Origin of the sequence: Pseudoalteromonas sp. TAE79 (genome assembly GCF_000498015.1) — a bacterium.
GTDB lineage: Bacteria > Pseudomonadota > Gammaproteobacteria > Enterobacterales > Alteromonadaceae > Pseudoalteromonas.
In genome coordinates, this window is the sequence record NZ_AUTL01000196.1 from 1 (window position 1) to 41,765 (window position 41,765).

Sequence of the window (41,765 nt, forward strand, 5' to 3'; positions counted from 1 at the left end):
CACTCTTCGCGCCATTAGTTGAACGGCTTAAAGCCGAGCTGTTAAGGCAACCCACGCTGTTTGCCGATGAAACGCCATTAAAGGTGGTGAAATCGGACAAAGTAAACAGTTACCATAAAAGAGCATCCAGATGCCGCTATTGTGCTACTTGACGTGGTAATGGAAACCGACGACGCTGGTTTGCAGGTTGCTAAGTTTATTCGTGAAGAAGCTAAAAATAATCATATACGGATTATTTTAAGAACAGGCCAACCTGGCCAGGCACCTGAACGTCAAGTCATTATTAATTATGATATTAACGATTACAAATCGAAAACGGAGCTAACGGCTCAAAAATTATTTACTGTTATTATGTCGAGCCTACGCTCGTATCGGGATATTATTTCGATTGAGCAGTCACGCGAAGGGCTTGAGAAAATAATTATAGCGTCTCGTGATATTTTTTCTGCGCATTCAATAGAGCACTTTATTGAAGGCGTTATGCAGCAATTAACATCTTTATTGGGTATTGCTGATCAAGCTATGTATGCCACCACTTTAGTTGCACAAAACCCAGAACATGAAAAAAATAAAAAACTAATAGTTTGCTCTGGCACTGGCGATTTTGAAAAAAGTGAAGGTAAAGAGCTTGATGAGGTATTACAAGCTGAGCAGTTAAGTGCGTGTCATCAGGCGCTTAATGATAAAAGTATCATTTATAAAGATAATTACTTATTTGCGTACTGCAGTAGTGAGTACAATCATAATTCAATGCTGTTCATATCAGGTGTCCCAAAGGATTTAACGGATACTCAGCGTCATTTAATCAAAATATTTTCTCAAAATGTGCAACTTGCCTTTGAAAATGTGCAGCTTCAGTCTGAAATAGAAGCGACACAACAAGAGCTTGTTTATAGGTTAAGTGAAGCAGTAGAGCAGCGCTCAACCGAGACAGGTAATCATGTTAAACGTGTAGCACATATTTGTCATATTTTAGCTGAGGGCTATGGTTTATCTAAACATGATGCAGATTTAGTAAGGTTGGCGTCTCCTCTTCATGATGTAGGTAAAGTGGGTATTCCTGATGCGATTTTAAACAAACCAGCAAAGTTAGAACCTCAAGAATGGGAAGTGATGAAAACCCATACTGATAAAGGCTATACTATTTTAAAAGACTCTCCCCATGAAATTGTGAGTACAGGTGCAATTATTGCAAAAGAGCATCATGAAAAATGGGATGGGTCTGGTTACCCACAAGGTCTAAGCGGAAACGCAATTAATGTATTTGGTCGCATAGTCGCACTTGCTGATGTATACGATGCACTTCGCCATAAACGGTGTTATAAAGAGCCTTGGACATTACAAAATGTGGTTGATGAAATTAATGCTGAAAAAGGCACACATTTTGAACCAAAAATGGTTGAAGTATTTAACGAAAAGCTTGATGAGTTAGAGGCGGTTCTTAGCCGTTTTCCTGATTAAATTTTTATAAAACAGAAGTACAGGGGCATATGGATTATTTAGCAGTAAAGCACTCGCACATGGCAATTGCGATGTTAAGTGTAATATTATTTTATGTTCGCGCTTTTTCGCGAATGGGCAGTGGTAAATTAGCAAAAAATAAAGCGGTAATGATTGGTAGTCACAGCATAGATACGTTGTTGTTAGTGTCTGCACTTACGCTTATATTTATGGCTAAAATTAATCCGTTTGAACAATATTGGCTATTAGAAAAAATAGTTTTAGTGGTTATATACATTGGTATTGGGGCTAAAAGCGCCCGACAAACTAAAATGGCGGCTAAAGTTGCTTACGTTTTAGTTAACACTGCTGTTATTTTAGCGATAGGTTATTTAGCGACGTCTAAATCAGCTTTTTTGCTTTAAGTAATATCTGACTATTTGAGCTTTATAGTTGTTTTGTAAAGCTCAAATACAACTCCCTCTCAGAAAATATTCAAATACACCTCTATATTGGTATATAGCTTTAAAGTTAGGTAAACTACGCCTTCGTTTTCTAAAATGTTGCAGTATTAATGACTACCCTCGGGTTTGACGAACACGATGAATCTTATCTTGATGATGCTTACGATGAATTTACACCTCCAGCGATTTACCGCTGTATTAAAGCAGAGTCAAAGTGGGACCCTCAGATAGATTTAACACCATGTTATGAAACTTTAACTGACTTTGAACAGCAAATTTCAGCGCTGTGTTTAAAAGTGAGTGATGAGCACGATCGCCTCGAAAAATTATTAGATATGTTTTACAGTGATTGGCTATTTAGTGCATCAGGTTTAAAAGTGCCTGAATATAAATTAAATACATTAAGCTATACGCTTTCTATGCGCAGTGGTTCACCTACAACACTGGCAATTATACTTTGTCATTTTTTACAACAAGCTAACTGTGACGCGAACCTTAGTCTTACCCAAGGTGATGTTGGTGTACATGTGGCGATTAGTGATGAAGAAGGCTACATAATAGAGCCAAGCAGTGGACAACAAAGTTGGTATATTATCCCTGAAAACGCAGATGAAGATGATGGTCAAGAGCAAGAGCCACTAGAACTGATTTTTGATGACGAAGTATATAAGTTATTTTTAGCTCAGCAAAAATGGTCTTTCATTAGCGAAAATAAATTTGGTCATGCTTTAACCTGTGTAGAGATGCTAATGGAGTTAATAGGCGACGACCCGTATGAGAGACGCGACAGAGGTTACTTATTAAATCAGCTCGGTTGCCCTAAAATGGCACGTGATGATTTACAGTTTTTTGTAGATGAGTGTCCGGACGATCCTGCAATAGAGATTATTCAACACCAAATAGAAGAACTAGAAGATAATAATAAAACGCACCATTAAGAATAGGAATAATTATGGTTGAAACTCAAAGCGCATTAATTACAAATGATGCCGTTGTGCTTGGTTTGCTTGCTATTATTTTGGGGTTTATTTTTAAAACCTCAAACAGTGAGCGTCCAGCTTTAAAACGATTTTATAAATACGTACCTGCTTTATTACTGTGTTACTTTTTACCTTCGTTATTAAATACCTTTGGTATTGTAGATGGTAATAAATCTAATGTTTATTATGTGGCTTCGCGCTACTTACTACCTGCCTGTTTAATACTACTTACCATTAGTATTGATTTAAAAGCGATTATTAACTTAGGTCCTAAAGCACTTATTATGTTTTTAGTGGGTACTTTAGGCATTGTTATTGGTGGGCCATTAGCTATTTTAGTCGTCAGTGCTGTTGACCCAAGTATTGTTGGTGGGCATGGCCCAGATGCCGTATGGCGCGGTATGACAACTGTTGCAGGTAGCTGGATTGGCGGCGGTGCTAACCAAGCATCAATGAAAGAAATGTTTGAAGTTGGTGGTGATATATTCTCAGTAATGATTACAGTTGATGTAATTGTCGCTAATATTTGGATGGCTGTTTTATTGTTAATGGCAGCAAATCATAAAAAGATTGATGCAGCGACGGGTGCTGATACAAGCGCAATTGAAGACTTGAAAAAGCGTGTGGAAGAATATCACGCAGAACATGCACGCATTCCAACTCTTAATGATTACATGACGCTGATTGCAATTGCATTTGGTATAACTGGCTTAGCACACTTTTGCGCTGACTTTTTGGGGCCGTACTTTGGCACTACTTATGAATGGGCAAAAGAATACAGCTTAAACAGTAAATTCTTTTGGCTAATTGTTATATCAACAACGATTGGCATAGGCTTATCGTTTACTAAAGTGAGGCAAATAGAAGCGTTTGGCGCTTCAAAAGTAGCTTCTAGCTTTTTATATATTTTGGTTGCATCGATTGGCTTACACATGAATGTAACCGCTATTTTCAATAACCCTGGGCTATTTTTAGTGGGTGCAATTTGGATGTTAGTGCATGCAAGCATTATGTTAATTGTGGCTAAACTGATTAAAGCACCGTTATTTTATATGGCAGTGGGTTCTCAGGCTAATGTGGGCGGCGCAGCGTCAGCACCTGTTGTAGCATCAGCGTTTCATCCGTCATTAGCGCCTGTTGGTGTCTTGTTAGCTGTACTAGGCTACGGTGTGGGTACTTATATGGCTTATATTTGTGGATTAATGATGCAAGCAGTTGCACCTTAAGGAATTTAAATGAAAGACCAAATTATTAAAATTAATGAAATTGAACTTGCAAACAACAAACCGTTTGTATTGTTTGGTGGTATTAACGTATTAGAATCTCGCGATTTAGCAATGCGTGTTGCAGAGCATTACGTAGAAGTTACGACGAAACTAAATATTCCTTATGTATTTAAGGCCTCATTTGATAAAGCTAATCGCTCTTCAATCAATTCGTACCGCGGTCCAGGTATGGAAGAAGGTTTAAAAATATTCGAAGAAATTAAAAACACGTTTAAAATTCCACTAATTACTGACGTACATGAACCGCATCAAGCTGCACCTGTTGCAGAAGTTGTTGATGTAATTCAGTTACCTGCTTTTTTAGCGCGTCAAACAGATTTAGTTGTGGCGATGGCTAAAACAGGTGCAATTATTAATGTGAAAAAACCACAGTTTTTAGCGCCACATGAAATGCGTCATATCATTACTAAATTTAATGAAGCTGGTAATAACAACGTAGCTCTTTGTGAGCGTGGTTCTAGCTTTGGTTACAACAACCTTGTGGTTGATATGCTGGGTATGGATGACATGAAGGCAATGGCACCTGTTATTTTTGATGCAACACATGCGCTACAACGCCCTGGTGGACGAGCTGACTCTGCTGATGGTCGTCGTGCACAAGCTGCAGAGCTTGCGCGCAGTGGTATGGCGTTGGGTATTGCTGGTTTATTTATTGAAGCGCATCCAAATCCTAACGAAGCTAAATGTGATGGCCCATGTGCGCTAGCGCTTAGCAAGTTAGAAGGGTACTTAACGCAAATGAAAGCGGTTGATGATTTAATTAAAAGTTTTGCCCCACTTGATACAAGTGCAAGCGATTTATAATTAAGCATGATGTTTATTAAAAAGCGACTCAGGTCGCTTTTTTTATGCCTTTAATATACACAAACTTATATGATGTATATAATCTCACGCATAAGAAAAACTAATTCTAAGCTTGGTTATTATGTCAAGACGGGTACCTCCATTAAACGCATTAAAAGCCTTTGAAGCGGCTGCACGCCATTTAAGTTTTACAAAAGCTGCTGAAGAGCTTTATGTAACGCAGGCGGCAGTAAGTCATCAAATAAAAACACTTGAAGAGCATTTAGGGCTGAAGTTGTTTTTACGTAAAAACCGCTCTTTATTATTAACTGAAGAAGGCCAAGGCTATTTTTTAGATATTAAAGAGATTTTTACTCAGCTTATTGATGCAACTGAAAAGCTATTAGCTCGTGGCGCTAAGGGCTCACTAACGGTAAGCCTAACCCCTAGTTTTGCTATTCAGTGGTTAGTGCCTCGTTTGAGTTTGTTTAATGAGTTACATCCAGAGATAGATGTGCGAATAAAAGCACAAGACCAAGATGAAAACTCACTCACTGATGACGTAGATATTGCTATTTATTATGGAAGGGGTCATTGGAATGGCGTACAAGCGTACAAGCTTCATACCGAATATTTAGTACCACTTTGTAGTCCTATGTTATTAAGCGGGGTAAAGCCGCTTGATCAACCTAGTGATTTAGCGCATCACACACTATTACACGACACTACACGTAAAAACTGGAAAACGTGGATGAAAACCGCAGGCGTGCGTAACATCCAGGTAAATCAAGGGCCTATATTTAGCCACTCCTCTATGGTGTTACAAGCAGCGGTACATGGACAAGGTGTGGCAATTGGCAATAGTGTATTAGCTAAACCCGACATAGACGCAGGGCGTTTGGTAATTCCGTTTAATCATAGCCTAGAGAGTAAAAATGCGTATTACTTAGTGCTTCGTGAGTCGCAAACAGAGCTTGGTAAAATAGTTTCGTTTAAAGAGTGGATGCTGAGCCTAGTAGAGCATGAGCAAGAACATGAGTATTAATAATGATTGAATGGTTTAAAAGCACGGAGCAACCTGCAATAGCACAGTTTATATTTGCACATGGCGCAGGTGCTGGTAGCGATTCTGACTTTATGCAGCACATGGCAAAATTAATAAGCGAGCAGGGTGTTGATGTTGGTTTATTTGATTTTGAATATATGCAAATCGCTAAACAAACTAATAAACGCAGGCCTCCTGAGCGAGCACCAAAGTTACTTATTTATTATGAACGAGTGCTAACGAATGCGCAGCCAGATTTACCGTTGTTTATAGGGGGTAAATCGATGGGCGGTCGCATGGCATCAATGCTTGCATGTAGTACAGAGCAAAGCCTTTCAGGTGTTATAGCATTTGGTTATCCATTTCATCCGCCTGGTAAGCCAGAAAAATTACGCACCGATCATTTTGCTGATATTGTTTGCCCTTTTTTGGTATTACAGGGCGAGCGAGATACATTTGGTACACGTGAAGAACTTCTTACTATGAAAATGCCAAAGCAGCCTTTGTTTACTTGGCTGAGTGATGGCGATCACTCATTAAAACCACGTAAAAAAAGTGGCGTAACTGAACTGCAAAATAGAGAAACAGCAGCGTTAAGTGCCGTTGAATTTATTAAGCAACAAATTGAGATACGTTAAGACTCGAGCAGGGGGTTAGATGATTAAATTATTTTTAATGACCGGTAGTATTTTTTGTATGCTTTCGGTGATGTTAGGTGCATTTGCTGCCCATGGTTTAAAAAGCCGCTTATCGGAGTATTCATTAGGCGTTTTTAAAACGGCTGCTGAGTATCAAATGGTACATGGACTTGCACTTATTGCGGTGGCTATTTTAATTAAATGGGGCATAAACCTGAGTTGGGCTGGTGGCTTTTTTATAACGGGCACACTACTTTTTAGTGGTAGTTTATATTTACTCGCTCTAACAGGAATGAAGTGGCTTGGGCCTATAACACCGCTTGGTGGGTTGTGCTTTATTATTGGTTGGATTGTTATTTTAGTGCAAGTTGCACGATTTAAGTTTTAAAGAGTTTAAGGGTTAATATGTCTAGTGTTGTGATTTTTTGTCGTAGTGGTTTTGAAAACGATGCCGCTGCTGAAATAACGTTTCATGCTGCAGAGCAAGGTTTTGCAGGGTATGTAAAAGCAAAACCAAATACAGGTTATGTTGTTTACGAATGTTTTGAAGCGCATCACAGCGATGAAATAATCAAAAAAGTTGATTTTAAAAACATGGTGTTTGCACGTCAATGGTTTGCCGGCACATTACTTGAAAACATGCCAGTAGAGGACCGTGTGAGCGCAGTAGTTGAAGCTGCTAAAGATTTTACATTATGCTCAGAACTGCGCGTTGAAACGCCAGACACAAACGAAGGCAAAGAGCTTTTAACGTTCTGTAAAAAAATCTCAACACCGCTTAAAAAAGCCCTCGAAAAACAAAATACTGTACTGCGTGAGCCAAAAGCAAACCGCCCAGTAATGCATGTTATGTTTTTAACAAACAATACGGCTTATGTGGGTTACTCTTATAGCTTTAATAACTCTCCATTTTTTATGGGTATTTTACGCCTTCGTATGCCAAGCGATGCGCCGAGTCGCTCAACGTTAAAATTAGATGAAGCGTTTAATGTATTTATTCCTGAGCAACAACGTGAATCACGCGTGGCTGCAGGTATGCGCAGTGTTGATTTAGGCGCATGCCCAGGTGGTTGGACTTATCAGCTTGTACGCCGTGGTATGTTTGTAAGTGCGATTGATAACGGCCCAATGAATGACGATTTAATGCAAACAGGGCAAGTTAAACACTTTAGAGCAGATGGTTTTAAATATCGCCCAGAAAAAAGAAATATTACTTGGTTAGTGTGCGATATGGTGGAAAAACCGACCAAAGTGACTACGCTAATGATTGACTGGGCAGTAAATGCATACGCAAAAGAGTTTATATTTAACTTAAAGCTGCCTATGAAAAAACGCTTTGATAGTGTTTATGAATGTCTTTCGATGATCAGAAAAGAGCTTGAGAAACAAGGTATCAATTACGAGTTGCAAGCTAAACATCTATATCATGATCGTGAGGAAATAACCGTTCATTTAAACGTTACTAAGGTGCCACAAAATTTGTATAGTTAATATGTAGAGGCTAAAAGTGGTAAAAAACAATATTAATAAATGGCTAAGTTTACTTTTTTATCACTTTTAATCACAGGCTGTGGCGGGGGAGGCGAAAGTAGTGATACAACTACGGCCCCTGGTAACGCTGCGCCCAGTGTTACGCTTTCGGTTAGCAGTAACGTTATTACTTCTAATCAATCATTTACTATTACAGCGCTTGCAAGTGATAGCGACGGACAAATTGCCAGCTATCAATGGCAACAACTTAGCGGGCCTGAGTTTACGTTTACCTCTAACGGTAACACGCTTACAGCCACTGCACCTAGTGTAACAACCGATACGACCTTTAGCTTTTCGGTTACAGTTACTGACAACTCAGGTGCTACTGCACAACAAGTTTTTTCAGGCACTATCACCTCTCAAAATAATGCTCCTACAGTTAATATAACAGGCCCAAGTAGTGCACTTGCCAGCACACAAGTTAGTTTAGTTGCTAACGCTCAAGATACAGATGGCATTATAAGTAATATTAATTGGATTCAGTCTGCTGGGGACAATGTTGAGTTTTCACAAACTGATGGAGTCCTTAGTTTTACCGCCCCTAATGTATCTGAAAATACAACACTAGGTTTTAGCGTAACCGTAACTGACAATGCAGGTAAAAGCGCTCAAGCGAGTAAAACGGTTTTAATTAATCAAGTAAATAGCGCGCCAACAGTCATTGTTACAGGCCCTGAAGAAGCTGAAAAAGGTGACAGTGTAACCTTAGTTGCAGAAGCACAAGACAGCGATGGTAGTATTAATAGCATAACTTGGCAGCAAATAAGTGGTCCTGTAGTTGAACTTACTCAAACACAAACAAGCATTAGTTTTAATGCGCCCACTGTTGCACAAAATACCAATGTTACATTTGTGGTTACTGTAACCGATGATGATAACGCTACAAATAGCGCTCAAAAAACAGTTGTAGTATTAGCACCAAACAATCCACCAACTGCAGATGATGTAAGTATTAGCGTGCAATATAATCAAGCCACAGAATTTAGTTTAGTAGTTAGCGATGCTGATAACGATACGGTTCAGATTGATTTTGGTGATGATTTAAATGGTGCACAAATTAGTGTTATTGATGCACAAGCCTTACTTTTTAGCTACACGCCTTCTGCAAACAGTATCACTTCACAAAGCTATACGTTAACTGCGTCTGATTCAAAAGACACAACCGAATTTACCCTGAATATTACTGTGGTTGATTCAACGCCCGCTACAATTAGTAATGTAACACCCCAAAGTAATAATGACCCAGTTCTTGTAGATAGCCCTGTTAGTATTACATTTTCAGATATTATGCTAACGAGCACTTTAGCAGTTAATTCTAGTAGTGGTGTTTGTACAGGAAGCGTACAAGTGTCGGCAGATAATTTTACTACTTGCTTGGCCTTAAATATTGAAAGTTTGTCGGGTACTACTAGTGACACAAGTACTTATTTTCATACTGTAAATGTAAGCGCAAGCTTTAATGAAGATACCCAATATATTGTCCGTGTTACAGCTGATTTAACTAATTTTGATGATACGGCCATTGAAACGCAAACCGCTACTTCTTTTACTACCTCTAGCCAAGATATAAAAATAACTGAAGTTTCTTCTGTGCAATTTAGTAACGACTTACCTTGGATTGAAATTTATAACGGCACAGGGGCTGCTGTAAACTTACAGAGTTATTCGCTTAAAACCCGCAGTATTAATATGATTAATAGCTCGACTAGTGCAGAGACAACTTTTTCACTGCCCAATAAAGAGCTTGAAAATGGTGAGTACCTTATTTTACAAAGCAAGTTTGGAGATGATTTTTTAGTCAGTGCATCAGTTAACAACCCTAAAATAGCGCTTGTAGGTAATGCTAGTGATGAAATTAGACCTTATTGGTACATAAACGGTTTTGTAGAATTACTTAATAGTGCAGGTACACAAACAATCGACTTTGTAAAATTTGGTAACTCAGTACAAGAACCAGTAACGCCATCACAATGGCAAGGTGGTAACGCAGAGCAAATCATCTCCGAGCAAGGAGGCAGCTTAAAGCGCGAGCTTAATGCGACAGACACTAATCAAAGTACTGATTGGAGTTATTCTGTGTTTAACACACCCGCTGGGCCAAACAATATAAATTGCACAATAGATGATGATGAGGATGGTATTCCTGATTGCGCTGAGCAACAGGGTACAACATTCGCGGGTTTACCACTTTATGAGTGGGGGGCGCGTACCTCACAAAAAGATATATTTATTGAAGTTGATTATATGGACAGCAGTGATGTAGGTATTACTCCACATCGAACAGCACTTGAAAAAGTAGCCACTGTTTTTGCAGAAAAAGGCTATACAGTCCACTTTGACGTAGGTGATTTGTTTGATCAAAATACAAATACAGCACCGCAAAACTTTGATTTAGGTGGCGGAAATCTTGTCCCTTTTAATAGCTATACCCCGTTTGAATACGATTTAAGTAGCCCTAATTTATTTGCTTATAAAATGGAATATAGCGATATAACTCGCAGGCCCATTTTCCATTATTTATTAATGGCAAGTAGTGGTAACGAAGACGGTAGTATTAGTGGTTCGGGTATTGCTGAGATAAGCGGTAATGATTTAATGGTAACTATGGGGGGCTGGGGTTTAACGCTTGATACGCAAGTAGCAACCAATGTAACTTATAATTATCAAGCATCAACAATATTTCATGAGTTAGGTCATAACTTAGGTTTATACCATGGCGGTGATGAAGAAGTTAATTTTAAGCCTAATCATTTAAGCTCTATGAACTATTTATATCAATTAGCGGGTTTATCAACAATAGGTAATAACGAAGGCGATCGCTACTATGAGCGTTTTTACCCAGGCAATGCTAGTTGCGATATTGCACCAAATACTAATAGTCATTTAGGCTCTACGGATGATTTTATTATTGATTATTCAAATGGTAGTTCAGCAGATTTAAATGAAAGCACCATACTTGAAATACAGGGGTTAAATAGAAATAGCTCACTACCAGTTGATTTTAATTGTAATGCAATTAACACCGAAAGCTTAACCAGCTTTGATACTAACCAAGATAATACAATATCAATACTGAGTGATGTAGATGAGTGGAGCATGCTTAATTTACAGTTTTATATGCAAAGTGCAGGTAATCGATTTGGCGTGCCAAATACAAATAACAGTAAGGTGCATAATTTACAAAGCTCGCCTACTAATATTGAAACGCTGCCCAGTTATATAAAAGAAGCACAGCCAAGTAGTGCAATTATTGCTGAGTTAAAAGCAATTAAAGAGCAATAGTATGAAGCCGATGCTCAGCACTAAGTTTATTATCTTGAGTAGTTTTTTTAGCTTACTAATAGCGTGTAGCGATACTAACAATGCACGTGAGTGGTTACTAAAAAATGATAATTTGTATTATAAAAATACAGCTGTTGACTGGCGAATTGAATCAGTAAAGGACTGTAATACATGCGTTATAAGCCAAGATGTTGTTTATCAGCCTGAAGGTATTAGCCGTTATAATACGTTAATGCAGAGTCAGAATTGGGTCGCGGTACATGAACTAAGTAAAATCAATGTCATTCGTTTAAAGATGCCAGACCAAACACCTTATTTATACGTAGAGCGTGTAAAAGGTCAAATACTAAAGCTGTTTGATCAGCAGCAAAACTACAGTATAAAAATTGGTGAAGTTACAGCCGTTAATATTAATAATCAGCGCTTTAGTATTTTGATTAAAAAATTTGAAGAAGTAGATAAACAAAGCGATGCATTACCAAGGCGTGCATCGCTTGAGTTTATTGCTTTAAAAATAGATTAAAAAAAGCACCTTAGGTGCTTTTTAATCTAGAATACGGTGTCCTTCGAATATTGAAAAGTCAGCAACCTTTTAATTAACTGCGATATTTTGGACGATAGTTATCTACCCATAAACGTGTTGCACCGCACACTGCGACTGGCATAACTATTAAGTTTATAAAAGGGATAGCAGTTAACAACATAACAGCAAAACCAAATCCGTATGACAAACCTTGCTTAGATTTTAAATCGTCTTTCATTTGCTTAAAGTCAATTTTATGATTATCAAACGCATAGTCTTCGTATTGAACTGCGTACATCCAACAAGTAAATAACACCCATAGTATTTGACCAATGACCGGTAAAACCCATAACAATATAAAAAAGCCAATTGCGCGAGGAAGGTAGTAGCATAGTTTTGTCCACTCACGGGCAAGCATGCGAGGTATATCTTTAACTAGTTCGGCAAAGCCGTCATCGTTAATTTTTTGACCTGTTAGGTAAAGCTCAATTTTTTCACTCAAGAGCGCATTGAAAGGGGCTGCAATAAAATTAGTGATAACTGTAAAGAGCATACTATAGCTAAACAAAACAACTAATACGGCAATAGGCCACATTAGCCACTCTAACCAGCTTAACCACTCGGGGAGCATGTTGTTTATGTAGCTAAAACTATCACTTAACCAGCCAACTAAAAAAAACAGCGAGCTACCAAACAGCAAAATATTAATTAATAGCGGAATAAGGACAAAACGCTTTAGCCCTTTTTGGCTAATTAATTTAAACCCCGAAAAAAAGTATTCCATACCTTGTGTGATCTGCACTGTAACCTCAAAAAATATTTACCATTACTTATAGTATAAATAGCTTAAAAATTTTGAATAGTACTTTTAAGTAACAAAGTGTTAGCTTTAATATTGTGGTTTTGTTTATATAGTAACAATAGGTGTTCAGTAATATGCAACTATGATTATTTTAGACAGGCCCGATTATTTTTTGCCAATAAAATAAAAAACTTACTAATCATGACTATACTGAACTTTACTGCGTAAGAAAAAAGCGCTTGATTAAAGCTTTTGTTGTTTCAATGTGTATAAATAATACGGGTAAAGGAAAATGGGTACGGATAGGTTAAAAAAGTTATTATCTCACCAGCAAGGCATTTTATCTAAAATTGCATTAGGGGTACCTTTAAGTGAGGTGCTTACTGAAATTTGTTCATCAATCGAGCAGATTATTGATGATGAATCCGCTAGGTGTTCAATCTTATCAGTTAAAGGCCAGCAGCTTTTTCATTGCGCAGCTCCTAATATTCACCCAGAGTACTGTAGTTTGCTTAATGGAGTCTATATAGGGCCAAAAGTGGGCTCATGTGGTACTACTGCATTTTCGAAATCGCGCACTATTGTTGAAAATATCGAAACTTCACCGCTGTGGGAGGACTTTAAAGACTTAGCACTAAAGTTTGGTCTTAAGTCATGTTGGTCAACGCCTATTTTTTCAACTCAAGCCGATTTATTAGGCACCTTTGCTATCTATCACAGCACTCCTAAATCACCATCAAGGCAAGATTTAGAGTTAATCGATTTTTTTGTGCACTTTTCTAGTATCGCTCTTGAAAAAAGTAACGAATTTAACAAAGCAAAACAGCTTCTCGCGAATTTACAGCAAAGTAATGAAAAGTTTAAAGCCTTCACTAAGGTAATGCCCGATCTCATTCTTATTTTAAGTGAAGAGGGAATTTATACCGATGTGTATGGTACTTCTAATGAGTTACTGCTTGATTCAAGCAAGGACCTTATTGGTCAAAGTGTTAAGGATCTGCTCTCCCAAGACGATGCACAAATGATAATGGACGTTATTAAAAAAACACTCTCGACTAACGAGACGCAAATTTTTGAATATGAATTAGCTGTACCAAAGGGCAATATAGTTTTTGAAGGCAGGGCTGCTGCATTAGATCATTACCACCCCAATAGTCCTACAAAAAGGCACGTAGTATGGATGGCCAGAGATATTTCAATAAAGAAAAAGGCCGAACAAGAAGTACATAAGCTTGCCTTTTATGACCCATTAACGAATCTTCCAAATAGAAGAATGCTTAGCGACAAATTAAGCATGTGTGTGGAGAGTGTTAAGCGTGATAAAAATATAGGGGCGTTATTATTTTTAGACCTAGATAATTTTAAGCGTATTAATGATTCACTTGGGCACAGTGCGGGTGATGAAGTACTTGTGGAATTATCAAAAAGGTTAAGCGCAATAATAAAAGGATCTGATACGTTGGCCAGAGCGGGTGGCGATGGGTTTATTATTTTACTAAAACACGTTGGAGAAAATACACAGCAGGCGAGCATAGAGTGCAAAATAGTAGCCAAAGAGATCCAAAGAGCTTTTCATGATAAATTTGAAGTGGGCAACCTTGCATTTCAAGTAAGCTGCAGCATAGGTATTTGTCTAATTGATAGCGTAAATGCGCAGGCAGGCAATATATTAAAATTTGCAGACACGGCTATGTATCGTTCTAAAAATAAAGGGGGAATAGCAGTAGCTTTTACGATCCAGCCTTACAAACACTGCTTGAAAAACAAACTGAACTAGAAACCGATATAGTGAGGGCAATTGCGTCTAATGAGTTTTGTGCTTACTTTCAGCCACAAGTAAATACGCAAAGTAACGTTGTTGGTGCTGAAGCACTCATTAGGTGGAACCATCCTCAAAGAGGGCTGATAGCGGCAAACGAATTTATACCTATAGCTGAGCAATACGGTTTTATTCAAAAACTACAAAATATTGTTTTGCATGATATATGTATTTTAATTAATGAACTTAAAGCAAACGCTATAATTGACAACTCGTTTAGTGTTTCAATTAATATTAGTCAAAGTCAGTTCAATTCATCAAATTTAAAAGGTGAGTTGTTCAACATTATTAATAAATTTGATATTCGAGCATCACAAATTAAGTTAGAAATAACTGAGTCAATGCTCTCAAGCGATATAGATTATACAATTAGACAAATGAAAGAACTCATTGCCGCAGGCTTTTTGTTTTCGATTGATGATTTTGGAACTGGGTATTCTTGCTTAGCTTATTTAAGTGCGTTTCCTGTTAAAGAACTAAAAATAGATAAGAGCTTTATTGATAAAATTTTAGATAGCACGGTTGGCTTTAATATTGCGCAAACAATTATCAGTTTAGGAAAAAGCTTAAACTTAGAGGTAGTTGCAGAGGGCGTAGAAACAACAGAACAATATGACTTACTTAAAAAAATGAATATTGACGCCATGCAAGGCTACTTAATTGCAAGGCCGATGGATAAAGAAGGCTATGCAAAATGGCATAGCGCTAATACTAATGCGCAATAATACTTGAACACTACTATTTATTAATTAGTAATAATTTAGCAAAATTTATACACTTGCTAGGCCACTTTTGCTCTTTTAGCTGGTGAAATGTCATAACCCATATGCTAAATAAGGAGTAAAGATTTTTTAATTAAACAATGCTAAGCTATGACCGCTTAAATATATTATTTAAAGCTTAATAAACTTATAACAATGAATGGAAGCTTTATGCAGTTAGTCGATTTGAACCCGAATGATCCCGACGTGGTAAATGTATTTGATGATATAGACCGACTTATAAATTCTTTATATCCTGTGGCTACCGCACAGTCTCTGGAGTTAAACGAATTAACCTTACCTAATGTGTACGCTATTGGTTTAAAAACTGAAGAAGGTATTATTGCCTGCGGTGCGATTGTAGAGAAATTTGATACCCAGCCTTACGGCGAAATAAGACGTTTATATGTAAAACCAAGTCATCGTGGTAAAGGGCTATCAAGACGTATTATGCAGATTTTATTGCATCAAGCTGGCGAAAAACAAATCCCGTTAATACGCTTAGAAACAGGCCCAAAACAAATAAAATCAATCAATTTATATGAAAATTTAGGCTTTAAACGCTGTAGCAGTTTTGGCTCATATGTAGATAATCCACAAAGTGTTTTTATGGAATTAGGGCTTAGTAAATAAGTTCATTAACGCTGCGACATGTTAAAGCTTAATGTGTCGTAAATATCTTCCTTCATTATTATCTTGTAATAAAAGTCATACTCAAACTAGTAACTATAAAAGCAGCTTTTATAGTGATGCAAAAATACTTCACTGTTTTTAACACCTGTCTTCGTATAAAATCTGCCTCGATAATTAGTGACTAACTTACAAAGCGAGAATTTTTATCTTTTCTAAAAGTAGCAATAAACAAATGAGCGAAATAACAGTAGTAACCCACAATGGTAATTTTCATGCAGATGACGTTTTTAGTATTGCTGTACTTAAACATGTTTTGCCAACGTTTAAACTGGTACGTACTCGCGATAAAGCGCTTATAGAGGGTGCCGACTTTGTAATTGATGTAGGTGGCGAATACGACCCCGAAACTAATCGCTTCGATCATCATCAACGTGGTGGTGCAGGCGAACGAGAAAATGGCATTCCTTTTTCATCATTTGGCTTAGTGTGGAAAAAATATGGCTTAGCGCTGTGTGATGATAACCAAGCCGTTGCTGATAGAGTTGATTCGGGCTTAGTTTCAACAATTGACGCCATTGATTGTGGTCATGTTGAAGGTGTATCAAAAGGGATAAGCTTGAGCCAAACAATTTCAATGTTTAACCCTACATGGGAAGAAGAAAGTAACTTTGATACCTGCTTTGATGAAGCCGTTGAATTTGCAGCTCGCATGCTCGTTCGTTTTATTGCCTCAGCTCACGGTAGTGTTAATGCAAAAGAGATTGTCGCCAAAGCAATTGAAAATGCAGAAGACGCCAGAGTAATCGTGCTTGAAAAGTACACACCGTGGAAAAAAACAGTGCATATTTTATCAAGCGATGCGCTATACATGGTTTACCCATCGCATTCTGGGCAATGGATATTACAAACAGTACCCGTTGAACCTGGCTCGTTTGAAGATAGAAAACCGCTTCCTAAAGCATGGTCTGGTTTATCTGATCAAGCGTTTGTAGATGAAACAGGTATTGATGATGCCGTGTTTTGCCATAATGGTTTATTTATAGCGGGTACCAAGTCGTTTGAAAGCACAATGAAACTTGCCACTATGGCGCTTAGCGAATAAAAACGCAGATTCATAACGAATACTAAGCATAACAATTTGTATTGATTGTTATGCTTGTTATTTTTGCGCGGAGCATTATGTTTGAATTAAAAACAATCGCACTTTTTACTATTACAGCCTTAGCAGAAATAGTGGGTTGCTATTTGCCCTACCTTTGGCTTAAGCAAGATAAGAGCATTTTACTTTTAATTCCTGCAGCGTTAAGTTTGGCACTATTTGCATGGTTGCTATCTTTACACCCTACTGCAGCAGGGCGTGTGTATGCTGCTTATGGCGGCGTATATATTTGTGTTGCGCTATTATGGTTATGGTTATGGGTTGTAGATGGCGTAAAGCTTACTATGTGGGATATTATTGGTGGTTTAGTAGCACTGCTAGGTATGGCAATAATTATGTTCGCCCCAAAGTCTATTTAATTCAAATGCATGCCAAAGCTTACTCATAATGAAATTACCCTTGAACTACCCGAAAGCCGATTTTTTGAAGATATGTTTGGAGTAGATTATCCAGGTTATCTCCCTTATTGGCTTGCTTATATGAGCCCAAAAGAGAGGCAAGCGTACCTCCTAGCTACAAAATCTGAGTATATGGATATAGTTGATGAAATGTATAGCGAAAGTTTTAATTGGCAGGAATGGCTACCTTACCCTTATTAAAACATCGCAAATTGTAATACCAAACCAGCACTCATATTTTAATGGAATAAAAGATTGAATATATTATACCTTGTGATTATTTTTATATTTATAGCAGCTAGTTTCCTATTTTTTGCATTTTTAATTTATAGACTACCAAAACCCCTGCAGCAAAAATGTATTGAAGGTGAAATTGTATTTGTTTTTATTGATAAAAATACATGTTTTAGACACTTTCTTGAAACTGTTATTTTAAGAAATAAAGTAGTTACTTTAGCTGATAATAATACGGCCTTTTATGTAAATGCAAATGACTATAAAAAACTCTGGAAAGTTAGTCCACATAAATTATCTACAATAGGCAATACTTACAAGTTGAGGTTAATTACTACGACTTTACTGTTTGGTGGGTATGGTTTATCTACGGTTGAAAATATGACAGAGATAGATAAAAAGCCAATAATAGTTAAATAAAGAGTCAGTTATACAATACTCATAAGTAGTTGTGTGCGGTTATTGGTGCTGGTGGATGTATGCTAAGCGTTTTTGACGTGCAGTTTTTATTCACTTTGCAGAATACATAGGTAATACTTGGTCACAACACGTTGGCTAAATAGCAGTAATTTGAGGTGTTGAGAACACCTTACTCTAATCCATCAAAAGTAAATTTTATAAACAAAGTAACTCAAGATGAATTTTATTGAATGAGCTAACTCATTTTTGCTAATAAAATTTATAATGAGTCATTTAAAAACAGCCATTTTTTATAACTTTTCTTATCTTTAAAAATCATCAAAGTCCTGTTTTATATATGCTAGCGGGCAATAGTTGTTTGGTTATTTTTTTAACATCAAAAATCACTCGTTACGAGCAAAAATACTTGTTGGACTTGAATCTCTATTTTTCTTTTAATGCGCGGCACTAGCCGAGCCGGCATTAATTAAACAAAAGAGAAAGATAAATGAAAGAGACAACATCACTAGAACAAGCTCGTACGAGCTACAATGTTCGTCATTGGAGCCAAGGTTTTTTTGGTATTAATGATCAAGGTGATGTGTATGTTGCGCCCAAGGCTCATGCACCAGAGCAAACCATTGCATTAACAGATATCGCAAAGCAACTACAAGATAAAGGTTTAAGCTTACCTGCTTTAGTTCGTTTTCCGCAAATTTTACACCATCGTGTACACAGCTTATGCGGCGCATTTAATACTGCGATTGAAAACTATGGTTACCCTAAAGACTATCTATTAGTTTACCCGATAAAAGTAAACCAACAACGTGAAGTGGTTGAAGAAATAGTAGCAAGCCAAGCACAAGTAGAAAAAAAGCAACTTGGTTTAGAGGCAGGCAGCAAGCCAGAACTACTCACAGTATTAGCATTAGCTGAAAAAACCAGCGCTGTTATTGTATGTAATGGCTACAAAGATAAAGAATACGTACGTTTAGCACTTATTGGCGAAAAGCTAGGTCATAAAGTGTATATCGTACTTGAAAAGCTTTCTGAGCTAGACATGGTGCTTAGCCAAGCAAAAGAGCTTAACGTAAAACCACGCATTGGTATTCGTGTACGTTTAGCGTCGCAAGGTAAAGGTAAGTGGCAAGCGAGTGGTGGCGAAAAATCAAAATTTGGTTTATCCGCATCGCAAGTTTTACATGTAGTTAATCGTTTAAAAGGCGCAAACCAGCTTGATTTATTGCAGCTTGTGCATTTTCACTTAGGGTCACAAATGGCGAACATTCGTGACGTACGTTTAGGTGTAAGCGAAGCTGCGCGTTTTTACTGTGAGCTACGTAAACTAGGCGCAGAAATTGATTGTCTTGATGTAGGCGGTGGTTTAGCTGTTGATTACGACGGCACGCGTAGCCAATCGCATAACTCTATGAATTACAGCTTAGCTGAATATGCGAATAACATTGTGTACACCATTGGCGATACATGTAAGCAATATGAGCAACCAATGCCGACTATTATTTCTGAGTCGGGTCGTGCGCTTACGGCGCATCATGCTGTGCTTATTTCTAATGTTATTGGTACTGAAAGTTACACGCCAGAAGAGTTAGTAGCGCCAGCGGCAGATGCACCCCTGTTATTAAAAAACATGTGGGCATCGTTTGTACAGTTAACTGATTTAACGGATGACCGTGCATTAATTGAGATTTATCACGACAGCCAAGGTGATTTAGCTGAAGCGCATAACCAATTTGCACTCGGGTTATTAGACTTATCGCAACGTGCATGGGCTGAGCAAATTAATATTCGTATTTGTTATGAACTCAACAAGCACATGGATAATAAAAACCGTTTTCATCGTCCGATTATTGACGAGTTAAACGTACGTTTAGCCGATAAGTTTTTTGTAAACTTCTCGTTATTTCAATCCCTTCCAGATGCATGGGGCATTGATCAAGTGTTTCCGGTATTGCCATTAAGTGGCTTAACTGAAGCACCAAAAAAACGTGCCGTATTACTTGATATAACCTGTGATTCAGATGGCGCACTTGAGCATTACGTAGATGGACAAGGTATTGAAAGCACATTACCTGTACCAGAATTTAGTGCCGATAAACCTTATTTAATGGGCTTTTTCTTAGTGGGTGCTTATCAAGAAATTTTAGGTGATATGCATAACTTGTTTGGTGATACGCACAGCGCAATTGTTAATATGGATGAGCAAGGCGTTGCAAGTATTACCGAGATAAACCAAGGTGACACTGTTGCCGATATGATGCGCTATGTACATTTAGATGTTGAAAGTTTTCAGCAATCATACGAGCAGTTAGTAAGCACTAAAATTGAAAAACACGAACAGCAAAGCGTTTTAGACGAGTTGCAAAGCGGCCTTGATGGCTACACTTATTTAGAAGAGTTATAAGCAATGTCAACTTTGTTTGGTCACGCAGATCACTCATTGTACTCAAATGGGATGACGTTTTTACGCCGTCCTATGGTGCAAAACATTAATGCAATTGATGCAGACGTAGTGGTTTTAGGCTTACCATTTGATTTAGCGACCTCGGGCCGCCCTGGTGCGCGCTTAGGCCCTGATGCAATTCGTCGTGCATCGGTTCATTTAGCATGGGAAGACACTAAATACCCGTGGACTTTCCCGCTGTTTGAGCGCTTAAAAGTGGCAGACGCAGGGGACTTTACTTACCCTGTTGGCGATCCTGAGTATTTTACTGCGCAACTAGAAATGGCTGCTGATCAAATACTTCGCCAAGGTAAAACACTATTAGGTTTAGGGGGCGATCACTTTGTAACGCTTCCGCTATTACGTGCTCATGCAAAAATACATGGCAAAATGGCGTTAGTGCATTTTGATGCGCACACCGATACCTATAGCAATGGCTCGCGTTTTGATCACGGCACTATGTTTTATCATGCACCAATGGAAGGGCTGATTGATGTTGAGCACAGTATACAAATAGGTATCCGTACAGACTTTGATCAAAGTAAACATGAGTTTGCTGTGATTGATGCAATGCAAGCCAACGATTTACATGCTAATGATATTGCAGCGCAAATACTTGAGCGAGTAGGAGACCTACCTGTTTACTTAACGTTTGATATAGATTGTTTAGATCCTGCGTTTGCGCCTGGTACAGGCACTCCTGTGTGTGGTGGTTTAACGTCAGATAAAGTACTTAAAGTACTGCGTGCGCTAAAAGGCATAAACATGGTGGGTATGGATGTGGTAGAAGTATCACCTTCGTACGACCAAAGTGAGCTTACCGCAATTGCTGCAGCAACCATTGCGAGCGAATTACTGCATTTGTGGACGCATAAAAATAAGTACTAATTTTATAAATTTTGTACTACAAAAAAGGGTATGCATTTGCATACCCTTTTTTATTTAGAGGTATCGATTATTCAACTGCTCAATTTCTTTTAACCAAATAACGCTTAGCCCAATAAGCGGCAGGTTAGTAGTTACAGGGTTAAATGCTTCAATAAGCAATTGTGGCTGCATTACAACTACAGCAAGTAAAAGCCCCATAAGCGCCAATATATTTAAAGCTACCAAATGCTTATGTTTATAAAACACAAATAAACACAAGCCAAATATAATTTCGCCAACACCCGCCGAACGTGTAATTAAATCAGACACTTCGGCTGAAAAACCAGCACTGCCAGTCATTAATTTTTCAAGTGGTGCTACGTGATAAAGCTTTGGGAAAAAGCCGTGAATGATACTAACCCAAATAACTATTTGAACAATTTAACGATCTAAATCAATTACTAACGTCGTTAAAAAACTTTTATTTAGAACCACTAAACACAAAGTTTTTTGCCTAGTTACTAAATGATTTATTTAACGTTAAAATAGCCCCCATAGTTAATTGAATTAGTATATCCAACTTAAACTCACTATGTAGCGAGCAAGTTGAATATAACCGCGATTATTTCCTAGCATTGTCAATACGCTCTTGTGCACTTGGGTGGCTAGATAAGTACTCTAATAAGTCATTTACTTTTTCTAGGTGTTCGTTTTCGCTGGTATGGCTTTCTTGCAGCGCTTCTATTGCATCAGCAAAGTCATTACTCGAATACCCAAGCGATTCTAATTGGGTGAGTGCAAAGCTATCTGCCTCGCGTTCCATATCTCGTGAAAACCCTTGCTGAGCAAACGATGCACCTGTACCTAACGCTACTTCGGCAACCCCCTCTAAATCACCAAATACAACCGCTAACACAATAGTACTTGCGGCAGATTGTGCTGTAATGCGTACGCTATGCTGGTGGACTACATGGCCCATTTCGTGTAGCAATACCGCTTTTAGTGCATTGGGTTTATCGGCAAGTAAATTTGCTAAATCATCGGTGACCACGATACGGCCATGGGGTAGTGCAAACGCGTTAGCACCAAAGCTGTCTGATTTATAAAACGATAACCTATAAACCGATTGATCAAGCGATAACGTATTAAGCATACTTGTAAAATGTGCTTGTACTTTAGTTTGCTGCTCTGCGGGCAGCTCACTTGGGTCAAGCGCAATCTTTTTAATTAGTGTAAAACTTTGCTCCCCCATCTGTTCCACAACATTACGTGGCAGGGTATCAACACTATAAACAGCAATGGCCGGTACCGCTTTATAAAGTACTAACCACATAAAAAGTGGTGTAAATATGACTGCGGCTAAAATTACCCATTTACTTTTTTCAAGGCGCTCCATTATGTGATGGTTATTTTCTTTAAATGGCCATCTGTAACTTACATCTTGAGGGATAAAACGACTGCCATCTTCAAAGTTTAATTCGTCGGCAAGTCCTGCCATCCCTGAACTTAATGTTAGACTTGAGATTACGTGGCGAGCGATAACGTGTTCATCGTTGATAACCTCAATGTGTGTGTCGCTAATAGTGGCAACACACACTTGATAGTTACTCGATGCGATGGGGAAAAAATGTCCCTTTACATGCATGGTGAGCTCTTAAGTCAGAGAAAGGTCAATATCAAATACGTTTGCAGCTTCTTCAGCAAATGATGATTGCTGTTCTTGCGCGGTATCGATTAGGTTTAATGCACCAGGATAAATAGTGACGTTAGTTACATCAGCGAGCATTTTTGATGTACGTACTTTTGTCCATGGGTATGCAAGCCCTAAAGAAAATACAATAGCCAACATATTAGTTAATAGTAAAACAGCGAAAGGAATTGGTTTTAGCTCTGATTTAAATGTAGCAACGCCTTCAAAATGGCTGTTATCAAAAATGTGATTTCTAATAGCGGCGTGCCATACAGCAGAAACAATGGCAATCATTAGCACATAGGCAATCATCATAAAGATAGGAAGCATAACCATCGCTGCAGAGTTTTCTAAATTTTGTTGGTTTTCAATATCTACTAAGTTGAGGCCAAATAATCCTAAAATCCCCATAAATACCACCATGGTGATAGAGCTCACTACAAAGCAAATAAGCGCTGTTAGGTAATAGGTTTCGCCTTTAAGATTTACAGTAAGTGGTTTATCGCCATAACTAATATTGCTATGGATATAACTATCAATACGTTTTATAACGTAAGGCATTAATAAATAAAGCGTAAATATGCTTGCAATAGGTAAAAGTATAAAGTTAACAAAGGCTTCGCCATAACTGCCTTTAAAAGCAAAGCGAACATTACGATGGCGGGTCATTCGCAGATTAAAACGTAAACCTTGGTTAATAATCCATGGCATTAAAAAGATAAAACCAAGAGCAATAAATAGGCCTAAAATAGGCATAAAGCTAATTGAGAATGTGTAAATAAAAAATACAACAACCGCTAAAATCCGACCTTTTAAAATTTGTATTGGTGTTGCTAGGTAGTCAAAACTATGGCCATCTATACGGGTGTGGCCGTAAAAATAGCGATGCGTACGTACTTTAGCCCACGCCGAATATATGCCAAGCGTAATAACGCTAAGTAATATATTTACAATCCAAATTCCAAAAAACTCACCACCTTTACCACTAAATTGCACTTTTCCGCTAAAAATTGGTTCAGCAGGTTCATTTATTGGTGGGGTTGTTTCAGATGGGGTAGGGTGTATTGATTCCATTAAATTATATCCATGTTGTTTTTTTGTTAATTTACCCATTTTTAGTGCAAAATTCAATGTTTATAATTATCCAACCCTTCTGCAAACAGCTATAAATAGGCGTTTTAAATATTGAGTTAAATACTCTAATACTTTTTTATAAATAAACCTCGCTGGTTTATTTATTTGGCTGGTAACTGGGGTCTTTAGCTTATTAATATGCGATTTAGCTACTATACATACTTAGTGCTGCTTAAATGTAATGGCATTAATTATGTATTAAGCACACCTACGTACAATTAAGCTAATTGATTTATATGCCAAAATAATAGATTGTAAGAGTAGTGCGGATGTAAATTTATTTAGGTTTTACAGCTTTTATCACCGCTTTAAATAACATTAGGATATTTATTATGTTCCAAGCAGTCGTGTTAGGGGGGTTAGAGTTTAGCCCGCTGATTGTTTACTTCCCAATAGCATTTATTTTAACGGCGTTGACTCGTTTTGCTTTGCATCGACTAGATTGGCATGACCGTATTTGGAAAGTGGCTTGGTTTGAGGTGTCACTATTTGTTTGTTACTTGGCACTCGCCGTCTATTTATACCAATCTGTTTAATTAATTGAGCTATTTGAGGCAAGAAAACCGTGTCGATAACAAGGCAAAAATTTCGTTATTTAGTTGTTCTATATCAGAAATTTTTAACACAGTTAGCGTCAGGTTTAAGCCCTCAAATTACTCAAGTATTATTGCGGGTTGGTATTACTAAGTGGAAGATAAATTGAATGATTAAATATCTGCGTATTACTTTTACTATCTTGATTGTTATAGCTGCGGTTTTTGCTGGGCGTTGGGTATGGACTGACTACATGCATACTCCTTGGACGCGTGATGGGCGTATTCGAGCCGATATTGTCACGGTTGCTCCAGACGTGTCGGGTTGGGTAACTGCTTTAAATATTAAAGATGGTCAAAACGTACAAAAAGGCGAAGTACTTTTTAATGTTGATAAAAAGCGTTATCAAGCAGCGCTTGATAAAAGTAAAGCAAACACAGAAAACGCATTGTATACATGGGAACTTGCTAAACATAAATACGAAAGACGTGTTGAGCTAAACACTCAACAGGCAATAAGTGAAGAAACTTTAGAATCAACGCGTATCAATACTAAAATTGCTGAGGCAAATTATAACCTAGCTAAAACAGAGCAAACAATTGCGCAGTTAAATGTTGATAGAACTAAAATTGTTGCGCCTGCATCAGGGCAAATAATTAATTTAAATTTACGCCAAGGTAACTATGTAGCTCAAGGCACACCTGTTTTTGCTATTGTTCAGTCAGATTCATTTTACGTAACGGGTTACTTTGAAGAGAGTAAAATACCGCTTATTTATCCTGATCAAAAAGCTAAAATAGCGCTTCTAAGCGGTGGTAAGCAATTAACAGGGCACGTAATGAGTGTAGGTAAAGCCATTGCAAATACGAATACACAAAGTAACGGTCAGCTTTTACCGCAAGTGCAACAAACATTTAATTGGGTACGTTTATCACAGCGTATACCTGTTGATATTAAGTTAGATTCATTGCCCGAAAATACACAGCTTAGCGCAGGAATGACGGCCACTATACATCTCGCTACACGTTAAGGGGAATACAGTGGGCGTTGTATTACAAAATTTGTTTTTTCCTAAAAAACAGGCAATTATTTTTGCGACTAAGGGCGTTATAGCCATGGTGATGGCGCTCACTATTGCTATGTCGCTTAATCTTGAAAGGCCTTATTGGGCGTTAGTCTCGGCTATATTTTTGCAATTACGCCCGCAAAGCGGATTGGTTATTGAAAAAGCAATTTGCCAAATAATAGGCACCATAGTGGGCGGTTTATTTGGCATATTGCTTTTAACTCAGTTAATTCTCTACCCTTATTTAGCGCTCGGTGCACTGGCATTATGGTTGGGGGTGAACTCTGCGTTATCGGCAATGGTACGCCAAGCAAACTTTGTGTATGCGTTTGCTATGGCCGGNCCGCCATTATTGTACTTTTAGTCATGGTTACTCCGGCAATGGTGAGCAGCCAAAGTATATTTGATATTGCACAAGCGCGAGTAAGCGAAATAATAATAGGCTCTGTATGTGCTGGGCTTGTGAGTCATCTATTTTGGCCTGTAAAGGTTAAACATTTACTGCAAACACAAGCGCGGTCGGTTATAAATCAAACGTTACATTATTTAGTTATTGAGCTTGATTCTAAGGGCTCGCACGAAAACCGTCATCAGCAAATAGATGGCATTATGGCAACATTGGGATCAATAAACGAAGATTCCAGCGCAGTAAGGTACGAAGGACCAAAAGGTCCAGGGCGCTCGCGTGCTGCAAATCAGTTGTCGCAAAAAGTACTTTCTTTATTGGCCTTAATTCAAATAATTGGCCGTCTACAGCGAAACCACGAAGACCTTATTACACCTACTTTAGATAAATTAATAAGTAAACTTAAGCACGTATTTGCGCAAATTAAGGAGTCTGACGATTTTGATTACTGCGCCGAACAAGTTAAAACGCTGCGTAAAGAGCTAACCGACTATAGAGCAAATACGGTGTGTGATTCGCCATTTGAATCTCACATGCTCAATGTGAGCTTAGAAGTAGCAGCCGACTTAACAATTTTACTACGCGCATACAGAGCGTTAGAAGAGCGTGATAAAACATTATTAAATGCACCCAGTATGCTTACATATCGCGACCCATTAGCTGGCATTATTGTTGGATTTAGAACTGCTTTGGTATTTTCTATCGGCGCATTTATTTGGATTAATACAGGTTCTTCTGCTGCATTATTAATTATGATTTTACCGGTCATATTTTCGATAATGTTGGCGAGAATACCGTTAGCTATTTTACAGGTGGTAATAAAGCGTTTATTGGTAGGCGTGGTGGTTGCTGCTATTGTAACTATTTTTTACGCACTCAATTTATTATCACAAAGTGGTGGGCAATTAGAAATATTGCTACTTGTATTAGCAGGGCCTTATTTTTTGGGTTTACTGCTGCTAGCTGATCAACAAACATTGCCATATGGCTTGGGGTTTTGTATCCCATTTACGATTTTGGTAAGACCCAGTACCGATATGAGCCTTGCGTTTTCAATCGATTACACACTTAGCTCTGCAATGGCAATTTTTGCGGGGGTGAGTATTTTATTTTGGATTTTTCAGTTATTCACAGGCCCGAGTGTACAATTACTTGTTCATCGTGTTTTTAAGGCCACTTATAAAGATTTACTCGAAATAAATAACCATCCAACCCCAAGTATTTGGTATAACCGCCGCATGGCCGATAGGTTAATTCGCCTAACTAATTACGATCAAGGTTCACACTCACGCGTAATTACTGATCTTGCACTAACCGCTCTAAATTTAGGGCATGCGTCGGTTCGATTAAACTCAATTTGTGAAAATTTGGCTGGTAATACAAAGCTAAAGTATTTAAATGAGTGGCAGCGTACATTAGCCGATGCATTTATGTTGGCAACCAAGGGCAAATTTAATAATAAGTTTAAGCAAGCGTCAGATAATCTTTATGGGGAATTGGCTCAGACGGTGGACGATTCAAATCAATTAGAGGCAATAAAAGGCATGTTTATTCGCATTAATCTGACCTTTGAAAGAAGTGCGAGTAAGATAAATTAGCCCCATTCGCTGCTTTTCGAGTTCAGATGTTATAACGAAATCTGTTATACTTGCTGGATAATTTTATGGGGCTGTTATGATTTCAAAAAACCAACTCAAACTTATTCGCCAACTTGGCCAAAAAAAGTACCGAAAGCAATATAATCAATACCTTGTACAGGGTGAGAAAAACGTACTTGAGTTATTAAACAGCCCATTAAATGTGGTTAATATTTTTGCTACAAACGAATTTATAAATGCGTACCAAGGTAAGTATCAGCACGCTAATTTTATTGAAGCTGATGAAGAAGTCCTCACCAAAGCCAGCACGCTAGTTAGCAATAATGCAGCCATTGCTATTGTTGATATGCCAAAGGCAGCTTTACCACAAGCAAGTGGCTTAATACTCGCACTTGATGGCGTATCAGACCCTGGTAATTTAGGCACAATAATAAGAGTGGCAGACTGGTACGGTATTAAACAAATAGTAACTAGCACCGACAGCGCAGACGCTTACAACCCAAAAACAATTAGCGCCACGATGGGCTCATTTGTAAGGGTATCGGTAAGCCAAATAGATTTACCTGATTACCTACAGTCTTTAAATTTACCTGTTTACGGTGCTTTTTTAGATGGGCAAAGCGTGCATAAAACCCAATTTACGGGCTCAGGCGTTTTACTAATGGGCAGTGAGTCGCATGGAATACGCGAGACATGTGCAAAATTAGTAACTAATAAAATCACCATCCCCGCTTTTGGTGGTGCAGAATCGCTTAATGTTGCAATGGCGACCGGTATTATTTTAGATAATTTTAAACGACAAGCTTAACAATTTAACTGTTAATGAGTTAAATTGTTTGTAATCAATAACAATAATAATCGGTAATAACAATAAGATGCGCTTAAGCACTATTAAATTAGCGGGCTTTAAATCCTTTGTAGAGCCCACTAAAATTCCATTTCCTGATCAAATGACGTGTGTTGTTGGCCCCAATGGCTGTGGCAAATCTAACGTTATTGATGCAGTACGATGGGTGCTAGGTGAAAGCTCTGCTAAAAACCTGCGTGGCGACGCCATGACCGACGTTATTTTTAATGGCTCAACTAATCGAAAAGCCATATCACAAGCCTCTGTAGAGCTTGTTTTTGATAACGATAAAGGAAGTCCTTCAAACACATTTGCCGATCGAAACCAAATTGCTATTAAGCGTTTAGTAACGCGCGACGGACAGTCACTGTATTTTTTAAATGGCAGTAAATGCCGTAAGCGTGATATTACCGATATATTTTTAGGCACCGGTCTTGGTCCACGTAGTTACGCAATTATTGAGCAAGGGATGATCTCGCGCTTAATAGAAAGTAAACCACAAGAGCTGCGCGTATTTTTAGAAGAAGCCGCTGGCGTTTCTAAATACAAAGAGCGTCGCCGTGAAACACAAACTCGTATAAAGAGCACTCGCGAAAACCTTGAACGTTTGTTAGATGTGCGTAAAGAATTACAAAGCCAGCTCGATAAATTGGCTGTGCAGTCGGTTGATGCAAAAAAATACCGCGAATTAAAAGTACAAGAACGTACGCTAAAAGGCCAAATTGCCGTTTTAAAATGGCAAAAGTTACATCAGCAGCAACTTGAAAAAAGTGCCCAAATTAAAAAACTTAATGATCAAATTTTGTTTTTTAAAACCGCTAACTCAGGGCATGACGATGTACTTGCAAGCCTAGAGGGGCAAGTACAAGCCCAGCAAGATAAACTAAGCGATGCACAGCATCAGCAACATGTAATACACACCGAGCTTACTCGCGCTGAGCAACAACAAATCAATGTAAAGCAGCAAACCCAAACGCTTAAACAAAGTTTAATTAAATTACAGCAACGCCAAATTCAAAGTGCTGAGGTAAAATCGCAGCAGCAAATTGTGTGCGAGCAACTTAATGAAGCCCTGCAAGAGGCAAATGAAAACGCCTTAATATGTGAAGAGCAAGTTAGTGGGTTAACGCATGAACTTGAGGAATTATTAGCACTTAAGCAGCGCCACCATACTCATTGGCAAGCTTTGTGTGAGCAACAGCAACAGCTTAATAATAACGTGCAACTACATAGTAGTCACATTAAACAAACTCAGCAGCAAATAAGCCACGTTAACGAGCAAATTGATCAGTTAACTGTTCAGCTTAGTGAGCTACAAAGTAGTGATGTAGAGCAGCAGTTAATACAGCAAACACAGCAAACACAAACCTTAACTCAAGAACTTGCCGCTAAACAAACAGCACATACGAAGTGCACTGCTAAGCTTGAAGTGCAAAATGAGCTTGTTAATAACTCACAAAAACAATATTCGACGCTCACTCAAACAATAAACGAGTTAAAAGCCAGTATAACGGGGCTTAAAAGTACATTAGGGCTTGATGAGAAAAGTGAACGTACTAATGGTTTGTTTAATCAGCTAGGTGTTAAAGAAGGCTTTGAGCTTCTAATAGAGCAAGCACTTAAATCTTTAGAGCATTTAAATGTAAGTGAGCAGCAAGCTGATAACAGTGTGTGGCCAAATAGTGATAAAAGCATGCCAACAAATAGCTTAGCTACATATATAACAAGCGGTGTTTATCCAGAGCATTTAGCACGTATTGCTTATAGTGAAAGCGGTGATTTAGAAATACTAAAAGATAGTTTTTATACAGCCATTATGGATAAAAACGGTGCTTTATATGGTCGTAACTGGCATGTAAGTGCCGAATGTAATGCAGAAAACTCATTACTTTTAAAGCATAAGCAATTGCAAGATAAAGCTCAGCAGTTAAATAATGCCGAGGACGAGCTAAAACAAGTAACACACACTCGTGACGAACATACAGCTGAGCAAATAAAATTAATTAACGAACAAAGCGAGCTTAAAGAAGCCATACATGAGCTTGCGCAAAATATAGCAGTAGCCAGTACGCGCAGCGATATGCTCAAACAGCAAGTAGCGCACTTTAAGTTACAACTAGAAAAGCTACAGCAACAAAAACAGCAATTAACCACTGCGCTTTTACAATTAAATACCGTGCTTGATGAGCAAGTAGCGCAATTTGAAGTGTTAAATGAGCAGCAACTCAACTTAGCGGATGAAGTAGACGCTGCAAATAGTTTGCGCTCACAAAGTGATAAAAGTTATAGCGAAGCATTAAGCATGCTTGAGCAATATAAAACACAAGCGCATAAGGCAACGCTCTCAGAGCAAAAGGCACGCAGTGAATGGCAGTTAAGCCAAACCAAATTGAGCCATGCAGAGCAAGAGCACGTTAGTGCATCTGAAGGTGCGCAAGAACTACTTAGTGAAATAGAAGAGCTGCTAATACCAGAGCAAGAACTTAGCGATAAAATTACGCAGCTCTTAGCACAGCATCAAAAAGGTGAGCAGGCATTAGTATTGCTACAAAAAGAATTAGCTCAGGCGAAAGAGAGCTTAAACACTAAGCAAATAAGCCTTAAAAATTCACAAGGTGAGCTGGTGGGCTTGCAAGAGCAGCACCAAAAGCTAACAATTGAAGAACAAAGTTTAGTAATAAAAGCGCAAGTTGCGCTTGAGCCATTAGAAGAATTAAAACAAAGCTTAAAAGCAATACTTGATGAATTACCAGATTCATTAAATTTAAGTGCAGCACAAAATCAGTTAACAGGATTTACTAATCAGTTAGATAAATTAGGTGCAGTAAACTTGGCGGCAATAGAAGAGTTTGATTTAGCCAAAGCACGTAGTGACTATCTTGATAATCAATTAGATGATTTAACAAAAGCGTTAAGCACCCTTGAAGGTGCAATTCGTAAAATTGATATTGAGACCAAAACACGCTTTAAAGCGACGTTCGATCAAGTTAACGAAGACTTTGCTGAGCTATTTCCTAAAGTTTTTGGTGGTGGGAGCGCGTATTTAGAATTAACCAGTGACGATTTACTCGAAAGTGGTGTTAGTATAATGGCACGACCACCGGGTAAGAAAAATTCAACAATTCATTTGTTAAGTGGTGGAGAAAAAGCGCTGACCGCATTATCATTAGTGTTTTCTATATTCAGGCTCAATCCAGCTCCTTTCTGTATGCTGGACGAAGTAGATGCACCACTAGATGATGCCAACGTTGTGCGTTTTTGCCGTTTGGTTGAAGAAATGTCACAATCAGTGCAGTTTATTTATATTAGTCATAATAAAATTGCGATGGAAATGGCAGGTAGATTAACAGGTGTTACTATGGCAGAACCTGGCGTATCGCGTATGGTTGCTGTAGATATAGAGCAAGCTGTGCAACTTGCACACGCATAAATTTTTATAACAAGTGTATTAGTTTTTCATTAATATACAGGTTTTAGGCATATCAAATAATAAAAGGTGAGGGGATGGCCGAACAATTAAGATGGGTTTTAATCGTTATCAGTGTAATTGTCATTGGTGGTTTATTAATACATGGATTGTGGTCAGTTAGAAAAAAAGACCGCCCAGAAGTATCGGATAATGAACGGGTTGAGCCATTACAACAAAGCGCACCAGCTTCATCTAAACCGTTTCGTACTGAGGCTGAGCCAAAAGAGCCAATGCAAGACGAACGTGATGAGCCACAATTTGGCGAGCTTAACTTTGATGCAAATGAGCCGCAAATTGATACAAGCGTGCCAGAAACACCGATTGAAGACGACCTAGAGATAGTTGATGATCTTGAAACAAAAGATCAAAGTGCTGAAGAAGCGCCTGCTCAAATGTCTGACTTTGTTATTGTGCATATTCAAATGCCAGAAGAGCTTAGTATGCAGGGCAGTAAATTATTACCAGCAGTTAATACTTTAGGTTTTAAATATTCAGAGGAAGGTTTTTTTAATCGCCACTTAGATCCGGCTGGCCAAGGCCCTGTTTTATTTAGATTAGTAAATATGTATAACCCAGGTACGTTTGATATTGATAATATGGAACAATTTAGTACCGCTGGGGTAAGCTTATTTATGACGTTACCGTGCGACGGCGATGGTCTAGCGGCATTTAATATGTTGCACAGCGCAGCTAAAAAGTTAGCGGATGAATTTGGTGCACAAATTTTAGATGCTGAGCGAAATGAAATGACAGTAGAGCGCATCAGGCAATATGTTGAACAGGTTCGTTCTTTTTCAGCGTAAATAACGCATACATTATATTTTTATAAGCCACTGGACGGTGAATCGTCAAAGTGGCTTTTTTTATGTTTATTGAGGTTTAAATGTCTAGCAGCATTAGTGAGCAAGTTAATCATCTTCGTACTACATTAGAGCAACACAACTATAATTATTATGTGCTCGACACCCCCAGTATTCCTGATTCTGAATACGATAGGTTATTACGCGAATTAAGCGCACTAGAGATGCAGCACCCTGAATTTTTAACCGCCGACTCTCCGACACAAAAAGTAGGCGGTGCCGCACTGAGTAAATTTGAGCAAGTAGCGCACCAAGTACCCATGTTATCGCTTGATAACGCGTTTAGTGAAGAAGAATTCACTGCGTTTAATCGTCGTATAAAAGAGCGCTTAATGAGTACTGATGAGCTTACTTTTTGTTGTGAGCCAAAACTTGATGGATTAGCCGTATCAATTATTTATCGTGATGGTGTGCTTGTACAAGCGGCTACGCGAGGTGATGGTTTTACCGGTGAAAACATTACTCAAAATGTTAAAACCATTCGTAATGTACCGCTTAAGTTACGTGGTGATTACCCAAAAGAGCTTGAAGTGCGCGGCGAAGTATTTATGGACAGCGCTGGCTTTGATAAATTAAATACTGAAGCGCAAAAACGCGGTGAAAAAGTATTTGTTAACCCGCGTAATGCAGCCGCGGGGAGTTTGCGTCAACTCGATTCTAAAATTACAGCTAAACGCCCACTCATGTTTTATGCCTATAGTACCGGGCTTGTAGCTGATGGCAGTATTCCTGAGGATCACTATCAGCAATTAGAAAAGTTAACTGACTGGGGGTTGCCACTGTGCCCAGAAACAAAATTAGTTGAAGGTCCTAAAGCCGCGCTTGAGTACTACAGCGATATTTTAACGCGCCGTGGCGAGCTTAAATATGAAATTGATGGCGTAGTAATAAAAATAAACCAAAAGGCCTTACAAGAGCGTTTAGGCTTTGTGGCACGAGCTCCCCGCTGGGCTATTGCGTATAAATTTCCGGCGCAAGAGGAAATAACCCAACTACTTGATGTTGATTTTCAAGTCGGTCGTACTGGCGCCATTACACCGGTTGCACGTTTGAAGCCTGTTTTTGTGGGTGGCGTTACCGTATCAAATGCAACGCTTCATAACAGTGATGAAGTTGCACGTTTAGGCGTAAAAGTAGGTGATACAGTTATTATTCGCCGTGCTGGAGATGTAATCCCACAAATAACGCAAGTTGTACTTGAGCGCCGCCCTGATGATGCCAGAGATATCGAATTTCCAGTAACTTGTCCTATTTGTGACTCTCATGTTGAAAAGGTTGAAGGCGAAGCTGTCGCTCGTTGTACGGGTGGGCTTGTATGTCCTGCACAACGCAAACAAGCAATTAAACACTTTGCGTCACGCAAAGCGCTGGATATAGACGGCCTTGGCGATAAAATTGTTGATCAGCTGGTAGACAGAGAGCTTATAAAAACACCCGCTGATTTGTTTGTTTTAAAACAAGGACATTTTGAGTCACTTGAACGAATGGGACCTAAGTCAGCCAAAAATTTAGTAACAGCCCTTGAAGAGGCGAAAGGCACTACGCTTGCTAAGTTTTTATATTCATTAGGTATTCGCGAAGCAGGTGAGGCAACAGCACAAAATTTAGCTAATCACTTCCTTACCCTTGAAAATATAATAAATGCCAGCATTGATAGTTTAACGCAGGTAAGTGATGTAGGCGAAATAGTTGCAACGCATGTTCGTGGCTTTTTTGATGAAGAGCATAATTTAGCAGTTGTTAATGCGCTTATAGAGCAAGGCGTAAACTGGCCAGCGTTGAGTGCACCTTCTGAAGAAGAGCAACCACTCGCAGGACTTACATATGTACTTACCGGCACGCTTAATACACTTAACCGCAATGATGCTAAAGCTCGCTTGCAGCAATTAGGTGCTAAAGTATCTGGTAGCGTATCAGCGAAAACTGATGCGTTAGTCGCAGGTGAAAAAGCAGGTTCAAAACTAACTAAAGCGCAAGATTTAGGTATCGACATACTCACGGAAGATGAATTAATTGAGCTGCTTAAAAAGCATAATGGCTAGGAAAGCGACAATGAGCCGATATGGGCCAGAATACTGGGATAAGTACGGAAGTTACCGTACACCTATAGCATTTCATTTAAGTTTGCTGGTGCTTTTACGTGGCTATTTTATTTGGGTGATTGCGGCTTTAAGCCGCAGGCCTGAACTGGATTTAATGTCGTTATTTTTTAAAAATAAAAATGATTTTTTTATCGCAATAGCAATTGGAAGTATTGCAATAATACCGACTATTTTATTTTGTTTACGCAGACCACGAGATTCACACAGTGCGAGCGATAAGTTAGCAAAAATATGGCGGCATATGCGCTGGCCCCTTATTGTATGTGCTGTTGTTGATTTAACATGGTTAAGTATTCAAGCCGCGCATAGCCATTATCGATTTTCATCATTTTTAGCAGTACAAATGATGATTGTTTTATGGGTATTGTGGTATTTGGTGAAAAGCCGTTATTTAACCGTTTTTTTTAATGATTGGCCTGAGCCGACAGAAAAAGCATCAGAAGAAAAAAAGCGACTTAAAAGGGATTAGTTGTGGACGCTGTAAATAAAAAAATAGCGATAGCTATATCGTTAATAGGCTTAGTGCTTGTTATTTTAATGATTAGCACTGAGCTTTTAGAGTCTATGTGGTTTAAAGCGCTATTTGGGTTGTGGGTATTTGTTTTTTGCTCAAGCGTTTATAGGCTAACGCCCTTATTTAAATCAAGAAATAGGCTAGAGGATTTTATTCAGCGAGATGCCCAACATTTACTACTTTTTAGTTTGATGGGATTTTTTGATAAAAAGCATGGTCCAAATTGGTTAGTTATTGAGAGTATTGAACGCATAACAACAAAGGATGATGAGCTAATTATTTACAGTAATAACGAGCGCCAAATGAGTGTTAGTTTACCTGTAAAAAAAGCAGAGCTAGATAGTTTTATTAAACGAATACTTACCGACTCAGAAAAACAAAATATTACCTTTAGCTGAGGAGATTACCTTTAAAATTGAACGAGTTTTAGTTTTAAACGCTCAACACTCTTTAGCTGATCTTTAGTGTATTAAATAACGTAATAATTAACCGTACTTCTTATAAATTTATTAAGTACGGTTAATCAACTATTCAATGAGGCTATTATGTTGAAGTGGAATGATGTTATTAACTTTGCCACCAACGGCAATCCTACCCCAAGTAAAAAAGTAGTCAAAACTGACGAGCAGTGGCGGATGCAACTATCAGAAGATGAATATTACGTAACACGTAAGAAAGGAACAGAGCGCCCAGATAGCTCGGGTAGTTGTACATTACTCGAACCTGGCAAGTATGTGTGTATTTGCTGTGATAACCTATTGTTTGATGCCGATGAAAAGTTTGATAGTGGCACTGGTTGGCCGTCATTTACGCAACCTGCGACAATTGAAGCGATTGGTTATGTAAACGATACAAGTCATGGTATGGAGCGCATAGAGGTGGTTTGTAATGTGTGCGATTCGCACTTAGGCCATATTTTTCCAGATGGCCCATTACCAACAGGTTTACGTTATTGCGTTAATGCCGCAGCAATGAAAAAGATCTAATATTTTATTTACTAGCGCTTTGAATATCTAAATTCATTTCTTTTGCTATATGTAAAATCTTATCTAAACGCTGCGTCTGATCTGCTTGTAATTTAGCTTTATCAAGAAGGACGTAGCATCTTTTAGCAAGTTCCATATTAAATGAACTACCTGATTGCTTGGTTGAATCAAATAGGCACTGTAATAAATTAAGTGCGATACTTTGATTACGAGGCATGACTCTAAACGCTTGTGTGAAAGCTTCTAGCGCAGTATTTAATTGGCCTTTATTAAATTGATTAACTGCATGGTTATTAAGCTCTTTCGGCCCCATTTTAATATCGCGTCGCTCACTTTGTTGCTGCTGAATATAACGCAAGTAGGTTGTGTCGCTAACTGCAGGGTGTCTTTCACAGTGGGTAATTATTTGTGTAAATAAGGTTTGCGCCTTTTGATGAAACCCCAGTTCATGAAATGCTTTTGCCTTATCAAGTGCGCCATCAACCGATCGGATATGAGTATCGTCATCATCAAGCTGTTCAATTAGCTTTTTCGCTTTTTGGTGCTCATCTTTTAAATAATGAAGCCGTGCATTAAGTACATCAATTTGAGCTTGGTTTGTATTATTAGGAAACTGTTTTTTTAAATCATTAATGTATTGATTAGTTTGCCTAGAAATTCGTTGAATTTGATCGGTTTGATCAGTCGTTAGCGCAAAGTCGATACCTGCACGTGCTGCATTTAAATATACATCGGGGTGGTCGTGTATTGAGTGCTTTGCAAAGGTGGCTATATCTTTTTGAGTTAAATAGCTTTTTTCGTAGTCGTGATTAATTAGCGACACATTACTTAACGATTTTTGGCGTGTGATGTTTCGCGGTGCAATGTCTGCTGCTTGACTTAAAAAGCTTTGTGCTAGCTCAAACTGATTTAGCTTTATTTCTAATCTGCCCAACAAATCAAGGGCTACTAAACGAGTTTCTTGGCGCTCTAACATTGTCTTGAGCATTCGCTGCGCCAAAATATGTTCGTTATTCGCTATAAGTGCCTCTACTAAACCTACTTTTGCCCAAGCAAATTTTTGAATATCGAGAACAGACTTAAAAAAGTCTTTTGCATCTTGAGCACGCTTTAAGCGAAGTAGGGCATCGCCTTTTAAGCGAAGTAGGATAGGACTGTAATTATTATTTTTTTTATCCAGAGCGGTATCAATAAATTTAATAGCTTTTGAATCGTTACCATCATCAATTAATGAATACACTGTTTGTAAGTCGTGTTTACGCTTTAAGATTCGTTCAATGCGTGTTTTAAGCTCTTGTACTGTAAAAGGCTTAACTAAAAAGTCATCTGGCTGCAGCTCAAGAACACTATGAACGAGTGAGCCACTTGTTTCTGCTGAGATAAAAATAAAGCCAGTCGAACTTTTTATGAGCTGCTTTACACGTAGCTCTTCATAAAGCTGGTAGCCATCTTGGTGTTTGTTTAAGTTGAATGAGCAAACTATTAGATCAAATTCTTCACTTAAACACTGCTCTTTTGCAGAGTTTGCATGATCAGCAAAGCGCAACTGCCGAAAGCCAAGCCTTTCTAACGATTGTTTCATATAGCTTTGAGCAAGTGGCTGCTCCTCTACTATAAGTATTTTGGCTTTTGAATAGATCTTAGTTGGCATTGGCTTAAGCGTAATTGTATTTAACACAGACTATAATCAACAGTTTAACTCCTTACAAGGGAATTTAAATGATAGCTGTATTTATTAGGTACTTAACTTTGTCTAATACGTTTATCTAACTTCGAAAGTACTGAGCCGAATAGCATAATTAAAAACTAAATAAGTAAAATGGAAACGCTATATTTGATGAGCGCTTTGATATGGTAATTTAGATTTTAATAAAAATATGAAATGTATTTAAGGTAAAAAGAGGAGTTAAACGTATTTAATGTGGGAAAAAGTTATTACTAGAGAGGTTATCTGATGGTATTTATATGTGGTGGGTGATTACTTGGCTTGATACCAGTGATCCTCGCCATTACTTGTAAAGGGTGGTGATGCTCTTTTTCTTACGGCTAAGTTAATTACATACGATTTATATATTGAGTTTTTATAAAGTTCTTAAATGTATTTAATATGAAAAGAAAGAGTTATAACTAGAGAAGTTATCTGATGGTATTTATATGTGGTGGGTGATACTGGACTTGAACCAGTGACCCTCGCCTTGTAAGGGCGATGCTCTCCCAACTGAGCTAATCACCCACATATAATAGATATGCCTGTTATTTAATTTTTTATTATCAATTAACCGCTTGATGTAATTTGGTGGGTGATACTGGACTTGAACCAGTGACCCTCGCCTTGTAAGGGCGATGCTCTCCCAACTGAGCTAATCACCCAAATTACATTTTAATATGCACCATTCTAGGAATGGTGGGTCGTACTGGACTTGAACCAGTGACCCTCGCCTTGTAAGGGCGATGCTCTCCCAACTGAGCTAACGACCCATATTAAATTTTAAAACGCGACTATTGATATAATAATAGGTTTATATGTGGTGGGTGATACTGGACTTGAACCAGTGACCCTCGCCTTGTAAGGGCGATGCTCTCCCAACTGAGCTAATCACCCACATATAAATTAAAACGCTACTATTAAAATAAATAGTACTGGACTTTAACCAGTGAACCTCGCCGTTAATTGTAAATAGCGGTGATGCTCTCTTTTTTCTAACTGAGCTAACGACCCATTTAGATTTTCTTGTAATATGCACCATTTAAAAAATGGTGGGTCGTACTGGACTTGAACCAGTGACCCTCGCCTTGTAAGGGCGATGCTCTCCCAACTGAGCTAACGACCCATATTACATGCTACTACCGATATAGATAGTACTGGACTTTAACCAGTGAACTTCGCCATCTTTTATAAAAGGCGGTGATGCTCTCTTTTCTTGTAACTGAGCTAACGACCCATATTACAATTTTAAAACACGACTATTAATATAGTAATAGGTTTTATATGTGGTGGGTGATACTGGACTTGAACCAGTGACCCTCGCCTTGTAAGGGCGATGCTCTCCCAACTGAGCTAATCACCCACATATAAATTAAAACGCTACTATTAAATAAATAGTACTGGACTTTAACCAGTGAACTTTGCCGTTACTTGTAAGTAGCGGTAATGCTCTCTATTTTCTAACTGAGCTTATGACCCATATAGAATTTAGATGTGAACACTTTAACTAAAAAGTGGTGGGTGATACTGGACTTGAACCAGTGACCCTCGCCTTGTAAGGGCGATGCTCTCCCAACTGAGCTAATCACCCACATCTAAACAACATTGCATTGCTGCGTTGTTGTGGGGCGCTATTATAGATAGAGTTGGAAATGTGTCAACACTTGAATGATAAAAATGTGCTGAATGAAGGTTTTATAAACAATAGGATATGGTTGAAGTCTATTTTATCATCAAATTTGATATTGCAGTTCAATTAAGCACCTAAAAGTGAGTAGGGAATTGTACTTTATTAACCTTAAATTTAGTTTTACGATACTCATTGTTTTTTTACTGGGGTCGTTTTTATGATTATGAGCCAGATGGATTAATATTAGGGCGAGTTATTTAGTGAATAGAGCGGTCCTTTAAAAATGAATTTAATCTAAACTTCCCAAAACAAATGCTATTTCAGCATTCTAAACTCTATTTTTGTACTTACTTTATTTTTATAAGCCAACCTAGCCATCTCGTAAATACGTATTCCTCGCTACTAGCCTTCGGATTAAGACTAAATAGATCACATATAACTAGGGCGTGTTGACCTTTGTGGATTCAAATTTGTTCAATCTAGGACGATTAAATCGCGGCGCGAGGTTTGTAACCTAGTGGGCTCGGTAACTGCTCCTGCGTTACCCTAATGGCTTACATCCATGTAAGAATAAGTAAAAACCGAGCAAAGCTTCCGCTTCACCCACCAAAGATCAACCCGCCCTGAAGTTTTATACATAGAATTACGAAGCAACAGTGCTCTTTTAAAAATGCTCTTTAAACAATAATCGAATTTTTTAGTACGAGTTACGCTGGTTATTAAGCAAGTAAAGGCTGCGGGTACTCTCAAACCCACATTTAAGTTTTGGTTATTATAAGCAATTGTAACTTTTAAAAGATTAAGGCGATTGGCGGGGCCTTAATTGGTAGTTTTTAGATAAGTTTAATTTGCATATAAATGTATACCTTTGCTTTGATGCAATTTTGTTTCATTAAATGGGGGAGTGGGGGCTATTGAGTATTCGCTGCAATATAGTGATGTTATTATAAGCAGTAGGGTTAGAATCTTATTCAAATTGTATTTTTTAGCACGCTTGATAGCCAGTTTGTTGAAAATTAAACCATTTAAATAAAGCTAGGTAAAAAACTATTGACTTTATTTTGGGTGGTGCATAGAATGCGCCCCGCACTAAGCGATACACGATGTGTTTATCACGACGGGTATTGATTAAGTTGGGGCCATAGCTCAGCTGGGAGAGCGCTTCGCTGGCAGTGAAGAGGTCTGCGGTTCGATCCCGCATGGCTCCACCAAAAATTAGTGTTTTGTCCTAGGGTAGCAGTTTTCTGTGTCCCCATCGTCTAGAGGCCTAGGACACCGCCCTTTCACGGCGGTAACAGGGGTTCGAATCCCCTTGGGGACGCCACTTAACTTTTATTAGTTAAAGGCGGTTTTACCGAGAAAATAGCGTCACAATTAAAGCTCGAGTCTTTACTTGTATTAAACGCAATTACCTTAAAGCTCATGATGTGAGTTAAACTTATCAACTGTCCTAGTGACACATTTATGTGTCCCCATCGTCTAGAGGCCTAGGACACCGCCCTTTCACGGCGGTAACAGGGGTTCGAATCCCCTTGGGGACGCCACTTACTTATTTTTTATAGGGAAGTGAAGTGTTATTAAGAAAGCTCGCCTGAAACGAGTCTAAAAATTCAGTTGTCCTAGTGACACATTTATGTGTCCCCATCGTCTAGAGGCCTAGGACACCGCCCTTTCACGGCGGTAACAGGGGTTCGAATCCCCTTGGGGACGCCACTTA

General features: G+C 38.4%; 31 protein-coding genes, 11 tRNA genes and 4 pseudogenes. 34 read left to right on the forward strand and 12 right to left on the reverse strand.

The annotated features are described in order from the left end of the window. The 12 genes and pseudogenes from L655_RS1000000127260 to L655_RS0114630 form a co-directional block, all read left to right on the forward strand. Positions 1-113, forward strand: a pseudogene (locus tag L655_RS1000000127260) (transposase); the annotation flags it as partial. Positions 114-120: 7 nt separating this feature from the next. Beyond that, positions 121-1,461: pseudogene (locus tag L655_RS0114580) on the forward strand (DUF3369 domain-containing protein); the annotation flags it as partial. A gap of 29 nt (positions 1,462-1,490) precedes the next feature. Further along, positions 1,491-1,865, forward strand: a complete 375-nt coding sequence (locus tag L655_RS0114585) for a SirB2 family protein (protein WP_024605422.1) — start codon at positions 1,491-1,493, stop codon at positions 1,863-1,865. 149 nt (positions 1,866-2,014) lie between these two features. Further along, positions 2,015-2,842, forward strand: coding sequence for a tetratricopeptide repeat protein (locus tag L655_RS0114590; protein WP_002958558.1), 828 nt, complete (start codon positions 2,015-2,017; stop codon positions 2,840-2,842). 14 nt (positions 2,843-2,856) lie between these two features. After that, a complete protein-coding gene (locus L655_RS0114595) occupies positions 2,857-4,110 on the forward strand; it encodes a DUF819 family protein (protein ID WP_024605423.1) in 1,254 nt (417 codons plus the stop codon). A gap of 9 nt (positions 4,111-4,119) precedes the next feature. Further along, a complete protein-coding gene (gene kdsA, locus L655_RS0114600; RefSeq protein WP_002958560.1) occupies positions 4,120-4,974 on the forward strand; it encodes a 3-deoxy-8-phosphooctulonate synthase in 855 nt (284 codons plus the stop codon). A 121-nt stretch (positions 4,975-5,095) separates the two neighbouring features. After that, positions 5,096-5,998: a transcriptional regulator GcvA gene (locus L655_RS0114605; RefSeq protein ID WP_024595289.1), complete on the forward strand. Its 903-nt coding sequence runs from the start codon at positions 5,096-5,098 to the stop codon at positions 5,996-5,998. A 2-nt stretch (positions 5,999-6,000) separates the two neighbouring features. Continuing rightward, complete coding sequence (locus tag L655_RS0114610; RefSeq protein WP_024605424.1) at positions 6,001-6,636, forward strand: alpha/beta family hydrolase; 636 nt, start codon at positions 6,001-6,003, stop codon at positions 6,634-6,636. A gap of 19 nt (positions 6,637-6,655) precedes the next feature. Next, on the forward strand, positions 6,656-7,024 hold the full coding sequence (locus L655_RS0114615; protein WP_002958563.1) for a DUF423 domain-containing protein: 369 nt from the start codon (positions 6,656-6,658) through the stop codon (positions 7,022-7,024). A gap of 17 nt (positions 7,025-7,041) precedes the next feature. Further along, on the forward strand, positions 7,042-8,127 hold the full coding sequence (gene rlmM / locus L655_RS0114620) for a 23S rRNA (cytidine(2498)-2'-O)-methyltransferase RlmM (protein WP_024605425.1): 1,086 nt from the start codon (positions 7,042-7,044) through the stop codon (positions 8,125-8,127). Positions 8,128-8,166: 39 nt separating this feature from the next. Next, positions 8,167-11,451 (forward strand): Ig-like domain-containing protein, encoded by a 3,285-nt coding sequence (locus L655_RS1000000126290; RefSeq protein ID WP_241764497.1) that lies wholly within the window; start codon positions 8,167-8,169, stop codon positions 11,449-11,451. Between the two features lies 1 nt (position 11,452). Continuing rightward, complete coding sequence (locus L655_RS0114630; RefSeq protein WP_024605426.1) at positions 11,453-11,974, forward strand: hypothetical protein; 522 nt, start codon at positions 11,453-11,455, stop codon at positions 11,972-11,974. Positions 11,975-12,047: 73 nt separating this feature from the next. Here L655_RS0114630 and cysZ read toward each other — a convergent pair whose 3' ends face one another. Next, on the reverse strand, positions 12,048-12,776 hold the full coding sequence (gene cysZ, locus L655_RS0114635; protein ID WP_024605427.1) for a sulfate transporter CysZ: 729 nt from the start codon (positions 12,774-12,776) through the stop codon (positions 12,048-12,050). Positions 12,777-13,068: 292 nt separating this feature from the next. Here cysZ and L655_RS01000000125695 point away from each other — a divergent pair. The 8 genes and pseudogenes from L655_RS01000000125695 to speB all read left to right on the forward strand — a co-directional run bounded on the left by L655_RS01000000125695 (position 13,069) and on the right by speB (position 21,528). After that, a pseudogene (locus L655_RS01000000125695) lies at positions 13,069-15,320 on the forward strand (EAL domain-containing protein). Between the two features lie 207 nt (positions 15,321-15,527). Further along, positions 15,528-15,989 carry a GNAT family N-acetyltransferase gene (locus L655_RS0114650; RefSeq protein ID WP_002958569.1) on the forward strand — a complete coding sequence of 154 codons (462 nt, stop codon included), beginning with the start codon at positions 15,528-15,530 and terminating at the stop codon, positions 15,987-15,989. A 232-nt stretch (positions 15,990-16,221) separates the two neighbouring features. After that, positions 16,222-17,091: an MYG1 family protein gene (locus L655_RS0114655; RefSeq protein WP_024605428.1), complete on the forward strand. Its 870-nt coding sequence runs from the start codon at positions 16,222-16,224 to the stop codon at positions 17,089-17,091. A gap of 77 nt (positions 17,092-17,168) precedes the next feature. Beyond that, on the forward strand, positions 17,169-17,507 hold the full coding sequence (locus L655_RS0114660; protein WP_024605429.1) for a YnfA family protein: 339 nt from the start codon (positions 17,169-17,171) through the stop codon (positions 17,505-17,507). A 9-nt stretch (positions 17,508-17,516) separates the two neighbouring features. Further along, positions 17,517-17,747, forward strand: coding sequence for a hypothetical protein (locus L655_RS0114665; RefSeq protein ID WP_024605430.1), 231 nt, complete (start codon positions 17,517-17,519; stop codon positions 17,745-17,747). Between the two features lie 54 nt (positions 17,748-17,801). Then, positions 17,802-18,200 (forward strand): hypothetical protein, encoded by a 399-nt coding sequence (locus L655_RS0114670; protein WP_024605431.1) that lies wholly within the window; start codon positions 17,802-17,804, stop codon positions 18,198-18,200. Between the two features lie 487 nt (positions 18,201-18,687). Then, positions 18,688-20,601: a biosynthetic arginine decarboxylase gene (gene speA / locus L655_RS0114675; RefSeq protein ID WP_002958572.1), complete on the forward strand. Its 1,914-nt coding sequence runs from the start codon at positions 18,688-18,690 to the stop codon at positions 20,599-20,601. Positions 20,602-20,604: 3 nt separating this feature from the next. Then, positions 20,605-21,528, forward strand: a complete 924-nt coding sequence (speB, locus tag L655_RS0114680) for an agmatinase (RefSeq protein ID WP_024597470.1) — start codon at positions 20,605-20,607, stop codon at positions 21,526-21,528. 54 nt (positions 21,529-21,582) lie between these two features. Here the strand turns inward: speB and L655_RS01000000125700 are convergent, their stop codons facing one another. From L655_RS01000000125700 to L655_RS0114695, 3 genes are all read right to left on the reverse strand, one after another. Then, positions 21,583-21,948 (reverse strand): DoxX-like family protein, encoded by a 366-nt coding sequence (locus L655_RS01000000125700; RefSeq protein WP_029752867.1) that lies wholly within the window; start codon positions 21,946-21,948, stop codon positions 21,583-21,585. 181 nt (positions 21,949-22,129) lie between these two features. Continuing rightward, positions 22,130-23,152 (reverse strand): M48 family metallopeptidase, encoded by a 1,023-nt coding sequence (locus L655_RS0114690; protein ID WP_024605433.1) that lies wholly within the window; start codon positions 23,150-23,152, stop codon positions 22,130-22,132. 9 nt (positions 23,153-23,161) lie between these two features. Beyond that, the gene (locus L655_RS0114695; RefSeq protein WP_002958576.1) at positions 23,162-24,271 is read right to left on the reverse strand and encodes a YjgN family protein; all 1,110 of its coding nucleotides are present in this window, start codon (positions 24,269-24,271) and stop codon (positions 23,162-23,164) included. Between the two features lie 392 nt (positions 24,272-24,663). Between L655_RS0114695 and L655_RS0114700 the strand changes: the two genes are divergently transcribed. The 10 genes and pseudogenes from L655_RS0114700 to msrB all read left to right on the forward strand — a co-directional run bounded on the left by L655_RS0114700 (position 24,664) and on the right by msrB (position 36,713). After that, the gene (locus tag L655_RS0114700; RefSeq protein WP_024605434.1) at positions 24,664-24,867 is read left to right on the forward strand and encodes a DUF1656 domain-containing protein; all 204 of its coding nucleotides are present in this window, start codon (positions 24,664-24,666) and stop codon (positions 24,865-24,867) included. Between the two features lie 167 nt (positions 24,868-25,034). Beyond that, positions 25,035-25,895 carry an HlyD family secretion protein gene (locus L655_RS0114705; RefSeq protein WP_024605435.1) on the forward strand — a complete coding sequence of 287 codons (861 nt, stop codon included), beginning with the start codon at positions 25,035-25,037 and terminating at the stop codon, positions 25,893-25,895. Between the two features lie 10 nt (positions 25,896-25,905). After that, positions 25,906-27,935, forward strand: a pseudogene (locus tag L655_RS01000000125705) (FUSC family protein). A gap of 76 nt (positions 27,936-28,011) precedes the next feature. Then, the gene (locus L655_RS0114715; RefSeq protein WP_024605436.1) at positions 28,012-28,743 is read left to right on the forward strand and encodes an RNA methyltransferase; all 732 of its coding nucleotides are present in this window, start codon (positions 28,012-28,014) and stop codon (positions 28,741-28,743) included. 67 nt (positions 28,744-28,810) lie between these two features. Further along, positions 28,811-32,212, forward strand: coding sequence for an AAA family ATPase (locus L655_RS0114720; RefSeq protein WP_024605437.1), 3,402 nt, complete (start codon positions 28,811-28,813; stop codon positions 32,210-32,212). A 74-nt stretch (positions 32,213-32,286) separates the two neighbouring features. Beyond that, positions 32,287-33,054 carry a cell division protein ZipA gene (gene zipA / locus L655_RS0114725; protein ID WP_024596342.1) on the forward strand — a complete coding sequence of 256 codons (768 nt, stop codon included), beginning with the start codon at positions 32,287-32,289 and terminating at the stop codon, positions 33,052-33,054. An 80-nt stretch (positions 33,055-33,134) separates the two neighbouring features. Beyond that, the gene (gene ligA / locus L655_RS0114730) at positions 33,135-35,153 is read left to right on the forward strand and encodes an NAD-dependent DNA ligase LigA (protein WP_024605438.1); all 2,019 of its coding nucleotides are present in this window, start codon (positions 33,135-33,137) and stop codon (positions 35,151-35,153) included. Between the two features lie 10 nt (positions 35,154-35,163). Further along, on the forward strand, positions 35,164-35,682 hold the full coding sequence (locus L655_RS0114735) for a DUF2919 domain-containing protein (RefSeq protein WP_024605439.1): 519 nt from the start codon (positions 35,164-35,166) through the stop codon (positions 35,680-35,682). 2 nt (positions 35,683-35,684) lie between these two features. Beyond that, positions 35,685-36,125, forward strand: coding sequence for a hypothetical protein (locus L655_RS0114740; RefSeq protein ID WP_024605440.1), 441 nt, complete (start codon positions 35,685-35,687; stop codon positions 36,123-36,125). A 147-nt stretch (positions 36,126-36,272) separates the two neighbouring features. Continuing rightward, positions 36,273-36,713, forward strand: coding sequence for a peptide-methionine (R)-S-oxide reductase MsrB (gene msrB / locus L655_RS0114745; RefSeq protein ID WP_024605441.1), 441 nt, complete (start codon positions 36,273-36,275; stop codon positions 36,711-36,713). Positions 36,714-36,717: 4 nt separating this feature from the next. Here the strand turns inward: msrB and L655_RS0114750 are convergent, their stop codons facing one another. From L655_RS0114750 to L655_RS0114785, 8 genes are all read right to left on the reverse strand, one after another. Then, a complete protein-coding gene (locus L655_RS0114750; RefSeq protein ID WP_029751957.1) occupies positions 36,718-38,364 on the reverse strand; it encodes a tetratricopeptide repeat-containing response regulator in 1,647 nt (548 codons plus the stop codon). A gap of 506 nt (positions 38,365-38,870) precedes the next feature. After that, positions 38,871-38,946, reverse strand: a tRNA-Val gene (locus L655_RS0114755). A gap of 61 nt (positions 38,947-39,007) precedes the next feature. Next, positions 39,008-39,083: transfer RNA gene (locus tag L655_RS0114760), tRNA-Val, on the reverse strand. 32 nt (positions 39,084-39,115) lie between these two features. After that, positions 39,116-39,191 (reverse strand) — tRNA-Val (locus L655_RS0114765). A 48-nt stretch (positions 39,192-39,239) separates the two neighbouring features. Beyond that, a tRNA-Val gene (locus tag L655_RS0114770) sits at positions 39,240-39,315 on the reverse strand. 153 nt (positions 39,316-39,468) lie between these two features. Next, a tRNA-Val gene (locus L655_RS0114775) sits at positions 39,469-39,544 on the reverse strand. 161 nt (positions 39,545-39,705) lie between these two features. Further along, positions 39,706-39,781: transfer RNA gene (locus L655_RS0114780), tRNA-Val, on the reverse strand. A gap of 152 nt (positions 39,782-39,933) precedes the next feature. Beyond that, positions 39,934-40,009, reverse strand: a tRNA-Val gene (locus L655_RS0114785). A 1,174-nt stretch (positions 40,010-41,183) separates the two neighbouring features. Between L655_RS0114785 and L655_RS0114790 the strand changes: the two genes are divergently transcribed. The 4 genes from L655_RS0114790 to L655_RS0114805 all read left to right on the forward strand — a co-directional run bounded on the left by L655_RS0114790 (position 41,184) and on the right by L655_RS0114805 (position 41,761). Beyond that, positions 41,184-41,259, forward strand: a tRNA-Ala gene (locus L655_RS0114790). 37 nt (positions 41,260-41,296) lie between these two features. Then, positions 41,297-41,372: transfer RNA gene (locus L655_RS0114795), tRNA-Glu, on the forward strand. Between the two features lie 144 nt (positions 41,373-41,516). Then, positions 41,517-41,592, forward strand: a tRNA-Glu gene (locus L655_RS0114800). A 93-nt stretch (positions 41,593-41,685) separates the two neighbouring features. Further along, positions 41,686-41,761 (forward strand) — tRNA-Glu (locus tag L655_RS0114805). Positions 41,762-41,765: the final 4 nt, after the last annotated feature.

Bases quoted from the DNA above. Each gene is read 5' to 3' on its own strand.
- L655_RS0114585 (WP_024605422.1), top strand. From the start codon at position 1,491: ATGGATTATTTAGCAGTAAAGCACTCGCACATGGCAATTGCGATGTTA.
- L655_RS0114590 (WP_002958558.1), top strand. From the start codon at position 2,015: ATGACTACCCTCGGGTTTGACGAACACGATGAATCTTATCTTGATGAT.
- L655_RS0114595 (WP_024605423.1), top strand. From the start codon at position 2,857: ATGGTTGAAACTCAAAGCGCATTAATTACAAATGATGCCGTTGTGCTT.
- kdsA (WP_002958560.1), top strand. From the start codon at position 4,120: ATGAAAGACCAAATTATTAAAATTAATGAAATTGAACTTGCAAACAAC.
- L655_RS0114605 (WP_024595289.1), top strand. From the start codon at position 5,096: ATGTCAAGACGGGTACCTCCATTAAACGCATTAAAAGCCTTTGAAGCG.
- L655_RS0114610 (WP_024605424.1), top strand. From the start codon at position 6,001: ATGATTGAATGGTTTAAAAGCACGGAGCAACCTGCAATAGCACAGTTT.
- L655_RS0114615 (WP_002958563.1), top strand. From the start codon at position 6,656: ATGATTAAATTATTTTTAATGACCGGTAGTATTTTTTGTATGCTTTCG.
- rlmM (WP_024605425.1), top strand. From the start codon at position 7,042: ATGTCTAGTGTTGTGATTTTTTGTCGTAGTGGTTTTGAAAACGATGCC.
- L655_RS1000000126290 (WP_241764497.1), top strand. From the start codon at position 8,167: ATGGCTAAGTTTACTTTTTTATCACTTTTAATCACAGGCTGTGGCGGG.
- L655_RS0114630 (WP_024605426.1), top strand. From the start codon at position 11,453: ATGAAGCCGATGCTCAGCACTAAGTTTATTATCTTGAGTAGTTTTTTT.
- L655_RS0114650 (WP_002958569.1), top strand. From the start codon at position 15,528: ATGCAGTTAGTCGATTTGAACCCGAATGATCCCGACGTGGTAAATGTA.
- L655_RS0114655 (WP_024605428.1), top strand. From the start codon at position 16,222: ATGAGCGAAATAACAGTAGTAACCCACAATGGTAATTTTCATGCAGAT.
- L655_RS0114660 (WP_024605429.1), top strand. From the start codon at position 17,169: ATGTTTGAATTAAAAACAATCGCACTTTTTACTATTACAGCCTTAGCA.
- L655_RS0114665 (WP_024605430.1), top strand. From the start codon at position 17,517: ATGCCAAAGCTTACTCATAATGAAATTACCCTTGAACTACCCGAAAGC.
- speA (WP_002958572.1), top strand. From the start codon at position 18,688: ATGAAAGAGACAACATCACTAGAACAAGCTCGTACGAGCTACAATGTT.
- speB (WP_024597470.1), top strand. From the start codon at position 20,605: ATGTCAACTTTGTTTGGTCACGCAGATCACTCATTGTACTCAAATGGG.
- L655_RS0114690 (WP_024605433.1), bottom strand. From the start codon at position 23,152: ATGCATGTAAAGGGACATTTTTTCCCCATCGCATCGAGTAACTATCAA.
- L655_RS0114695 (WP_002958576.1), bottom strand. From the start codon at position 24,271: ATGGAATCAATACACCCTACCCCATCTGAAACAACCCCACCAATAAAT.
- L655_RS0114700 (WP_024605434.1), top strand. From the start codon at position 24,664: ATGTTCCAAGCAGTCGTGTTAGGGGGGTTAGAGTTTAGCCCGCTGATT.
- L655_RS0114705 (WP_024605435.1), top strand. From the start codon at position 25,035: ATGATTAAATATCTGCGTATTACTTTTACTATCTTGATTGTTATAGCT.
- L655_RS0114715 (WP_024605436.1), top strand. From the start codon at position 28,012: ATGATTTCAAAAAACCAACTCAAACTTATTCGCCAACTTGGCCAAAAA.
- L655_RS0114720 (WP_024605437.1), top strand. From the start codon at position 28,811: ATGCGCTTAAGCACTATTAAATTAGCGGGCTTTAAATCCTTTGTAGAG.
- zipA (WP_024596342.1), top strand. From the start codon at position 32,287: ATGGCCGAACAATTAAGATGGGTTTTAATCGTTATCAGTGTAATTGTC.
- ligA (WP_024605438.1), top strand. From the start codon at position 33,135: ATGTCTAGCAGCATTAGTGAGCAAGTTAATCATCTTCGTACTACATTA.
- L655_RS0114735 (WP_024605439.1), top strand. From the start codon at position 35,164: ATGAGCCGATATGGGCCAGAATACTGGGATAAGTACGGAAGTTACCGT.
- msrB (WP_024605441.1), top strand. From the start codon at position 36,273: ATGTTGAAGTGGAATGATGTTATTAACTTTGCCACCAACGGCAATCCT.
- L655_RS0114750 (WP_029751957.1), bottom strand. From the start codon at position 38,364: ATGCCAACTAAGATCTATTCAAAAGCCAAAATACTTATAGTAGAGGAG.